Source organism: Pseudomonas rhodesiae, assembly GCF_007858255.1.
GTDB lineage: Bacteria > Pseudomonadota > Gammaproteobacteria > Pseudomonadales > Pseudomonadaceae > Aquipseudomonas > Aquipseudomonas rhodesiae.
Genome location: NZ_VFEU01000005.1, coordinates 111,437 through 168,193 on the forward strand (window position 1 = coordinate 111,437; position 56,757 = coordinate 168,193).

55 protein-coding genes and 1 pseudogene (1 of these 56 running past the window's edge) are annotated in these 56,757 nt (G+C 59.7%); 24 read left to right on the plus strand and 32 right to left on the minus strand.

Annotated elements, in window-relative coordinates:
• From ybgF to FIV35_RS09590, 15 genes are all read right to left on the minus strand, one after another.
• Window positions 1-738: the 5' portion of a tol-pal system protein YbgF gene (ybgF, locus tag FIV35_RS09520; RefSeq protein ID WP_034100154.1), read on the minus strand. It extends 96 nt beyond the left edge of the window; only the first 738 of its 834 coding nucleotides appear in the window; the start codon lies at window positions 736-738; its stop codon lies beyond the left edge, outside the window.
• A 6-nt stretch (window positions 739-744) separates the two neighbouring features.
• Entirely contained in the window at window positions 745-1,245 is a 501-nt protein-coding gene (gene pal / locus FIV35_RS09525) for a peptidoglycan-associated lipoprotein Pal (protein ID WP_034100156.1), read from the minus strand.
• Between the two features lie 55 nt (window positions 1,246-1,300).
• On the minus strand, window positions 1,301-2,581 hold the full coding sequence (tolB, locus tag FIV35_RS09530) for a Tol-Pal system beta propeller repeat protein TolB (protein WP_034100158.1): 1,281 nt from the start codon (window positions 2,579-2,581) through the stop codon (window positions 1,301-1,303).
• A gap of 17 nt (window positions 2,582-2,598) precedes the next feature.
• The gene (gene tolA / locus FIV35_RS09535) at window positions 2,599-3,672 is read right to left on the minus strand and encodes a cell envelope integrity protein TolA (protein ID WP_034139130.1); all 1,074 of its coding nucleotides are present in this window, start codon (window positions 3,670-3,672) and stop codon (window positions 2,599-2,601) included.
• Window positions 3,672-4,124 (minus strand): protein TolR, encoded by a 453-nt coding sequence (gene tolR, locus FIV35_RS09540; RefSeq protein ID WP_162276712.1) that lies wholly within the window; start codon window positions 4,122-4,124, stop codon window positions 3,672-3,674. Before tolR ends, tolA begins: the two co-directional genes overlap by 1 nt.
• A gap of 23 nt (window positions 4,125-4,147) precedes the next feature.
• Window positions 4,148-4,843, minus strand: a complete 696-nt coding sequence (gene tolQ, locus FIV35_RS09545; RefSeq protein WP_010208111.1) for a protein TolQ — start codon at window positions 4,841-4,843, stop codon at window positions 4,148-4,150.
• A gap of 1 nt (window position 4,844) precedes the next feature.
• Window positions 4,845-5,300: a tol-pal system-associated acyl-CoA thioesterase gene (gene ybgC / locus FIV35_RS09550; protein WP_034139131.1), complete on the minus strand. Its 456-nt coding sequence runs from the start codon at window positions 5,298-5,300 to the stop codon at window positions 4,845-4,847.
• Window positions 5,301-5,439: 139 nt separating this feature from the next.
• The gene (ruvB, locus tag FIV35_RS09555; protein WP_034100167.1) at window positions 5,440-6,498 is read right to left on the minus strand and encodes a Holliday junction branch migration DNA helicase RuvB; all 1,059 of its coding nucleotides are present in this window, start codon (window positions 6,496-6,498) and stop codon (window positions 5,440-5,442) included.
• Window positions 6,499-7,110: a Holliday junction branch migration protein RuvA gene (gene ruvA / locus FIV35_RS09560; protein WP_034100169.1), complete on the minus strand. Its 612-nt coding sequence runs from the start codon at window positions 7,108-7,110 to the stop codon at window positions 6,499-6,501.
• Between the two features lie 67 nt (window positions 7,111-7,177).
• The gene (gene ruvC / locus FIV35_RS09565) at window positions 7,178-7,702 is read right to left on the minus strand and encodes a crossover junction endodeoxyribonuclease RuvC (protein WP_034100171.1); all 525 of its coding nucleotides are present in this window, start codon (window positions 7,700-7,702) and stop codon (window positions 7,178-7,180) included.
• Between the two features lie 158 nt (window positions 7,703-7,860).
• Window positions 7,861-8,607, minus strand: coding sequence for a YebC/PmpR family DNA-binding transcriptional regulator (locus FIV35_RS09570; protein WP_034100173.1), 747 nt, complete (start codon window positions 8,605-8,607; stop codon window positions 7,861-7,863).
• Window positions 8,608-8,756: 149 nt separating this feature from the next.
• A complete protein-coding gene (aspS, locus tag FIV35_RS09575; protein ID WP_034139132.1) occupies window positions 8,757-10,532 on the minus strand; it encodes an aspartate--tRNA ligase in 1,776 nt (591 codons plus the stop codon).
• Between the two features lie 108 nt (window positions 10,533-10,640).
• Window positions 10,641-10,862, minus strand: coding sequence for an FmdB family zinc ribbon protein (locus FIV35_RS09580; protein ID WP_003193872.1), 222 nt, complete (start codon window positions 10,860-10,862; stop codon window positions 10,641-10,643).
• Window positions 10,863-11,032: 170 nt separating this feature from the next.
• Entirely contained in the window at window positions 11,033-11,374 is a 342-nt protein-coding gene (locus FIV35_RS09585; RefSeq protein ID WP_034100178.1) for a ribbon-helix-helix domain-containing protein, read from the minus strand.
• 180 nt (window positions 11,375-11,554) lie between these two features.
• Window positions 11,555-12,028, minus strand: coding sequence for a Dps family protein (locus FIV35_RS09590; RefSeq protein ID WP_034139133.1), 474 nt, complete (start codon window positions 12,026-12,028; stop codon window positions 11,555-11,557).
• A 400-nt stretch (window positions 12,029-12,428) separates the two neighbouring features.
• Here FIV35_RS09590 and FIV35_RS30100 point away from each other — a divergent pair, with 400 nt between their 5' ends.
• On the plus strand, window positions 12,429-13,031 hold the full coding sequence (locus tag FIV35_RS30100; RefSeq protein ID WP_034139134.1) for a cold-shock protein: 603 nt from the start codon (window positions 12,429-12,431) through the stop codon (window positions 13,029-13,031).
• A 69-nt stretch (window positions 13,032-13,100) separates the two neighbouring features.
• On the opposite strand, the gene FIV35_RS09600 is transcribed toward FIV35_RS30100, so the two are convergent.
• Together FIV35_RS09600 and FIV35_RS09605 are read right to left on the minus strand one after the other, a co-directional pair.
• A complete protein-coding gene (locus FIV35_RS09600; RefSeq protein ID WP_034139135.1) occupies window positions 13,101-13,307 on the minus strand; it encodes a SlyX family protein in 207 nt (68 codons plus the stop codon).
• Window positions 13,308-13,310: 3 nt separating this feature from the next.
• Window positions 13,311-13,736, minus strand: a complete 426-nt coding sequence (locus FIV35_RS09605; protein WP_034139136.1) for an HIT domain-containing protein — start codon at window positions 13,734-13,736, stop codon at window positions 13,311-13,313.
• 746 nt (window positions 13,737-14,482) lie between these two features.
• Here FIV35_RS09605 and FIV35_RS09610 point away from each other — a divergent pair.
• Window positions 14,483-15,763: an OprD family porin gene (locus FIV35_RS09610; protein WP_034139137.1), complete on the plus strand. Its 1,281-nt coding sequence runs from the start codon at window positions 14,483-14,485 to the stop codon at window positions 15,761-15,763.
• 183 nt (window positions 15,764-15,946) lie between these two features.
• Here the strand turns inward: FIV35_RS09610 and FIV35_RS09615 are convergent, their stop codons facing one another.
• Both FIV35_RS09615 and FIV35_RS09620 read right to left on the minus strand, forming a co-directional pair.
• Window positions 15,947-16,789, minus strand: coding sequence for a mechanosensitive ion channel family protein (locus FIV35_RS09615; RefSeq protein WP_034139138.1), 843 nt, complete (start codon window positions 16,787-16,789; stop codon window positions 15,947-15,949).
• A gap of 122 nt (window positions 16,790-16,911) precedes the next feature.
• A complete protein-coding gene (locus FIV35_RS09620) occupies window positions 16,912-17,397 on the minus strand; it encodes a YajQ family cyclic di-GMP-binding protein (RefSeq protein WP_034100192.1) in 486 nt (161 codons plus the stop codon).
• Between the two features lie 123 nt (window positions 17,398-17,520).
• Between FIV35_RS09620 and FIV35_RS09625 the strand changes: the two genes are divergently transcribed.
• Genes FIV35_RS09625 through FIV35_RS09635 form a run of 3 tightly spaced genes read left to right on the plus strand, consistent with a single transcriptional unit; the run spans window position 17,521 to window position 21,102 of the window.
• Complete coding sequence (locus tag FIV35_RS09625) at window positions 17,521-18,438, plus strand: putative 2-dehydropantoate 2-reductase (RefSeq protein ID WP_034139210.1); 918 nt, start codon at window positions 17,521-17,523, stop codon at window positions 18,436-18,438.
• A 46-nt stretch (window positions 18,439-18,484) separates the two neighbouring features.
• Window positions 18,485-20,521, plus strand: coding sequence for a sensor histidine kinase (locus FIV35_RS09630; protein WP_034139139.1), 2,037 nt, complete (start codon window positions 18,485-18,487; stop codon window positions 20,519-20,521).
• Between the two features lie 2 nt (window positions 20,522-20,523).
• A complete protein-coding gene (locus FIV35_RS09635; protein WP_034100196.1) occupies window positions 20,524-21,102 on the plus strand; it encodes a cob(I)yrinic acid a,c-diamide adenosyltransferase in 579 nt (192 codons plus the stop codon).
• 116 nt (window positions 21,103-21,218) lie between these two features.
• On the opposite strand, the gene FIV35_RS09640 is transcribed toward FIV35_RS09635, so the two are convergent.
• The 3 genes from FIV35_RS09640 to secA form a co-directional block, all read right to left on the minus strand.
• The gene (locus tag FIV35_RS09640) at window positions 21,219-22,163 is read right to left on the minus strand and encodes a Nudix family hydrolase (RefSeq protein ID WP_034139140.1); all 945 of its coding nucleotides are present in this window, start codon (window positions 22,161-22,163) and stop codon (window positions 21,219-21,221) included.
• A 19-nt stretch (window positions 22,164-22,182) separates the two neighbouring features.
• On the minus strand, window positions 22,183-23,400 hold the full coding sequence (argJ, locus tag FIV35_RS09645) for a bifunctional glutamate N-acetyltransferase/amino-acid acetyltransferase ArgJ (RefSeq protein ID WP_034100200.1): 1,218 nt from the start codon (window positions 23,398-23,400) through the stop codon (window positions 22,183-22,185).
• Window positions 23,401-23,523: 123 nt separating this feature from the next.
• On the minus strand, window positions 23,524-26,259 hold the full coding sequence (gene secA, locus FIV35_RS09650; protein WP_034139141.1) for a preprotein translocase subunit SecA: 2,736 nt from the start codon (window positions 26,257-26,259) through the stop codon (window positions 23,524-23,526).
• Between the two features lie 305 nt (window positions 26,260-26,564).
• Between secA and FIV35_RS09655 the strand changes: the two genes are divergently transcribed.
• Window positions 26,565-27,020, plus strand: a complete 456-nt coding sequence (locus FIV35_RS09655; RefSeq protein ID WP_034100204.1) for a DUF721 domain-containing protein — start codon at window positions 26,565-26,567, stop codon at window positions 27,018-27,020.
• Window positions 27,021-27,024: 4 nt separating this feature from the next.
• Here FIV35_RS09655 and FIV35_RS09660 read toward each other — a convergent pair whose 3' ends face one another.
• Window positions 27,025-28,503, minus strand: a complete 1,479-nt coding sequence (locus FIV35_RS09660) for a helicase HerA-like domain-containing protein (protein ID WP_034139142.1) — start codon at window positions 28,501-28,503, stop codon at window positions 27,025-27,027.
• A gap of 202 nt (window positions 28,504-28,705) precedes the next feature.
• On the opposite strand from FIV35_RS09660, the pseudogene FIV35_RS30260 reads away from it, so the two are divergent.
• From FIV35_RS30260 to gpgD, 4 genes and pseudogenes are all read left to right on the plus strand, one after another.
• A pseudogene (locus tag FIV35_RS30260) lies at window positions 28,706-29,737 on the plus strand (HAMP domain-containing protein); the annotation flags it as partial.
• Window positions 29,738-29,830: 93 nt separating this feature from the next.
• Entirely contained in the window at window positions 29,831-30,595 is a 765-nt protein-coding gene (locus FIV35_RS30265) for a methyl-accepting chemotaxis protein (RefSeq protein WP_375538189.1), read from the plus strand.
• Window positions 30,596-30,725: 130 nt separating this feature from the next.
• The gene (gene gpgS / locus FIV35_RS09670) at window positions 30,726-31,847 is read left to right on the plus strand and encodes an N-acetylglucosaminyl phosphatidylglycerol synthase (RefSeq protein WP_034139144.1); all 1,122 of its coding nucleotides are present in this window, start codon (window positions 30,726-30,728) and stop codon (window positions 31,845-31,847) included.
• The gene (gene gpgD, locus FIV35_RS09675) at window positions 31,840-32,583 is read left to right on the plus strand and encodes an N-acetylglucosaminyl phosphatidylglycerol deacetylase (protein ID WP_034139145.1); all 744 of its coding nucleotides are present in this window, start codon (window positions 31,840-31,842) and stop codon (window positions 32,581-32,583) included. Before gpgS ends, gpgD begins: the two co-directional genes overlap by 8 nt.
• A gap of 28 nt (window positions 32,584-32,611) precedes the next feature.
• Here the strand turns inward: gpgD and FIV35_RS09680 are convergent, their stop codons facing one another.
• The gene (locus FIV35_RS09680; protein ID WP_034139146.1) at window positions 32,612-32,797 is read right to left on the minus strand and encodes a hypothetical protein; all 186 of its coding nucleotides are present in this window, start codon (window positions 32,795-32,797) and stop codon (window positions 32,612-32,614) included.
• A gap of 86 nt (window positions 32,798-32,883) precedes the next feature.
• Window positions 32,884-33,732 (minus strand): formyltetrahydrofolate deformylase, encoded by an 849-nt coding sequence (gene purU / locus FIV35_RS09685; protein WP_034100214.1) that lies wholly within the window; start codon window positions 33,730-33,732, stop codon window positions 32,884-32,886.
• Window positions 33,733-34,079: 347 nt separating this feature from the next.
• Here purU and mvaT point away from each other — a divergent pair, with 347 nt between their 5' ends.
• Complete coding sequence (gene mvaT / locus FIV35_RS09690; protein WP_034100216.1) at window positions 34,080-34,454, plus strand: histone-like nucleoid-structuring protein MvaT; 375 nt, start codon at window positions 34,080-34,082, stop codon at window positions 34,452-34,454.
• An 89-nt stretch (window positions 34,455-34,543) separates the two neighbouring features.
• Here mvaT and sbcB read toward each other — a convergent pair whose 3' ends face one another.
• Entirely contained in the window at window positions 34,544-35,971 is a 1,428-nt protein-coding gene (gene sbcB, locus FIV35_RS09695) for an exodeoxyribonuclease I (RefSeq protein WP_034139147.1), read from the minus strand.
• A gap of 167 nt (window positions 35,972-36,138) precedes the next feature.
• Between sbcB and FIV35_RS09700 the strand changes: the two genes are divergently transcribed.
• The 6 genes from FIV35_RS09700 to FIV35_RS09725 are packed head-to-tail and all read left to right on the plus strand — an operon-like array spanning window position 36,139 to window position 42,800.
• Entirely contained in the window at window positions 36,139-36,831 is a 693-nt protein-coding gene (locus tag FIV35_RS09700; protein ID WP_034139148.1) for an RDD family protein, read from the plus strand.
• Window positions 36,828-37,808 (plus strand): stage II sporulation protein M, encoded by a 981-nt coding sequence (locus tag FIV35_RS09705; protein ID WP_034139211.1) that lies wholly within the window; start codon window positions 36,828-36,830, stop codon window positions 37,806-37,808. The genes FIV35_RS09700 and FIV35_RS09705 overlap by 4 nt, the downstream gene beginning before the upstream one ends.
• Complete coding sequence (locus FIV35_RS09710) at window positions 37,795-39,315, plus strand: DUF4129 domain-containing protein (RefSeq protein WP_034139149.1); 1,521 nt, start codon at window positions 37,795-37,797, stop codon at window positions 39,313-39,315. The genes FIV35_RS09705 and FIV35_RS09710 overlap by 14 nt, the downstream gene beginning before the upstream one ends.
• On the plus strand, window positions 39,312-40,469 hold the full coding sequence (locus tag FIV35_RS09715; RefSeq protein ID WP_034139150.1) for a DUF4350 domain-containing protein: 1,158 nt from the start codon (window positions 39,312-39,314) through the stop codon (window positions 40,467-40,469). Before FIV35_RS09710 ends, FIV35_RS09715 begins: the two co-directional genes overlap by 4 nt.
• The gene (locus tag FIV35_RS09720; RefSeq protein WP_034139151.1) at window positions 40,466-41,461 is read left to right on the plus strand and encodes an AAA family ATPase; all 996 of its coding nucleotides are present in this window, start codon (window positions 40,466-40,468) and stop codon (window positions 41,459-41,461) included. The genes FIV35_RS09715 and FIV35_RS09720 overlap by 4 nt, the downstream gene beginning before the upstream one ends.
• A gap of 7 nt (window positions 41,462-41,468) precedes the next feature.
• Complete coding sequence (locus FIV35_RS09725; protein WP_034139152.1) at window positions 41,469-42,800, plus strand: DUF58 domain-containing protein; 1,332 nt, start codon at window positions 41,469-41,471, stop codon at window positions 42,798-42,800.
• Between the two features lie 59 nt (window positions 42,801-42,859).
• Here the strand turns inward: FIV35_RS09725 and FIV35_RS09730 are convergent, their stop codons facing one another.
• Together FIV35_RS09730 and FIV35_RS09735 are read right to left on the minus strand one after the other, a co-directional pair.
• The gene (locus tag FIV35_RS09730; RefSeq protein WP_034100229.1) at window positions 42,860-43,219 is read right to left on the minus strand and encodes a pilus assembly protein PilZ; all 360 of its coding nucleotides are present in this window, start codon (window positions 43,217-43,219) and stop codon (window positions 42,860-42,862) included.
• Window positions 43,220-43,443: 224 nt separating this feature from the next.
• Window positions 43,444-43,818 (minus strand): tetratricopeptide repeat protein, encoded by a 375-nt coding sequence (locus tag FIV35_RS09735; RefSeq protein WP_034100231.1) that lies wholly within the window; start codon window positions 43,816-43,818, stop codon window positions 43,444-43,446.
• Window positions 43,819-43,993: 175 nt separating this feature from the next.
• Between FIV35_RS09735 and pyk the strand changes: the two genes are divergently transcribed.
• Window positions 43,994-45,445, plus strand: a complete 1,452-nt coding sequence (pyk, locus tag FIV35_RS09740; RefSeq protein WP_034100233.1) for a pyruvate kinase — start codon at window positions 43,994-43,996, stop codon at window positions 45,443-45,445.
• Between the two features lie 82 nt (window positions 45,446-45,527).
• Here the strand turns inward: pyk and FIV35_RS09745 are convergent, their stop codons facing one another.
• Both FIV35_RS09745 and FIV35_RS09750 read right to left on the minus strand, forming a co-directional pair.
• Window positions 45,528-46,277 (minus strand): enoyl-CoA hydratase-related protein, encoded by a 750-nt coding sequence (locus tag FIV35_RS09745; RefSeq protein ID WP_034139153.1) that lies wholly within the window; start codon window positions 46,275-46,277, stop codon window positions 45,528-45,530.
• Between the two features lie 30 nt (window positions 46,278-46,307).
• The gene (locus FIV35_RS09750) at window positions 46,308-47,240 is read right to left on the minus strand and encodes an iron-sulfur-binding ferredoxin reductase (RefSeq protein WP_034139154.1); all 933 of its coding nucleotides are present in this window, start codon (window positions 47,238-47,240) and stop codon (window positions 46,308-46,310) included.
• Between the two features lie 219 nt (window positions 47,241-47,459).
• Here FIV35_RS09750 and FIV35_RS09755 point away from each other — a divergent pair, with 219 nt between their 5' ends.
• From FIV35_RS09755 to FIV35_RS09775, 5 genes are all read left to right on the plus strand, one after another.
• Window positions 47,460-48,983, plus strand: coding sequence for a fumarate hydratase (locus FIV35_RS09755; protein WP_034100239.1), 1,524 nt, complete (start codon window positions 47,460-47,462; stop codon window positions 48,981-48,983).
• Window positions 48,984-49,175: 192 nt separating this feature from the next.
• Entirely contained in the window at window positions 49,176-50,942 is a 1,767-nt protein-coding gene (locus FIV35_RS09760) for a sensor histidine kinase (protein WP_034139155.1), read from the plus strand.
• Window positions 50,936-52,270: a sigma-54-dependent transcriptional regulator gene (locus FIV35_RS09765; protein WP_034139156.1), complete on the plus strand. Its 1,335-nt coding sequence runs from the start codon at window positions 50,936-50,938 to the stop codon at window positions 52,268-52,270. Before FIV35_RS09760 ends, FIV35_RS09765 begins: the two co-directional genes overlap by 7 nt.
• A gap of 167 nt (window positions 52,271-52,437) precedes the next feature.
• Window positions 52,438-53,757 carry an MFS transporter gene (locus FIV35_RS09770; protein ID WP_034139157.1) on the plus strand — a complete coding sequence of 440 codons (1,320 nt, stop codon included), beginning with the start codon at window positions 52,438-52,440 and terminating at the stop codon, window positions 53,755-53,757.
• 371 nt (window positions 53,758-54,128) lie between these two features.
• Window positions 54,129-54,761 carry a flavin reductase family protein gene (locus tag FIV35_RS09775; RefSeq protein ID WP_034139158.1) on the plus strand — a complete coding sequence of 211 codons (633 nt, stop codon included), beginning with the start codon at window positions 54,129-54,131 and terminating at the stop codon, window positions 54,759-54,761.
• 30 nt (window positions 54,762-54,791) lie between these two features.
• On the opposite strand, the gene FIV35_RS09780 is transcribed toward FIV35_RS09775, so the two are convergent.
• Together FIV35_RS09780 and FIV35_RS09785 are read right to left on the minus strand one after the other, a co-directional pair.
• Window positions 54,792-55,037: a hypothetical protein gene (locus FIV35_RS09780; RefSeq protein WP_034100250.1), complete on the minus strand. Its 246-nt coding sequence runs from the start codon at window positions 55,035-55,037 to the stop codon at window positions 54,792-54,794.
• A gap of 44 nt (window positions 55,038-55,081) precedes the next feature.
• Window positions 55,082-55,423, minus strand: a complete 342-nt coding sequence (locus FIV35_RS09785) for an antibiotic biosynthesis monooxygenase family protein (RefSeq protein ID WP_034100252.1) — start codon at window positions 55,421-55,423, stop codon at window positions 55,082-55,084.
• Between the two features lie 330 nt (window positions 55,424-55,753).
• Here FIV35_RS09785 and FIV35_RS09790 point away from each other — a divergent pair, with 330 nt between their 5' ends.
• Window positions 55,754-56,683, plus strand: a complete 930-nt coding sequence (locus FIV35_RS09790) for an AraC family transcriptional regulator (protein ID WP_034114996.1) — start codon at window positions 55,754-55,756, stop codon at window positions 56,681-56,683.
• The last annotated feature ends 74 nt before the right edge of the window (window positions 56,684-56,757 follow it).

Genomic DNA, 56,757 nt, shown 5'->3' on the forward strand with positions numbered 1-56,757 from the left:
ATGACCCAGGCGGCGCTCTACGTCAGCCAGCTTATACAGCGAGTCCGGCACCTTGGCGTGCTTGGGGTACAGCTGACTGACCTTGGCAAATGCCTGGCCGGCACCTTGCAAATCACCCTTGGCGAGGTTGACTTCGCCAAGCCAGTACTGAGCGTTGCCCGCATATTGGCTGTTGGGGTATTTGCGCAGAAATGCGGTAAAAGCCTGGCTGGCTTTATCGAAGTCCTTGGCTTTGATCAGGTCGAAGGCAGCATCGTAATAGAGCTTTTCCTTCGCTGGGTCACCCGGTTCGCTGCTGGCGGCGGGGGCTTGGCTAGCGGCCGCCCCGGCTGCTGCACCACCGGCAGCAGCGCTTGGCGCGCCACCGGCAGAAGAATTATCAGGAGTAGCGGCAGGTGTAACGCCGGCTCCTATACGTCGATCAAGATCCTGGTATCGCTCCAGGCCTTCTTGCTTGAGCTGGTTCACTTGATTCTGCAGAACTTCAATCGCGCCTTGTTGCTGCGCAAGTTGATCCTGCATGCGTTGCAGCTGGTTGAACAGTTCGCCCTGTGCCGAGGGCGCGGACGTTGCCGCCCCCCCAGCATAGGCGCCGTTCGTGCCATAACCCGCTGGCGGATAACTGCTCCCGCTATTGTTATAGCCAGAGTTGCTATCTTCCACAGGAACCGCAGCCCACACCGCAAGCGGTGCGAAGCTGAGAGCCAATACAGTTAGAGCACGACGGCACGTTCGCATGACGAATTACTTACGCAGTTCGACGCGACGGTTTTGAGCCCAGGACTGCTCGTCGTGGCCAGTAGCAACTGGACGCTCTTTACCGTAGGAAACCAGTTCCAGCTGAGCTGGCGAAACGCCTTGCAGGACCAGGTAGCGTTGAACGGCTTTAGCACGACGCTCGCCCAGTGCCATGTTGTACTCACGAGTACCACGTTCGTCGGTGTTACCTTCCAGAACAACGCGAGCGCCGTTAGCTTTCAGGTCCTTCGCGTGAACGTCCAGAGCGCGCATGGCTTCTGGCTTCAGGTCCGAACTGTCGTATTCGAAGTAGAAAGTAGTGATCGCGCGCAGAGCAGCTTCTTCGCTCAGGGAGCCGTCAACTGCACCAGTGTTAGCGCCATAACCAGCGTTTGGATCAACAGCTGCGCCTTCACCGGCATTGTCGCCGCCTTTGGACGAGCAACCAACGGCTACGGACAGAGCCAGAGCCAGAGCAGCAAACTTACCAAACTTCAGCATTTCCATCGTGAAACTCCTAATGAACCCCAGTGTGTTAAGCAAATCTTTTTGTAGCGCCGCGTCAGTTCAGGTAAGGGGACCAGGATGGTTCTCTGACTTCGCCTTGTGCGGTAGGAAGCGGGAGCCTTACGCGTCCATTAATGGACACGAGCATCAAGACTCCCCGGCCCTGCTGGCGGGTGGCGTAGATTACCATGGTGCCGTTGGGCGCAACAGTAGCTGACTCATCAAGGTTGGTATCTGTAAGGATTTTTACGGTTCCGCGCTGCAAATCCTGGGCCGCAACCCGGAAATTAGTGAAACCATCCTGACGGTGAATCATCACCAACGTCTTTTCATCAGCCGACAGTTTAGGGTTGGCGTTGTAGTTACCGATAAAGGTCACTCGCTCCGCACCGCCACCGCCAATACTGGACTTGTAGATTTGTGGCTTACCGCCACGATCGGAGGTGAAGTAGATGGTCGAGCCATCCTTGCCCCAGAACGGTTCGGTATTGATGCCCGGGCCGCTGGTAACACGGGTGATCTGACGCGAAGCCATGTTCATCACGTAGATATCCGGATTGCCATCTTTAGACAGCACAAACGCCAGGCGCGAGCCATCCGGTGACCAGGCAGGCGCGCCGTTAAGGCCTTCGAAGTTGGTGATCTGCTCACGGCGACCGGTATCGATATGCTGCACAAAGATACGTGGACGCTTCTGCTCGAAGGACACATAGGCAATACGCTTGCCGTCCGGTGCGAAGCGCGGCGACAGAATCGGCTCGCGCGATTGCAGCAAGGTCACTGCCCGCGCACCGTCGTAGTCCGAACGTTGCAGGGTGTAGCGCGTGTTATCTACCGAGAAGCGTTCAGCCGTTACATAGAGCAGACGCGTAGAGAAAGCACCTTTGATGCCGGTGAGCTTTTCAAACGACTGGTCCGAAATGTAGTGGGCCATGTCACGCAATTGTTCGGTGGTGCCCGACACGCTGCCGGTCAGGACCTGCTGCTCCGTTGCCACGTTGAACAACGCGTAGGTGATTTGCAAGCGGCCGCCGGCCGGCACAATGTTGCCGACCATCAGGTACTGGGCGCCAACGGCTTTCCAGTCACGGAACACGACTTCGCTGGCCTGGTTTGGCTGGCTGATCATGTTGCCTTTTGGAATTGGCGCGTAATAACCGGAGTTGCGCAGGTCGTCACTGACGATCTGTGCCATGTCGTCCGGCAATACACTGCCGCCTTGCCAACCGAACGGCACTACCGCGATCGGAGTGGCCCGATCGCTACCGCTGGTAACCAGGATGTTCTTTTCATCCGCCGTCGCTATCCCTGCCATACAGCAAATAACGACAAGCATTCCTCGAAGAAGGTTTCTCACAAGGCTAGATCCTCAGGTGTGAATGTCATCTTGAATGAACGATAGGGAGCGAAGTCGCTTGGTTTCATTCCCTGCATCTCGGTCAACCGGCCAATGTTCTTGACCGCGGCAACCGCCGAACTGTCGAACGAACCGTCACCACTGGACTTGGCCACGCTGACCGAAGTCACCGTACCGTCCGGCAACATGCCGATCTGCAGTACTACTGTCATGCCTTTGCGTGCCGAAGGTGGACGTGTCCAGCCTTCTGCTGCCCGCGCCCGAATCAGGTCGTCGAAACTGCCCGCTACTTCATCGCCACGCTCATCGGCCAAGGCTTGCTGACGCTGCGGCGTGTCGGAAAGCAAATCTGCCAAGGCCTGGGCCTTTTTCTCTTCGGCGGATTTACGCGCTGCTTCCTGAGCCTTTTTCTTCTGGGCATCGGCGGCAGCTTTCTTCTTCGCTTCGTCGGCGACTTTTTTCTTCGCCTCGTCTGCTTCAGCTTTTTTCTTGGCGTCTTCGGCGGCTTTCTTCTTCGCGTCTTCGACTATCTTCTTCTTGGCTTCCTCAGCGGCCTTTTTCTTGGCCTCTTCTTCGGCAGCTTTCTTGGCTTCTTCTTCAGCTTTCTTCTTGGCTATATCAGCCAATTGTTTCTCTTCGGCCTTCTTGGCTTCGGCAGCTTTCTCGGCTTTTTTGGCTTCATCAGCCTTTTTCGCCTCGTCGGCCTTCTTGGCTTCGTCTGCCTTTTTCGATTCCTCGGCCTTTTGAGCCGCCTCTTCTTTCTTTTGTTCCGCAGCAGCCTTCACCGCTTCCTGCTCGACCTTCTTCTGTTCCATCTGCTCGACTTCAGTCTGACGCGCGGCCGACTTCTGCGCCTCACCCGCAATCTTCTGATTGGTCTGGGTAGTGGCCTGACTTTTCGATTTCAGCTGATACAGGGTCGCCTGCACGATAGGCTTGGCTGGCGGCAGGTCAGGGGTCATGGCAAAGCTGACGAACAGCATGCCGAAGACCAGGACGTGCAGGGCAATCGCCCAAACGCTTGGCCAGAAGTAGCTTTCCGAGGCGGACGGCTCTCGCTGTTGGTGCATCAGGGCGCCTCGGTAATCAAGCCAACGTTACCGACGCCGGCCTTCTGCAGCCCGCCCATGGCGCCCATGACGGAACCATAGTCGACTGCTTTGTCACCGCGGATGAATACTTGGGTGTGCTTGCCACCTTCGTTACCGGCGCGAATGATCTTGGTCACCGCATCGGTCATCGCCGGCAACGTCAGGGCCTTGTCCTGTTGCTTCTGAGTGTCGACTTCGCTGCCAAGGTTCCAGTAATAGGTCTTGTCGGACTTGATCGAAATGGTCAGCACCTGAGTATTGTTGTCTTGCGGCAAGGCTTCGCTGGAAACCTTGGGCAGATCAACCTTCACACCCTGGTTGAGCATCGGCGCGGTCACCATGAAGATCACCAGCAGCACCAGCATCACGTCGATGTAAGGCACTACGTTCATCTCGGCGACCGGCTTGCGCTTGGTTCGAGCTCGAGTGATTAAAGCCATCGGGAGGTACCTGCTTATTCTTCGCTGGTGTGCACTTTACGGTGCAGGATCGCCTGGAATTCATCGGCGAAGGTGTAGTAACGGCCAATCAGGTTCTCGCCGCGTGCGGCAAAGCGGTTATAGGCGATCACCGCAGGGATGGCGGCAAACAGACCGATTGCAGTGGCGATCAGGGCTTCGGCGATACCGGGGGCCACGGTGGCCAGGGTCGCTTGTTGAGCCTGGGCCAGACCACGGAAGGAGTTCATGATCCCCCACACCGTACCGAACAGGCCGATATACGGGCTGACGGAACCCACGGTGGCAAGAAAAGGCAGGCTCTGCTCAAGCTTCTCTTCTTCGCGGGAAATGGCGACGCGCATGGCGCGAGCCACGCCTTCCATCACCGCTTCCGGGTCTACGCCTGGCTGCTGGCGCAGACGGGAGAATTCCTTGAAGCCAGCACGGAAGATCTGCTCCACACCCGAATCCGGGTCCGGGTTGCTGCCGGCCTGGCGATAGAGCTTGGACAGGTCGATACCCGACCAGAAGCGCTCTTCAAAGCTCTCCAGGGCACGTCGACCGGCACGCAGCAGGTTGCTGCGCTGAAAAATCATGACCCAAGAGGTAACCGATGCGGCTACCAGGGTCAGCATGACCAGTTGAACCACAACACTGGCATTGCTGACCAGGCTCCACATGGAGGAATGGTCGACGACGGTAGGTTCCACGCTAAATCTCCTGCTTTGATTGTTTACCCGCGCCGCTCACGGCGGCAAAGGCCACACGTAGAGTTTCGGGAATGGCCCGAGGTTTCAAACTGTTGGTGCGTACACACGCCACCAAAAACTGCCCCTCACAGAGCAGCGTTGCATCCGTTGCCCGCCTGACCTGCTGTTTGAAGCGCAGGCTGGCACGGTTCAATTCGATGACTTCAGCGCTAACCAGCAGTTCATCATCCAGTCGCGCCGAGGCGTGATAACGCGCCTCGCTGGAATGCACGACGAATAACAGGTCCTCCCCTGCCAGCTGGGATTGGGCAAAGCCCAGCTCCCGTAGCCGCTCGGTTCGAGCCCGCTCCATGAACTTAAGGTAATTGACGTAATAAACGATGCCGCCGGCATCGGTGTCCTCGTAATAAACGCGACAGCGATGTGCGAACGACTGATCCCCGTTTTGCGCGCGCATACTCTAGTGCTTACTCCTGAGGTTGCCAATCCGGCCAGGCAACTGTTTTTTCATTCTCTGAAACATTTTCACTGACAGAATGACGACGCCAGTCACTGGGACAGCACAAACCTCGAATAAATCGTCGAGCCAAGCGCTTTTAATCGTCCACTGCATCGAGGAATTCGTCTACCACGGGCATCTCGCCCAATCGTGACGGAATGTTTAATCCAAAATGCAGATAAGCATGACGCGTCACCACCCGCCCCCTTGGCGTGCGCATGATGTAGCCCTGCTGGATCAGGTACGGCTCGAGCACATCCTCGATGGTGTGGCGTTCTTCGCTGATGGCAGCGGCCAGGCTGTCCACGCCTACCGGGCCACCGTCGAACTTCTCGATCATGGTCAAGAGTAGACGCCGATCCTGATGATCGAAGCCATGTTCGTCCACATCCAGCAGGTTGAGCGCCAGGTCGGCCACCGCCTTGGTAATGTGCCCCTTGGCGCGCACTTCGGCGAAGTCCCGCACCCGCCGCAGCAAACGGTTGGCGATACGCGGTGTGCCCCGGGCACGCCGAGCGATTTCAAACGAGCCTTCCGGGTCCAGCGGCAAGCCAAGGATGCTCGCCGAACGACTGACGATCGTGGCCAGATCCGCCGTGCTATAGAACTCCAGACGTTGAACAATCCCAAAACGGTCTCGCAGCGGATTGGTCAGCATCCCCGCTCGCGTGGTGGCGCCCACCAAAGTGAACGGCGGCAAATCGAGCTTGATCGAGCGAGCCGCCGGGCCTTCGCCAATCATGATGTCGAGCTGGAAATCTTCCATCGCCGGGTACAACACTTCTTCGACAATCGGCGAGAGCCGGTGGATTTCGTCGATAAACAGCACATCGTGCGGCTCTAGGTTGGTCAACAACGCTGCCAGATCACCGGGACGTTCCAGCACCGGACCTGAGGTGGACTTGATCGACACCCCCATTTCCTGAGCAATGATGTTGGCCAGGGTGGTCTTACCCAGCCCCGGCGGACCGAAGATCAACGTGTGATCCAGGGATTCACTGCGCCCGCGCGCCGCCTGGATGAACAGCTCCATCTGCTCGCGCACAGTGGGCTGGCCGATGTATTCAGCCAGGCTCAGGGGGCGGATGGCCCGGTCCTGGATTTCTTCACGGTCGCGCGGGCCGGTGGCCGCGATCAGACGATCAGCTTCAATCACTTAAATCATTCCCTTCAGGGCGCGGCGGATCATGTCTTCACTGCTCAGGTTCTTATCTTTGATGGCCGATACCGCTTTGCTCGCTTCCTGGGGTTTGTAGCCCAAGGAAATCAAAGCGCTGACGGCATCGCTTTCGGCGCTGGCAACCTGGGACGCTGGCATATCAGGCTGGTTCGGCACCAAGGCAAACATGCTCGGCACCACCTCCCAGGCCTTGAAGCGGTCCTTGAGCTCCACCAGCAAACGCTCGGCGGTTTTCTTGCCGACGCCCGGCACCTTGGTCAGCGCCGAGGTATCCTGCGCCGATACGGCGCGCACCAGTTCGTCTACTTCCAGACTGGACATCAAGGCCAGCGCCAGTTTCGGTCCCACGCCATTGAGGCGGATCAGTTCGCGGAAGAAGTCACGGTCGCGCTTGCCAATGAAACCATAGAGCAATTGCGCGTCTTCGCGCACCACCAGATGGGTATGCAGCGTGAGCGGCTCGCCGACCGACGGCAGGCGATACAGGGTGGTCATGGGCACTTCCAGCTCATAGCCCAGCCCGTTGACATCCAAAATAAGGTGCGGCGGCTGCTTTTCAGCCAGGGTGCCGCGCAAACGTCCAATCACGGTACAGATCCTTAACACTTAGGGTCAGATCAAAGCCTGACCGGAAATCACGATTGCGCTGATGCTATCAGAGACGCAGGCGACCGCCACGACTGCGTGCCGTACCCAGGCCATGAGGCAGCAGACTGGAACGGGTGTGCGCATGACAGATGGCAATGGCCAGGGCATCGGAGGCGTCGATTTGCGGTTTAGCCGTGAGTTTGAGCATGTGCATGACCATCATCTGCACCTGCTCTTTATTGGCACCACCAGTACCGACCACAGCCTGCTTGACTTGGGTCGCGGTGTATTCGGCGATCTCCATGCCCTCCTCCGCGCCAGCAACAATGGCCGCACCACGGGCCTGGCCGAGTTTGAGCGCCGAGTCGGCGTTCTTGGCCATAAACACTTTTTCGATACCCATGGTCACCGGCCCGTAGGTCTGGATCACTTCACGCACGCCGCGATAGACGATCTGCAAGCGCTCGGCCAACTCCCCCGAACCGGTACGAATACAACCCGACGCAACGTAGACGCAGCCACGCGGAGTCTGCTGCACCACGCCAAAACCGGTGATGCGCGAACCGGGGTCGATACCTAGGATTAAAGTCATAACGCCTGCGGGTTGGGTTAAACACATTTTTTGATACAGGGAAGATTCAATGTGGGAGGGGGCTTGCCCCCGATTGCAGAGTATCAGTCGCCACATACAGCGACTGATACACCGCTATCGGGGACAAGCCCCCTCCCACCATCAATCAACATCGTGCTTCAGCCTAGCTGTTCGGCCACTGACTCTGGAATATCGGCATTCGAATAGACGTTTTGTACATCGTCCAAGTCTTCAAGCATATCCAGCAGCTTCAACACTTTCTGCGCGCCTTCCAGGTCCAGTTCGGCACTGGTCGTCGGCAGCATCACGATTTCTGCGTCGGTGCCTTTAAAGCCCGCAGCTTCCAATGCATTGCGCACAGCATAGAAACTGGCAAACGAGGTGAAAACATCGATGGAACCGTCGTCGTTGGTGACCACGTCGTCGGCATCCGCCTCCATCGCCGCTTCCATCAGCGCGTCTTCATCGGTGCCCGGCGCGAAGGTGATCTGCCCCTTGCGCTCGAACAGATAGGCCACCGAACCGTCTGTGCCGAGGTTGCCACCGCACTTGCTGAACGCATGGCGTACGGCTGCGGCGGTACGGTTACGGTTATCGGTCATGCACTCGACCATCACCGCCACGCCGCCCGGGCCGTAGCCTTCGTAGGTCAGCTCGACCATGTCGTCGGTATCGGCAGCACCGGCACCACGGGCCACGGCGCGATCAATAATGTCGCGGCTCATATTGGCGCCCAGCGCCTTGTCCAGCGCCAGGCGCAGACGCGGGTTGGAGCCCGGATCACCGCCGCCCTGACGGGCAGCGACGGTCAGTTCGCGAATCCACTTGGTGAAGATCTTGCCTTTCTTGGCATCCTGACGCTCTTTGCGGTGCTTGATGTTCGCCCACTTGGAATGGCCAGCCATAACACAACTCCGAATTCTCTAGAAACCTGATCAATCCCGCCCCAGGCCGGACCTTTCTCTTTAAAACACAACCCTTGTAACGCAAAGGCGCATCCGAAGATGCGCCTTTTTAGACCGCGTAAACCTCAGTGCGCTTTCACGCAGCAGCTTTACTCAGCCTTCGGCGTCTCGCGCAGGCGGATATGCAGCTCGCGCAATGCCTTGGCATCCACTACGCCCGGCGCCTGGGTCATGACGTCCGCGGCACTCTGGGTTTTCGGGAAGGCAATCACTTCACGGATCGACTGGGCACCGGTCATCAGCATCACCAGACGGTCCAGACCGAAGGCCAGGCCACCGTGGGGCGGGGCGCCGTACTTCAGGGCGTCAAGCAGGAAGCCGAATTTCTCTTCCTGTTCCGCTTCGTCGATGCCCAGCAGACGGAAGACCGCTTGCTGCATCTCTTTACGGTGGATACGGATCGAACCGCCACCCAGCTCAGTGCCGTTGAGCACCATGTCGTAAGCGCGCGACAGTGCGCCCGCCGGGTTGGCCTCCAACTCGGCCGGGGAGCATTTCGGCGCAGTGAACGGGTGGTGCAAGGCGCTGAAGCTGCCGTCGTCGTTCTCCTCGAACATCGGGAAGTCAACGACCCACATCGGCGCCCATTCGCAGGTGAGCAGGTTCAGGTCGTGGCCCAGCTTGATCCGCAGCGCGCCCAGCGCTTCGCTGACGATCTTGGCCTTGTCGGCACCGAAGAACACGATGTCGCCATCGACCGCACCCACGCGATCGAGGATCACGTTCAGGTTGGCTTCCGGGATGTTCTTCACGATGGGCGATTGCAGGCCATCAACGCCGTTGGCGCGCTCGTTGACCTTGATGTACGCCAGGCCCTTGGCACCGTAGATGCCGACAAACTTGGTGTAGTCGTCGATCTGCTTGCGCGGCATGCTCGCGCCGCCAGGCACGCGCAGGGCGGCGATGCGGCATTTAGGGTCGTTGGCCGGGCCGCTGAACACCTTGAATTCAACCTCTTTGAGCTGGTCGGCCACGTCCACCAGTTCCAGCGGGTTACGCAGGTCTGGTTTGTCGGAACCGTAGCGACGCATGGCTTCTTCGAAGGTCATGTGCGGGAAGTCACCGAACTCCAAGCCCAATACTTCCTTGAACAGGTTGCGGATCATCTGCTCGGTCAGGCCCATGATCTCTTTCTCATCGAGGAAACTGGTCTCGATGTCGATCTGGGTGAATTCCGGCTGACGGTCGGCGCGCAGATCTTCGTCACGGAAGCACTTGGCGATCTGGTAGTAACGGTCGAAGCCGGCCACCATCAGCAACTGTTTGAACAGCTGTGGCGATTGCGGCAGGGCAAAGAAGCTGCCGGCGTGGGTGCGGCTAGGCACCAGGTAGTCACGCGCGCCTTCCGGGGTGGCCCGGGTCAGAATTGGCGTTTCAACGTCGAGGAAGCCGTTCTCGTCGAGGAAGCGACGGATGCTGGTGGTCATGCGCGAGCGCAGACGCAGCTTCTCGGCCATTTCCGGACGACGCAGGTCCAGGAAGCGGTAGCGCAGGCGGGTTTCTTCGCCGACGTCGGAGTATTCGTTGAGTGGGAACGGCGGGGTCTCCGACTCGTTCAACACTTCCAGTTCGTAGCCCAACACCTCGATACCGCCGGAGGCCATGTTCTTGTTCACGGCACCTGCCGGACGCAGACGCACCTTGCCGGTGATTTTCACCACGTATTCGCTGCGCACGCGGTCGGCGGCGGCAAAGCTCTCGGCGCGGTCCGGGTCGAACACCACTTGGGCCAGACCGTCACGATCACGGATATCGAGGAAGATCACCCCGCCGTGGTCGCGGCGACGGTGAACCCATCCGCAAAGGGTAATTTCCTGACCTTCCAGGGTCTCGTTCAGTTGGCCGCAATAGTGGCTGCGCATCATGGTCGTGGTTTCACTTCTCGTAATTCGAAATTCGGTGGAGGCCCGCCTCGTCACCGTTCATATAAGCCAGGTGACGGATAATGCAGGAGCCTGCGCGTAGAGTTCAACTCAGTCTGCTTTGTCGCCGCCCGCCAGATTCTTCTTGGCGCCGGTCTTGAAATCGGTCTCGTACCAGCCGCTGCCACTGAGGCGAAAGCCCGGCATGGACAACATCTTCTTGAGTTCAGGAGCCTGGCAGGCCGGGCAATCGACCAACGGCGCGGCGCTGATCTTCTGGATGGCTTCCAACTGATGACCACAGGAAGCACATTGATAGTCGTACATGGGCATGGCGATGTCTCGGCGAGCAGATCGTTACTGCGCCACGCCTGCCCGAAGGGTAAAGCCCCGGCCTGCGCAGCAAAGCGCGGGATTATATCTGGTAAATCGAGCCAGCGCAGCCGGCTTTCTGCCCGGGAGTCAGCCCGCCAACACAGCGAGCCGACCCCGGGCACCTTTGTTTACTCCGGGTCGGGCGCAGCCGTACGGCCTTTTAACAGGTGAACCACGCACACCACCCTGACCAAACCGCTGAAGTTCTTCACACCTCCATAACGCAAGTGCACCTCCCGATCGACATAAGACAGTAACGCACTGACTGAACAGGCGTTGATCCTGGCGATTTCCGTAAGGATATTCCAATAGATCTGCTCAAGTCGCAGGCACGTCGAAAACCCGTTGAGCCTGACTGATCGGGACAATGGCCTTGCCAACCCCATATCGAACCCTTTGGCAAAGGGATCGATCTTTATCTGATGAAAGCCACAGGATTCCATGACTCCATTACTCACTGCGCGTGACATACACCTGACACTCCATTGCCAAACAGCAGCCAATGGGTTGCTCCCATTGGACAGTGGGCTTATCAAACAGCAGGAAGTGCGGGGTCAGCCAGAAGACGGGGAGTCGATACCTGTAGGACAACGCCAGGAAGCGTGCAGAAACGAGCGAGCGACGCCAGGACGGCGCCGCTCAGGCTCGGCTTACTTGGCTTCGAGCAGGGAGCGCAACATCCACGCGGTCTTTTCGTGGACCTGCATACGCTGGGTGAGCAGATCCGCAGTCGGCTCATCGCTGACCTTGTCGAGCAATGGGAAGATGCCGCGGGCAGTACGCGTAACGGCCTCCTGGCCCGCCACCAGTTGCTGGATCATCTCTTCGGCGCCCGGCACGCCCTCCTCCTCCTTGATCGAGGAAAGACGGGCGTAGATCGAATAAGCGCCCGGCGCCGGGAAGCCCAATGCGCGGATACGTTCGGCAATGGAGTCCACCGCCAGCGCCAGCTCGTTGTACTGTTCCTCAAACATCAGGTGCAGCGTTCGAAACATGGGGCCCGTGACGTTCCAGTGGAAGTTGTGGGTCTTCAAGTACAGTACATAGGTATCGGAAAGCAGCCGCGAAAGCCCATCGACGATGGATTTACGATCTTCTTCACTGATACCGATATCGATTGCCATGTTTATCCCCTTCAATTGACAAGCATTCATTGATCAGGTGCAACACCACTCTAGCAAGCGCACAGCTGACGCGCAGCGAGCGAGGTGCGACAAATCGCCCTTGAGTGGTAATTCGCCAATCAAGGTAGGAAATATCCTAAAAAGCCATTCCAAAACAAGCACACCTGTCTAGGACAAGCGTTTGCCAAGGAAATGCCCCGCCCCTTGCAACACCCCGAAATGCTTGATTTGAGAAGGCACGGCCTTTGCTGTTAAATAGGCAGCGTGTCGCCATCGTTAATGTCTGCGATGGCCGGCATAGGCTGATACCCGCGCACGTGCCCAACGCCTCCCATTGTTCAGAAGCGAACCGTGCCAGTCAGCTCTTCCTAGTGATCCGTCTTAACGTGAGTTAATCAAAATGTTGAAAATCGTCCACCTGCTAACGGGCGTTGCAGCTTTGCTGCTGTCCTTTATACCGAGCCTGCAACCAGAGAGCCTGCCGTACCTGCAACAACACGACGCGCTGTACCTGGCACTGTTCGGCCTTCTTAACCTGACGTTGGCACCCGTGGTCCCGTACTGGAACAAGGGCACTCGTCATCAACTGCAAAACCTGGTCAGCGCGCTGTTGGTTCTGACCGTTGTCGTACAAACCCTCACCCTCCTGGCACCCATGCCTGAAGTGGGCGGCCACCCGGCCATCCTGCTCAGCCTGGTCATTGCTGTGGTCGCAATCGCTCTTCATCTGGCCATCAGCTTCTACCGTTCATCTCCGGCGGCCGCGTCGCAAACCTACGACATGACCAATCGGGATACCGGTACCGTCAAGTGGTTCAACACCTCCAAAGGCTTCGGCTTTATTTCCCGCGATTCGGGCGACGACATCTTCGTCCACTTCCGGGCCATTCGCGGCGAAGGCCATCGTGTCCTGGTGGAAGGCCAGCGCGTGGAGTTCTCCGTAATGAATCGCGACAAAGGCTTGCAAGCCGAAGACGTGATCGCTGCACTGCCGCGCCGCTGACTCCAGCCCTGGCAGCAAAAAAAACCGCGATCCAGCCTAGCTGGGTCGCGGTTTTTTCATGGCCCCTCTTTAATAGTGAGGCGGTGGCGCTTCCTCTTCGGACGTTTCGAACTGGCCGCCCATCTCTTCCTGACGCTTGAGCAGCGCGGTTATCTGCAGCTGCAGCCGCTCGACCGCGCGTTGCTGGGTGACCAGGATGTCGTTAAGGGTCTCGATGGTGTCATCCTGAAAGGCCAGGCGGCTTTCCAGGTCGGTAACACGGTCTTGCAAGTCCATGATTCAGTCCTGGGCAAAATTGAAATCGGCGGGCAGCAGCTCGCGCACACGCGCACGCAATGCCACCACCTGTTCTTGCGTATAAGGGCGAGCCGGATGCTTGCCCCATACCGGAGCAGGCCAGGCGGCGTCGTCGCGTTTGCGCACGATCACATGCACATGCAACTGGCTGACGACGTTACCCAGCGCGCCGATATTCATTTTATCCGCGCCCAGACCATCGTTGAGCAACTGCGCCAGACCGGTCGTCTCTTCCCAGAGTTTTTGTTGATCTGCGACATCCAGGTGAAACACCTCGCTGATACCGTTGATGCGCGGGACCAGGATAAACCAGGGGTAATTCGAGTCATTGGACAGCAGCAGGCGGCATAACGGGAAGTCCCCGATGACCAGTGTGTCTTGTTGCAGGCGTTGATCTAGGGCGAACACCGCGGGCACTCCATTCGGCAAGTCAGAATCAGGTCCCAGCATACCTTCGAATGCCGGCCGCTTCACAACGATTGAAGATAAGCCCGCGAGGCAGCCGGCCTAAAAACCTGCACCCTTTCGATGCAGGTAAATATTTGAGCTACGCTAGAACGGGCCCTGCCGAGACGCACCAAAATGACCCACCCGTGCCTCAAAGGGATCCGCCGACTACCCACCTAATGGGGTGAACCGGTAACGTTTCACACAAGAACCGATTTTTTACACCTGACAACATGCATTCCACAGAGAGGTCAAGCCCTAACCAAACGGCGTAAAAAGCCCGTACTTATGCGGTTTTCGCAGGCACGGAACTTTTTTCACGAAAAAATGACATTCGGTTACCGCTTTGAGCACGCTTGTTGCATTCACACCCACATCGTCGGCAACGGCACGGGTTCGGAAACCGGTGTTTCGCGATAAAAAACAACAGCGAGTCAGTACGAGGCAAGGATGCATTCGAACTTCGAAGGGAGTTTTGAAACAGTACTGAAGTTGTCAGTCCAGATACATTTTGGGCTGTGAATTTGCGACATGGAGCTAGCAATTTACGACAGCCTCGTAAAGAAGCTGAAAGGAAAGATGGGTAAGTATCGTCAATAGGGTCTGCGTGATATAACTTTGCGCCGACACAAAAAAGAAAGAGCCGCCCAGATAAAAATACAGGTGGGACGGCAGTACTCTTCCGAAAACCAAAGGAGCAAATCACGATGCGCGTGATGAAGTGGAGCATGATCGCACTGGCTGTTTCAGCCGGTACCTCGCAGTTCGCAATGGCGTCCGCCCAGGACGATTCCAAGGGCTTTGTTGAAGACAGCACTTTCAGCATCAATACTCGCGCTCTGTACTTCAGCCGCGATTTCCGTAACAACCCGTCGGGCCCTGGCAGCAAGAGCCGTGCAGAAGAAACCGGCCTGGGCTTCAACGCCCTGTACGAGTCGGGCTTCACCCAGGGGACTATCGGGGTGGGTGTGGATGTAATCGGCCTGATGGGTGTCAAACTCGACAGCGGTAAAGGTCGCGCAGGCACCGGTCTGTTCCCAACCGGCTCAGACGGTCGCTCGCAAGACGATTACTCCAAAGGCGGCGGCGCTGTTAAGTTCCGTATCTCCAATACCGTGCTGAAAATCGGTGACCAGTACACCACCGCTCCTGTGTTCGCTTCCGATGACAGCCGTCTGCTGCCTGAGCTGCCACAAGGTATCTCGATCACCAGCAACGAAATCAAGGGCCTGAAACTGGAAGGCGGTCACTTCACTTCCAGCGTCGCGCAGAACCAGACCTACCATGACAGCCTTGGCCTGACCAAGACTGACTTTGTCGGCGGCGTCTACTCGTTTACCCCAGAGTTCACCGGCAGCCTGTACTACGCGAAAACCGAAGACTACTTCCGCAAGTACTACAGCAACCTGAACTGGACCCATGCCCTGAGCGATGACCAGTCCTTTGCCCTTGACTTCAACATCTACGACACCAAGAGCGACGGCGCAGGCCTTCAGCGTGCCGAGAAAGATGGTGTAACCAAGCTCGACAACCGCGCATTCAGCTTGCAGGGTGCGTACACCATCGGCGCTCACACCTTCACTCTGGCAGCCCAGAAGGTCACCGGCGACGGCGACTACGGCTATGGTGTAGACGGCGGCGGCTCGGTCTTCCTGGCCAACTCCGTGGCCCGCTCCGACTTCAACGCTGAAGGCGAGAAGTCCTACCAGGCACGTTACGACATCAACATGGCCACCTTCGGCATTCCTGGCCTGAGCTTCATGACTCGCTACGTGACCGGCAGCGGCGCCAACACCGGCACTACCTCGAACGGCAAAGAGTGGGAACGCGACATCGAAGCCAAGTACGTTGTACAGAGCGGTCCAGCTAAAAACCTCAGCTTGCGTCTGCGTCAAGCAACCTATCGCTCCGGGGATGGCGTTTACTACGGTTCGCCTTCGATCGACGAAATGCGTCTGATCGCGAACTACCCGCTGAACATCTTGTAATTGCCGGTTCAATTACAACGATGACTTAAGGCCCTGGCCTTAAATAAAAAGCCGCTCCCTTGCTTTCAAGGGAGCGGCTTTTTTATTGCGGAGCTATAAATAAATAACTAGCAAGCTAACTAACTAAACTAAAGTGATACGTTTAACCTGACCCTTCGGCCAAGTTAAACGCGCCTAAGTTTTTTACTTCGACGCAGCTTCCTGCATTACACGAATAACCCGCTGCGGAAATGGAATATCAATCCCCGCCGCTTTCAAACGGTCACGTGCGAATTCATTGAGCATAAACATCACGTCCCAATAATCCGCCGTCTTGGTCCAGCAGCGCAGCGAAACGGTGATCGAGCTATCCCCCAAGGTGGAAACCACGGCTACAGCGGCTGGGTCTTCCAGTACGCGTGGGTCCTTGGCCAGCTCCAGCAGCACGTCGCGGGCTTTCTGCAGGTCGGCTTCATAGTCCACACCGACGTCGAACACCACCTTGCGGGTCGGTTGACGGTTGGTGTTGGTGATGATCCCGTTGGACAGGATGCCGTTCGGCACGATGACAGTTTTGTTGTCGCCCGTACGCAGCACCGTGTGGAAAATCTGAATGCTGTCGACGGTGCCCGAGGTGCCTTGGGCTTCGATCCAGTCGCCGATACGGAACGGGCGGAACAGCAGAATCAGCACCCCACCGGCAAAGTTCGCCAGGCTGCCTTGCAGTGCCAGACCAATGGCCAGGGTGGCGGCACCGATAGCGGCAACGAAGGAGGTGGTTTCTACACCGATCATCGAGGCTACGCTGACAATCAGCATCACCTTGAGCACGATGTTCGCCAGGCTGGTGATGAAATGCTGCAACGCCAGGTCAGCGTTGCGTACCGCCAGCAAACGGCCCACGCGATGGGTCAATTTATTGATCAGCCACCAGCCGATGGCCAGGGTGATAACGGCGAGCAAAACCCGGCTGCCGTATTCCATGATCATCGGGATCCAGGACTGGGAAGTCTTGACCAGACGATCTACTTCAGCGTTCAAGTCCATTGCTGTTCTCCTGTTTATGGACGGTCGGCGCTTAAAGCAATTGAGCCCCGTAGGGCTCAAGAGTAGGCGCAATTATTGGGGGGTGGGACGTCAAAAACGCCCTTGGGTTCCCCAGGCTGCCATCAGTCGCGGAAGTTATTGAACTGCAGCGGCATGTCGAAGGACTTGGCGCGCAGGGCCGCGATGGCCTCTTGCAGGTCGTCACGCTTCTTACCGGTGACGCGTACCTGCTCGCCCTGGATGGCGGCCTGGACCTTGAGCTTGGCGTCCTTGATATGCGCGACGATTTTCTTCGCCAGCTCCTTGTCGATACCTTCTTTGAGGATGACTTCCTGCTTCATCAGCTTGCCAGAGGCGTAGGCGTCCTTGATTTCCAGGCACTGCGCGTCGATCTTGCGCTTGACCAGGGACAGCTTGAGGATCTCGATCATCGCTTCCAGCTGGAAATCGGCTTCAGCGGTCAGGTTGACGGTCAGTTCCTTTTCCTTGAATTCGAAGCTGCCCTTGCCCTTCAGGTCATAGCGACGGTCCAGCTCCTTGACGGCGTTCTCGACGGCGTTGGTGACTTCGTGTTTGTCCAGTTCAGATACCACGTCGAACGAAGGCATGTGATTTCTCCAATATAAGGGGCGGGTTCAGTAGAGATGGAGCGCGCCCGAGCTAAAATGCCGGGGCATTATAGCGGTTCTTTCGTCCCGTTCACTGTGAGCGACCTTGCGGAGTACAAACTGATGTCGACCACCTGGCATATTCTCGGCGCCGGCAGCCTGGGCACACTCTGGGCCACACGGCTGGCGCGCGCGGGCGTGCCTGTGCGCTTGATCCTGCGCGACGAGACGCGCCTGGCCAGTTATCAGGCGGGCAACGGGCTGACCCTGGTGGAGCATGGTGAAGCACATACCTACCCGGTGATTGGCGAAACGCCCGACAGCCCGACGCCGATCCATCGCCTTCTGGTGGCGTGCAAAGCCTACGACGCCCAAGCGGCAATCGCACAGCTGCAACCGCGCCTGGTACCGGATGCCGAGTTGATTCTGCTGCAGAACGGCCTGGGCAGTCAGGACGCGGTGGCCGCGCAGTTGCCCCTGGCGCGTTGCATCTTTGCCTCCAGCACCGAGGGCGCTTTCCGCGACGGCGACTGGCGCGTGGTATTCGCCGGCCATGGTTACACCTGGCTGGGAGATGCCCGCCACCCGACGCCCCCGCTCTGGCTGGATGACCTGCACATCGCCGGCATCCCCCACGCCTGGAGTACCGATATCCTGACGCGCCTGTGGCGCAAGCTGGCGCTCAATTGCGCGATCAACCCACTGACCGTGCTTTACCAATGCCGTAACGGCGGCCTGCAAAACCATCGCTGTGAAGTGGCAACCTTGTGTGGGGAGTTGAGCGAACTGCTGGAATGCGCTGGCCAGCCTGCCGCAGCCCTGGATTTACAGGATGAAGTGGAGCGGGTGATTCACGCCACTGCCGCCAATTATTCGTCCATGTATCAGGACGTCGCCAATGCTCGACGCACCGAAATCAGCTATCTGTTGGGCTATGCTTGCCAGGCGGCAGCCCGTCACCAATTGAAGCTGCCACACTTGCAGCAGTTGCACGAGCGTCTGGTCGACGAGCTGCGCGCGCGCGGATTGCCCCGCGACTGAACCACGCGCTACCCTGCCCGCCTGTCTATCTCCTGGAAAAACCCTGATGCCGCTGCGCCAGCGTCTAGAAAACCTACCGGTCGGGCAGAAACTGCTGGCGGCCTTGCTGGTGCTGCTGACCACCGTCCTGCTGGTGGCCAACCTGACCTTTATCAGCGCCGCCTACTGGATCTCCCAGGAAAGCATGGCCCCCCAGGCCCTGCAGGCCATCGGGCGGCTGGTCTCCAACCCGGCGCTGGCCGCCGAAGCGCTCGAATCTCCCGACAAGGCCAATGCCCTGCTCAATGAGTTGACCAGCTACTCACCTTTGCGCGCCGCCGCTTTATATGACAGCGCAGGCAACCGCCTGGCACAGATGCAACACGGTGATCGCCTGCACCTGCCGGACAATTACAGGCATATCGAAGCCTGGCGCGTGACTGAGTTTCGCACTAACCAAGTGATCACCCTGCCCCGCCCTGGGCAGCCATCCGGGCATCTGCTGCTGGTCGCCAGTAGCGAACTGCCGGTAGCGTTTTACACCGGCACGCTGACCGCCAGCCTGGGCATCCTGATTTTCAGTGTGCTGCTGTGGCTGGTCATCGCGCGTCAGATCAAACGCCTGATCACAAAACCGATCCACGAACTGGAAGAACTGTCGCGCCAAGTGACCCGCGAAGAGAACTACGCCCTGCGCGCCCGGCGTGGCAATCACGATGAGATCGGCAGCCTGGCCGAAGCCTTCAATACCATGCTTTCGCGCATCGAAGCCCGCGAGCAGCAACTCAAGCGCGCCCGCGACGACTCTCAGGCCGCCTACGATCAAGCCCAAGGCCTGGCGGAAGAGACGCGTCATACCAATCGCAAACTGGAACTGGAAGTCCAGGTACGCAGCAAGATCGAGAAAAAACTCACCGGCTTCCAGAATTACCTCAACAGCATCATCGACTCGATGCCTTCGGCGCTGATTGCCCTGGACGAACAGCTCTATGTCACCCAGTGGAACCAGGAAGCCAGCGCACTTTCCGGCACGCGTCTGGATGAAGCCTTGAACCAACCGATCTACCTGGCCTTTCAGCCGCTCAAACCGTTTCTGCCGCAGATCAAGGCCACGGTCGAGCAACACACCGTGGAGCGTATCGAGCGGGTGACCTGGTTCAAGGACGACGAGCCCAAGCATTACGCCCTGACCTTTTACCCGCTGACAGGCGGTGCCGGTCGTGGCGTCGTGATCCGTATCGATGACATCACCCAGCGCCTGTCCCTGGAAGAAATGATGGTGCAGTCGGAAAAAATGCTCTCCGTCGGCGGGCTTGCCGCCGGTATGGCCCACGAGATCAATAACCCGCTGGGGGCGATCCTGCACAACGTGCAGAACATCCGCCGCCGCCTGTCCGCAGACTTGCCCAAGAACCTGGAACACGCCGAACAGGTCGGCGTCGAACTGGCCATGGTCAACCGTTACCTGCAAAGCCGCGAAGTGCCGCAATTGCTCGATGGCATCCAGCAAGCGGGCGCGCGGGCGGCGAAGATCGTGACCCATATGCTCAGTTTCAGCCGCCGCAGCAATCGACAGATGGCCCCTTGCGATTTGCCGGCGCTGATCGATCAGGCCGTGGAAATTGCCGGCAATGACTTCGACTTGACCATCGGCTTTGACTTCAAGGGCCAGGCGATCATCCGTCAGTTCGATCCGCAACTGGGCCCGGTACCCGGTACAGCCAACGAACTGGAACAGGTCCTGCTCAACCTGCTGAAAAACGCAGCTCAAGCCATTCACCTGCGTGAAGATGACCGCGAGCCGGGCCGCATCATCCTGCGCACCCGCCTGAATCCGCCCTGGGCCGAGATCCAGGTGGAAGACAACGGCATCGGCATGAGCGAAAACGTGCGCAAACGCACCTTCGAACCCTTCTTCACCACCAAGGAAATCGGCCAGGGCACCGGGCTGGGGCTGTCGGTGTCGTACTTCATCATCACCAACAACCACAAAGGCCAGATGGAAGTGCAGTCCACCCTTGGCCAAGGCACCTGTATTACCCTGCGCCTCCCCTTAGCCGGCAGCCACCTGCCGGCCCACGAACTGACCCCACTGGAGCAATGACCATGGGCTTTCGCCTGTCGAAAATCTATACCCGCACCGGCGACACAGGTGAAACCGGCCTGGGTGACGGTCGCCGCGTGCCCAAGGACCACCCACGTGTCGAAGCCATTGGCGAAGTCGATACGCTGAATAGCCAGTTGGGATTACTGCTGGCCGGCCTTGAAGAACAGAGCGGGCAGCACCCGGCGCTCAACGATGTGATCGAAGTGCTCGCGCCGTGCCAGCATCGGCTGTTCGACCTGGGTGGTGAGCTGGCGATGCCGGTGTACAAAGCGTTGAATGCGGCGGAAGTGGATCGCCTGGAAGCGGCGATCGATCGCTGGAATGAGGAAGTCGGGCCGCTGGAAAACTTTATCTTGCCGGGTGGTTCCGCGCTGATTGCCCAAGCCCATATGTGCCGAAGCCTGGCCCGCAGTGCCGAGCGACGGTGTCAGCACCTGAATGCTATCGAGCCGCTGGAAGGCGTGGGGTTGGCGTATATCAATCGTCTGTCGGATTTGCTGTTTGTGGCGGCGCGGGTGATAGCCAAGCGCCAGGGTGTCGCGGAGGTTTTGTGGCAGGCTGCGGCGAAGCCCCACTGATCATGACTCGGTGACCGGGAGGGCCCAATCGGGGGCAAGCCCCCTCCACCTTTGATCTGTGAATACATTCCAATGTGGGAGGGGGCTTGCCCTCGATAAGGCCCGCCGGAGCAACCTCAAACCTGCGGCCAGAACGCCCTGATACCCGCCACACCCTGGGCACCGGTTTCCCAAGCTCGCTCCCGCTCCGTAGGCCCGACCCCACCCAGCAAAAATACCGGCTTGTTGAACCCACGGATCAACTCCACCGCCTGCTCCCAACCCAACGGCTGCGCATCGGGATGGGTCTGGGTCGGCTGAACCGGCGACAGGGTGACAAAATCCACGTCCATCAATTCGGCCAACGCCAGTTCTTCAGCGTTGTGGCACGAAGCCGCCAACCAGCGATCCTTCGGCAAAGGGCGGCCCTTGCTTGCATATTTGCGCAGTTGGGCCGAGGTCATGTGCCAGCCGGCGGAAGGGAAATCCCCCAGCCACTCGAACGGCCCTTTGAGCATCAATTGCGCCTTGCCGGCGCAAAGCCCCACTGCATCCACCGCCAGGTCACGGTATTTGGGGTCGTAGCCGTTAGGCGCACGCAGTTGCACCAGCTTGATCCCACCGGCGATGGCTTTCTGGATACCGCGCAACAGGGGCGCGGCGTCCAGCTCGCCGGGGGTGATCAGGTACTCGGCCGGCAACCGTGCGGCCGCAACGATCGGCGCGTTGGCCGCCGGGAACTCATAGTTGAGCAGATCCCGCGGGGCCACCCACTTCAACGGTTGCCCTTCGGCGCCATGGGGCTCGCCGGTGAAGGCCGAGACTTCCCAGACATCCAGTAACACCTGCTTGTCCGGATAGTCATGTTGCACGTTGATCAGCGGTCGCGCCGTGGTGACCTGGATACCCAACTCTTCCTGCAACTCGCGGGACAACGCGGCGGCGACCGATTCATCGGCCTCCACCTTGCCCCCGGGAAACTCCCAGAGGCCGCCCTGGTGTTGGGTGTCGGCACGTCGCGCCAGCAGGATTCTGCCGTCAGCGCCGCGGATCACCGCTGCTGCTACATGCACGCGTTTCACCGTGTGTGTCCTCCGGCTATCAGGTGCGGTATTCCGCGTTGATTTTCACGTATTCGTGGGACAGGTCGGTGGTCCAGATGGTTTCGCTGCAATCGCCGCGCCCCAGCTCGATGCGGATGGTGATTTCTTCCTGCTGCATCACCGCCGAACCCTGGGCTTCGGTGTAGCTTTCAGCACGGGCACCACGGCTGGCGATGCACACGTCGCCGAGGAATACGTCGATCTTGCTCACGTCCAGGTCTGGCACACCGGCACGGCCGACAGCCGCCAGAATGCGGCCCCAGTTCGGGTCCGAGGCGAACAGCGCGGTTTTGATCAGCGGCGAATGGGCCACGGTGTAGCCGACATCCAGGCATTCCTGGTGATTGCCGCCGCCGTTGACTTGCACGGTAACGAACTTGGTAGCGCCCTCGCCATCACGCACGATGGCCTGAGCGACGTCCATGCACACTTCGAACACTGCTTGCTTGAGGGCGGCGAAATAAGCGCCGCTGGCCTCGGTGATTTCCGGCAGATCAGCCTTACCGGTGGCGATCAGCATGCAGCAGTCATTGGTCGAAGTGTCGCCATCGATGGTGATGCGGTTGAACGACTTGTTGGCACCGTCCAGCATCAGATTCTGCAGCACGCTGCGCGATACCTTGGCGTCGGTGGCGATGTAACCCAGCATGGTCGCCATGTTCGGTCGGATCATGCCCGCGCCCTTGCTGATACCGGTCACGGTCACGGTCACGCCGTCGTGCACGAACTGACGGCTCGCGCCTTTTGGCAGGGTGTCGGTGGTCATGATGCCAGTGGCGGCCGCGGCCCAGTTATCCACAGACAGGTCATCCAGCGCCGCTTGCAGGGCACCTTCGATTTTTTCCACAGGCAGAGGCTCGCCGATCACGCCGGTGGAGTAAGGCAGCACTTGGCTGGCGTCCACGCCGGTCAGTTGGGCCAGCTTGGCGCAGGTGCGCGCTGCGGCCACCAGGCCAGGCTCACCGGTACCCGCGTTGGCGTTGCCGGTGTTGGTCAACAGGTAACGGATCGGCCCGGCAACGCGTTGCTTGGCCAGGATCACCGGCGCGGCGCAAAAGGCATTGAGAGTAAACACACCTGCCACCGTCGAGCCTTCGGCGCAGCGCATCACCACCACATCCTTGCGGCCCGGGCGCTTGATACCGGCCGAAGCGATGCCGAGTTCAAAACCGGCAACCGGGTGCAATGTGGGCAAAGGACCAAGACCAACAGCCATGAATGCGCTCCTAAAATAAGGTGATGTCTGTGCCGTCGCTATCGACGGTGGGAATTAATGGCAAAACGCCGCGACGGCAAAGGCCGGTCGCGGCGCGGGGTGTTGCAGCGTCAGGCAAAAATCTTAGTTGATTTCGCCGTGGCAGTGTTTGAACTTCTTGCCCGAACCGCACCAGCACAGCTCGTTGCGGCCCAGCTTCTGCTCATTGCGAACCGGGGTTGGCGCCACGGCCACTTCGACCTCTTCACCCAACGCTTCCGGCTGATCGAGGCCTGGCGCTTCGTCATGCTGGAATTGCATGCGCGCGGCCAAGGCTTCCGCCTCCTGGCGCAGGCGTGCTTCTTCCTCGGCCGGGTCTTCGCGGCGCACCTGGACGTGGGAGAGCACGCGAATCGAATCGCGCTTGATCGAATCCAGCAACTCGGAGAACAGGGTGAACGACTCGCGCTTGTACTCCTGCTTCGGGTTTTTCTGGGCGTAGCCACGTAGGTGGATGCCGTGACGCAGGTGATCCATGGTCGACAGGTGGTCTTTCCACAGGTCGTCCAGCACGCGCAGTACGATTTGCTTCTCGAAGGTGCGCAGTGCTTCGGCACTTGCCTGCTCTTCTTTCTCGTTGTACGCGGCGAGCAACTCGGCCATCAGTTTTTCGCGCAGGGTTTCTTCGTACAGGTGGTCGTCTTCGTCGAGCCACTGCTGGACCGGCAGATCCACACCGAAGTCGCTCTTCAATGCAGCTTCCAGACCGGCCACATCCCACTGCTCAGGCAGCGATTGCGGTGGAATATGCGCGCTGACGGTGGCGTTGAGCACGTCCTGGCGGAAATCGGCGATGGTTTCGCCAATGTTGTCGGCGGCCAGCAACGTGTTACGCATGTGATAGATCACTTTACGTTGTTCGTTGTTGACGTCGTCGAACTCCAGCAGTTGCTTACGAATGTCGAAGTTGCGCCCTTCAACCTTGCGCTGTGCCTTCTCGATGGCATTGGTCACCATGCGGTGCTCAATGGCTTCACCGGACTGCATGCCCAGGGCCTTCATGAAGTTTTTCACCCGATCCGAAGCGAAAATGCGCATCAGGCTGTCTTCGAGGGACAGATAGAAACGGCTCGAACCGGCGTCACCCTGGCGACCGGCACGGCCACGCAGCTGGTTGTCGATACGGCGCGATTCATGACGCTCGGAAGCGATCACCTGCAGACCGCCGGACTCCAGTACCGCCTGATGGCGCTTCTGCCAATCGGCTTTGATCTGGGCGATCTGTTCGGGGGTTGGGTTGTCCAGGGATGCCACTTCCACTTCCCAGTTGCCGCCCAGCAGGATGTCGGTACCACGACCGGCCATGTTGGTAGCGATCGTCAGTGCGCCTGGGCGACCGGCCTGGGCGATGATTTCGGCTTCTTTTTCGTGGAACTTGGCGTTGAGCACCTTGTGTTCGATACCTTCCTTATTGAGCAGGTTGGACACATGCTCGGAAGTCTCGATGGTAGCGGTACCCACCAGAATCGGACGGCCCTTGGCCATGCCGTCCTTGATGTCGTTGATGATCGCCGCGTATTTCTCTTCGGCGGTCAGGAACACCAGGTCGTTGTAATCCTTACGCGCCAACGGTTTGTTCGGCGGGATAACCATCACCGCCAGACCGTAGATCTGGTGGAACTCGAACGCTTCGGTGTCGGCCGTACCGGTCATGCCGGACAGCTTGTTGTACAGACGGAAGTAGTTCTGGAAGGTGGTGGACGCCAACGTCTGGCTTTCTGCCTGGATGTTGAGGTTTTCCTTGGCCTCGATGGCCTGGTGCAGACCTTCGGACAAGCGGCGACCCGGCATGGTACGGCCGGTGTGTTCGTCAACCAGCACGACCTGGCCGTCCTGCACGATGTATTCGACGTTGCGGTGGAACAGCTTGTGAGCACGCAGACCGGCGTAGACGTGAGTCAACAGGCCCAGGTTATGCGCCGAGTACAGGCTCTCGCCCTCGGCCAGCAGACCGATCTGGGTGAGCATGTCCTCAACGAACTGGTGACCGGCTTCATTGAGTTCGACCTGGCGGGTCTTTTCGTCAATGGTGAAGTGACCTTCTTTGGTCACCACGCCTTCCACTTCTTCGATGTGCTGGGTCAGACGCGGAATCAGCTTGTTGATTTCGGTGTACAGGCGCGAACTGTCTTCGGCCTGGCCGGAGATGATCAGCGGCGTACGGGCTTCGTCGATGAGGATGGAGTCGACTTCGTCGATCACGGCAAAATTGAGTTCGCGCTGGAATTTTTCTTCCATGCTGAACGCCATGTTGTCGCGCAGGTAGTCGAAACCGAATTCGTTGTTGGTGCCGTAGGTGATGTCGGCGGCATAGGCGGCGCGTTTTTCTTCCGGCGGCTGGAACGGCGTCACTACGCCGACGGTCAGGCCGAGGAATTCATACAGCGGGCGCATCCAGTTGGCGTCCCGGCGAGCCAGGTAGTCGTTCACCGTCACAACGTGCACGCCCTTGCCGGACAGCGCGTTGAGGTAAACGCCCAGGGTCGCTACCAGGGTCTTGCCTTCACCGGTACGCATTTCGGCAATCATGCCTTCGTGCAAGGTCATGCCACCGATCAACTGGACGTCGAAGTGGCGCATGCCCATGACGCGCTTACCGGCTTCACGGGCGACCGCAAAGGCTTCGGGCAGCAGTTTGTCGAGGGTTTCACCTTTGGCTATGCGGGCCTTGAACTCTTGGGTCTTGGCGCGCAATTGCTCGTCCGAAAGAGCAACCATCTGCTCTTCGAGGGCATTGACCAGCTGCACCGTCTTGAGCATGCGTTTGACTTCGCGCTCATTCTTGCTTCCAAAAAGTTTCTTTAACAAAGGCGCAAACATATCGGCAGGTTCTTCCACACATAGGGATGGAGGGCGCACCGTCAGTGGCCCGAGCAGCCCTCACGGCCGCATGCGAACGCGCATTCTACCCGGAATCGTGGGTGAGGAAAGTGGCGTTGTTCCCCGATGCAGGCATGGGGCGGTGAGAGGGCTTGTTTAAAATAAGGGCTTTTACGCGAACTTCAACCCATCGGGCGCAGAAGTTACCGATTGATTTCGTTGGCTAAGTGTCGTCGACGCAGGGCCTGAGGGCCGGTCGGCGCTGTCTGCTAAGATGGCGGCTCTGTTACTTTAGGTGTCCAATCATGGCATTTCGCCCTGTCGCCGCCCGCGCCCCCGGCGTGTTGCTTCGCGAAGCCAAACCGTTGAAAGCCATTTTCGGCCATGCCCAACGCTTGGGCCTGTTGCAACGTCTGCTGGAAAGCCAATTGCAACCGGCTGCGCGCGAGCACTGCCGTGTCGCCTCTTGGCGCGAAGGCAATCTGCTGCTGATCGTGACTGATGGCCATTGGGCCACTCGCTTGCGTTATCAGCAAAAACGCCTGCAGCGTCAGTTGATGGCGTTCGATGAGTTCGCCAACCTGACGCGCATCCAGTTCAAAGTGCAGCCGCCGACTGTCCAGCCAAGTACTGCCGTGCACTCGCACGACCTGTCGGTGAACGCGGCCGAAAGCATTCAGGCCACGGCCGAGGGCATCCGCGATCCGGGTCTGCGCGGCGCCCTTGAGCGGTTGGCTGCCCACGCCAAGCCCAAACCCTGAACATCTATTTGCGTTTGCTCCCCCCTAGTAGCGAGCCCAGCAACCCTCGCACCAACTGCCGCCCCATTTGATTGGCCGCCTGCTGCATCGCCGATTTAAGCGCCTTGCCCGCCGCCGTGCCGAGAAACGCCCCTGCCCTGTCGGTAAAACTTGGCGCTTCAGATGTCTGGCCGGCGTCTTCAGTCGGCCCTAGCTCTTTGCGTGCCATCAGCACTTCATAAGCCGACTCGCGATCAATCGGTTTGTCGTAGCGGCCCTGTAAGGGCGACGCGGCAACCAGTGCTGCGCGCTCGACCTCGCTCAACGGGCCGATCCGCGATTGCGGCGGCGCCACCAAGACGCGCTGGACGACTTCCGGCGTGCCTTTTTCCTGCAAGGTGCCTACTAATGCCTCACCCGTACCTAACTCGGTCAACACCGACAAAGCCTCAAACGCCGGGTTGGGTCGAAAACCCTCTGCTACTGCCCGCAGGGATTTCTGCTCCTTGGTGGTGAACGCCCGCAATCCATGTTGAATCCGCAGGCCCAATTGTGCGAGCACGGTGTCGGGCAGGTCGCCTGGGGATTGTGTGACAAAGTACACCCCTACCCCTTTGGAGCGAATCAGCCGTACCACCTGTTCCAAACGCTCTTGCAAGGCCTTGGGTGTGTCGGCGAACAGCAAATGCGCTTCATCAAAGAACAGCGCCAGCAGCGGTTTGTCCGCATCGCCGCGCTCGGGCAGTTGCTCGAATAACTCGGCTAACAGCCACAGCAGGAATGTCGCGTACACCTTGGGTGCCTCATGCACCAGGCGGCTGGCATCCAATAGATGGATGCGGCCGCGCCCATCGGCATTGGGTTGCAGGATGTCTTCAAGCTGCAACGCCGGCTCGCCGAACAATGCCTCGGCACCCTGCTGCTCCAGCACTGCCAGGCGTCTCAACAGGGCTTGGCTGGAGCCGGTGGTCAGCAGCGCCGCGTCTTCGCCCAACAGCTCGGGGTGATAGCGCAGGTGGTTGAGCAGCGCCTTCAGATCTTTCAGATCCAGCAGCAGCAAGCCTTCGCGATCTGCCACTTTGAACGCCGCGTATAACGCCGATTGCTGGCTGTCGGTGAGTTCCAACAGGCTGCCGAGCAATAACGGGCCCATTTCGCTGATAGTGGTGCGCAAAGGATGACCGGACTGACCGTGGATGTCCCACAGCGTTACCGGATAAGCCTTGGCGGTGTAATTAAGGAAGGGCATGCCGGCGATACGCTCGGCCACCTTGCCCTGAGGGTTTGCCGCCGCCCCCAGGCCGCAGAGGTCGCCCTTGATGTCTGCAGCAAACACGGCCACTCCCGCATCACTGAACGCTTCGGCCAAGCGCTGCAGTGTGACGGTCTTGCCCGTGCCGGTAGCGCCAGCAATCAGCCCGTGCCGGTTAGCCAGGCGCATGGCCTGGGCAATAGGATCGCCGGACAGGTCAGCGCCGATAAGAAGTTGCGTGGAGTCAGGCATTTCGTCACCTAAGGTTAATCTTTAATGCAGCAAGGTCGATACAGACAGAGTGAGACCCATAAAGTCGAAAAATAGGTCAGATAGTTCCCACAGGGACCACGGAACTGCGACAACAAATAGCACACCTTTTTTCCTACTGTCATTTCGCGCATCCCATAAGGACGCGCTTTGGATATAAAGACCTTAGCGGACCCTACAAGCCATGAATAAAAACCTGCGTTTCAGCCACAAAATCCTGCTTGCAGCCTCCCTTATCGTCATCGCCGCCTTTGCGTTATTCACGTTGTACAACGACTACCTGCAACGCAACGCCATTCGCGACGATCTGAACAATTACCTGCATGAAATGGGCGATGTCACCGCGAGCAACATCCAAACCTGGCTGACTGGGCGTATTGCCCTGGTAGAAAACGCCGCCCAGAACATCGCGATCAATCCGGAACCGGGTGTCATCGCCAGCCTGCTGGAACAGAAAGCCCTGACGTCCTCGTTCATGGCCACCTACGTGGGCGACAGCCAGGGCGCGTTCACCATCCGCCCCGACACCAAAATGCCGGATGGCTTCGACCCACGTGTGCGCCCCTGGTACAAAGGCGCGCAAAGCAGCAACGGTTCAACCCTGACTGAGCCTTATATCGACGCGGCGACCGGGCAATTGATCATTTCCATCGCCACCCCCAGCAGCAAGGGCAGCCAAAGCATCGGCGTGGTCGGCGGCGACCTGAGCCTGCAAACCCTGGTGGATACCATTGGCGCACTGGACTTCGGCGGCATGGGCTATGCCTTCCTCGTCAGCGCCGACGGCAAAGTGCTGGTGCACCCGGACAAAACCCTGGTGATGAAAACCCTGGCCGATCTGTATCCGAAAAATACACCCAAGATCAGCCGCGACTTCAGCGAAGTCCAAGCCAACGGCAAAGACAACATCGTGACCTTCACGCCGATCAAAGGCTTGCCGTCAGTGCAGTGGTACTTGGGTATCTCGGTGGATAAAGACAAATCCTTCGCCATGCTCAGCGAATTCCGCACGTCGGCAGTGATCGCCACCCTCATTGCGGTAGCCATCATTATCGCTCTGCTTGGCATGCTGATCCGTGTGCTGCTGCAACCGCTGCATGTGATGACCCGCGCGATGCAGGATATCGCCGACGGAGAGGGTGACCTGACACGACGTCTGACCATCCAGAATCACGATGAATTCGGCACTCTGGGTAATGCATTCAACCGCTTCGTGGAGCGGATTCACACATCGATTCGCGAAGTGTCCTCGGCCACCGAACACGTCAACGAGGTGGCGCTACGGGTGGTCAGTGCCTCCAACTCGTCGATGGTCAACTCCGACGAACAGGCCAACCGCACCAATAGCGTAGCGGCCGCCATCAACCAGCTGGGTGCCGCCGCCCAGGAAATCGCCCGCAATGCAGCGCAGGCCTCTAACCAGGCCAGCGATGCGCGGCAGTTGGCGGAAGATGGTCAGCAGGTGGTCGAACGCAACATCAAAGCCATGACGGATCTTTCTTCGATGATTAGCGCTTCCAGCAGCAATATCGAAGCACTTAACAGCAAAACCGTGAATATCGGCCAGATTCTTGAGGTGATCACCAGCATCTCTCAACAAACCAACCTGCTGGCGTTGAACGCCGCGATTGAAGCCGCCCGTGCCGGAGAGGCCGGGCGCGGGTTTGCCGTGGTAGCCGATGAAGTACGCAACCTGGCCCATCGCACCCAGGAATCGGCGCAACAGGTGCAAACCATGATCGAAGAGTTGCAAGTGGGCGCGCGGGATTCGGTGACCACCATGAGCGAAAGCCAGCGCCACAGCCATGACAGCGTGGAAATCGCCAACCTGGCCGGCGAGCGTCTCAACAGCGTGACCCAGCGCATCGGCGAGATCGATGGCATGAACCAATCGGTCGCCACCGCTACCGAGGAACAGACGTCGGTGGTGGAGTCGATCAATATGGACATCACCGAGATCAACACCCTCAACCAGGAAGGCGTGGAAAACCTGCAATCGACCTTGCGCGCCTGTACCGACCTGGAGCAACAGGCCGCACGGCTCAAGCAATTGGTGGGCAGTTTCCGCATCTGACAGCTCTCGCCCTGGGCAGCGGCTCATACCGCCTCCCAGGGCGGCAGCAAGGCAAAACGCCGCACCCAACATCCCAACCGAACATCTATTCTTGCCTAATGTCCACGTTAGGAGAGCCTGGATAGGAGGGATGTTCATCGTGCATATCGCCGACATAACCATGTTCTACGCCCCGGCCAGTGGCGGCGTACGCACTTACCTGGACGCCAAGCACCGGCGCCTGACGCTCAAGCCGGGCATTCGCCACAGCCTGTTGATTCCCGGCGCCCACTTGAGCGAACAGGATGGGGTGTTCAAGGTACCCGCACCTCCCCTCCCCTTCGGCAAAGGTTATCGATTTCCGCTGCGGCTGACGCCATGGCGAAATGTCTTGCACGATTTACAGCCCGATCTGATCGAGGTCGGCGATCCCTATCTCACGGCCTGGGCCGCTCTGGATGCCAGGCGCCAGCTTGACGTGCCGGTTATCGGCTTTTATCACTCCGACTTGCCGTTGCTGGTAAGCAACCGCATGGGGCCGTGGTTCACGCCAAATGTTGAAGCCTATGTCAGCAAACTCTATGGGAATTTTGACCGAGTACTGGCGCCCAGCCAGGTCATGGCCGACAAGCTCATGGGGTTGGGCGTCAGAAACGTCTTTGTGCAGCCGTTGGGTGTGGATCTGCAGACGTTCACCCCGCAGGTACGCGACCCCGGCTTACGCGCTGAGTTGGGAATCGCTGAAGATACGCGACTGCTGATCTTCGCCGGGCGCGGTTCCAAGGAGAAGAACCTGCCTGTGCTGCTTAAGTGTATGAAGCGCTTGGGAGATCGGTATCACCTGTTGCTGGTGGGGTCCGGCATGCCGGCTAAGGTGCCGGAGAATGTCACCGTGGTCGACGGCTTCCAGCCGGCGTCGCAAGTCGCGCGTTTAATGGCCAGTGCCGATGCCCTTCTGCATGGCGGCGATCAGGAAACGTTCGGCCTGGTCATTCTTGAGGCCATGGCCTGCGCCATACCAGTGGTCGCCGTGGCCGCCGGTGCCTTCACTGAAATCGTCGACGAGCATTGCGGCTTGCTCTGCGCCCCCAACAATCCACGAGCGATGGCCGATGCGGTACGCGAGTTGTTCAGCCGCGATCCTCAGCGTCTCGGCATACAGGCTCGACGCCATGTGGAGCAGCAGTATGCTTGGGACACCGTGGTCGAGAGCCTGCTGGGCCATTACTACGCGGTGCTCGATAGCCACAAACCGATGCTTGCCCATGGTTAAGCGCTCGGTAGTGCTGGTATTGCACGATGTGGCCCCGCAAACCTGGTCCGACTATCGCCCCTTTGTGGAGGCGGTGGACGCTCTGGGCGACATCCCCATCACTTGGTTGGTGGTTCCGGATTTCCATCATCGCGGCACCTTGGCCGACCACGCCGAATTTCGCCGCCTGTTGGACCGCCGCGTGGCCAAGGGCGATGAATTGGCCTTGCACGGCTATTTCCATAGCGACGACCAGCCGCCACCGCGTACGCCCAAAGATTGGTTCATGCGCCGCATCTATACCCATGAGGGAGAGTTTTACCAGTTGTCAGAGGCCCAGGCCCTGCAGCGGTTAAGCGACGGCATCGAGGTCTTCCGACGCAACGACTGGCCTCTGCATGGGTTCGTCGCTCCGGCCTGGCTGATGAGCCAGGGTACCAAGGACGCCTTGCGCCAGTTGCCGCTGAGCTACACCAGCGACCCGCAACAGCTTTATCGGCTGCCCGACTTTACCCGCGTCGGCGCCCCAGGTTTGGTGTGGAGCGCCCGCAGCGCTTGGCGCCGAAGCCTGTCCAAACATCTCAGCGATCAACGGCAACGGCGCTGGCGGTCGGCACCGGTCATTCGCCTAGGCGTGCATCCGGTCGACCTGCGTCACGAAGGTGCTCGTCGCTATTGGCTCGATACCTTGCAACACCTACTGCAGACGGGGCGTACGCCATTGACCAAAGTGGACTGGCTCGCAACCCAGCCGTAATGCCCCGCCATGGCGACGGGACGAATGTTCAAGAATCTTGCTGATCAGACGCGGGCATCTTCTCTGCCTCCTGCATCTGTTCCCACAACTGAGCCGCCCCTGGAAACTCGGTACCGTCTTCGGCATCCAGCGCATCAGGATCGTAGCGACTCAAGCATCCCTCGCCCAACGTCGCAGGCGCTTTGGAGGTGGCTTTATCGAGTGGGTCGGTCATGGTGCAGTCCTGACGTGCGGATAAATAAAAAGGGCCTGGAACGATTTAACGCCCAGACCCTTCGATATTCAATCCACGCGATTGAATCAGAACACAACGGTCTTGTTGCCGTGCACCAATACGCGATCTTCGAGGTGGTAGCGCAGGCCACGGGCCAGAACCATCTTCTCGACATCGCGACCGAACCGCACCATATCTTCAATGCTGTCGCTATGGCTGACGCGCACCACGTCCTGCTCGATGATCGGGCCGGCGTCCAACTCTTCGGTGACGTAGTGGCAGGTTGCGCCAATCAACTTCACCCCCCGCAGGGAGGCCTGATGGTAAGGCTTGGCCCCGACAAACGACGGCAGGAAGCTATGGTGGATGTTGATGACTTTGCCGGCATATTCGCGGCACAGTTCCGGCGGCAGGATTTGCATGTAACGCGCCAGTACCACGACATCGGCGTCATGATGCTTGACCAGGCGCGACACTTCGGCGAACGCCGGCTCCTTGTCCTGCGGGTTGACCGGCACATGGTAATAAGGGATGCCATGCCACTCGACCATGCTGCGCAGGTCGTCATGGTTGGAGATCACACAAGCGATCTCGCAGTCCAGCTCATCGCTGTGCCAGCGATGCAGCAGATCCGCCAGGCAGTGGGATTCGCGGCTGGCCATCAGCACCACGCGTTTCTTCTGCTCGGTGTCGGTGATCTGCCAGGTCATCGAAAACTCTTCTGCGATCGGCGCAAAGGCCTCGCGGAAGGCTTCAAGACCAAAGGGCAGCGTGTCGGCACGTATTTCGTGACGCATGAAGAACCAACCGCTGAGGTTGTCCGAGTGATGGCTCGCCTCGGTGATCCAACCGTTATGGGAGGCCAGAAAGTTACTGACTTTGGCAACGATGCCGACCCGGTCCGGGCAAGCAATCACCAGCCGAAAAGTGCGCATTAGGGGGGAACTCCAGAACTTCGCAAAGGCCGCCATTCTAGCGATTGCGAAGAAAAACTGCAGTATTGGTTAACGTTTATTCTGATGGTCGGCCTGGCTTTGCCCCTTAATGCCCTATGCTTTTACCACCCTTATATGAATCAGGACTACATATGGAGTGCCCCTAGGAGTCTCACAGGTCTGATGTTTAGCATTACGTCCTTTTTAATTAACTCGATTGCAGGGCTGCACTACAAACACTCAAAGTAATTCACATAAAAGCATGCTTAAATGTTTACTTGGACAAACCGCCTGACTATTATTGGGCCACTCTCCCTGTCAATCAGCGCTCTACATAAGGTAGCCACATGTCTCTGATCACCCAATACCGTGCCAAAGAAGAAGCCATCAAAGAGCTGCAAGCCCAACTGGCAGCCATGGAAAAAGATGGCAGCCTGAAACGTGAAATGGAATTCGAAAGCAAGCTGCGCACCCTGATGGGCGAATACTCCAAATCCCTGCGTGACATCATCGCGCTGCTGGATCCGGATTCGAAAGTTAAAGCTCCTCGCGGCGCCGTGAAAACTACCGGCACCAAGCGTGCGCGCAAGGTCAAGCAATACAAAAACCCGCACAACGGCGAAGTGATTGAAACCAAAGGTGGCAACCACAAAACGCTGAAAGAGTGGAAAGCCAAGTGGGGCGGTGACGTGGTTGAAGGCTGGGCTACCCTGCTGGGCTAAGCTCACCGGGCTCATGCCAGATAAGCAACACATTAAAAACGCCAGCTTGCTGGCGTTTTTTTATTGCACGCACTATTGCGCGAAATCGACTACAGATTCACACGAGTCGCTAAAGCATCAGCATATTCCTGCCACTGCACCAGCACCTGCTGCTGAAACGGTGTCGCATTTACAGCCAACTCCTGACTGGCCTGCTTAAATGCATCCAAGGTAATTGGCGCACTCCATTGAGGGTCGGACAATCGTTGCTGACAGAAAAGTTTCCAGCGCTGTTGCTCCTCATTGTTCAGGGTGTCGGGAAAGTTACGCGCACGGTAGCGGAACAACAATTCAGGCAACCGCTGATCATCGAACGGCCACTGCTGACGCGCTAATTGAGCAGGCTCCGCCAAGCGGACTTGTTCACATAAGCGTCGATCACGATCACCAATAAAACCGTCATACAACTGCTGTTCCGGGTCTGTCGTCGAAGAAAATTCTTCCTGTGCATAAATGGCCGCCAACTTATCGCGCCAAACTTCTTGTGCGTCAGATAGCCGCAGCGCCCGCGCCTGGCAGACCTCCATGTCCAATTGCAGGCGTTCACGGTCTTCGGGGCGCAGCACGCTGAGCGGAGCAACCACCGGACAGCGGTTGATGTGCACCAGCTTGAGCGGCACCGGCAGCTCACCTTCGGGCAACTCGTCCCGGCGGGTGTAAAGGCGTTGACGCAAGGTCTCGGCATCCAGGTCCAGCAGCCCCTGCGGATCGAGCCCGAGGTCGCAGACGATCAACGCATTGCGGTTGCGCGGATGCCAGGCCAAAGGCAATACCACGCCCAAATAATGGCGTTCGGCGGAGAACCGCCCGGAGATGTGCAGCATCGGCTGCAACAGGCGCACCTGATCCATCACCCGTTGCTTGCTGCGCAATTGGAAGAGCCAATCATAGAGCTTGGGCTGTTTCTCGCGGACCAACCGTGCCAGAGCAATAGTGGCGCGCACATCGGACAACGCATCGTGGGCCTGGCCATGGTCGATTCCATTGGCCGCAGTCAGGCGTTCCAGCTTGAGGGTCACGCGCCCGTCCTGCTGCGGCCACTCGATACCATCCGGGCGCAAAGCGTAGGCGGTGCGCACCACATCGATCAGGTCCCAGCGGCTGTTACCGCCCTGCCACTCGCGGGCATAAGGGTCGAAAAAGTTGCGATACAAGCTGTAGCGCGTCATCTCATCGTCGAACCGCAAGGTATTGTAGCCAGCGCCGCAAGTCCCAGGAGCGGCCAGCTCGGCGTGTACACGGGTCATGAAGTCGGCCTCGGCCAAGCCCTTTTGCGCCAGGATCGCCGGGGTGATACCGGTGATCGCACAGGCAGCGGGATGAGGCAGGATATCGTCGGCGGGCTGACAATAAATATTGAGCGCAGAGCCGATCTCGTTGAGTTCGAGGTCCGTACGAATTCCGGCTACCTGAAGAGGGCGATCACTGCGCGGATTGATGCCGGTGGTTTCATAGTCGTACCAGAAAATGGAGGTCACGGGCTGTTCCTGTACTGAAGATCGACAAAGTCTAGGCGTGGAACCACATCCGCGGCCAGCAGCAATTTAACTGTATAAAAATCCAGCAAAATCTTGAATGGTTGCTTCCATCGCCGACACTGCTAGCATCCGTCTCTCCCAGCCGCTCTGCACTGCCAAGGATCGCAATGCCATCAACCCCACTGGATACGCGCTACCAGATCGAAACCCCGGAAGGTATCGACCTACCGTTGCGCCCGGCCGGCCTGGTACCCCGGGTATTGGCCTTTGCCTTCGACCTGCTGGCGCGCGGCGTGATCATGGGCGTGCTCATGGTGCCGCTGGCGTTGCTCGGCAATGTAGGTCTCGGCCTCGGCGCGTTGCTGCTGTTCCTGGTCAGTTGGTGGTACATGGTGCTGTTCGAAGTGCTTAACCAAGGGTGTTCGCCGGGTAAGCAAGTCATGGGATTGCGCGTGGTACAGGACGACGGTACACCCGTCGGCTGGTCGGCCTCGCTGATCCGCAACCTGCTGCGGTTTGTCGACATGCTGCCTTTTGGCTACTTTCTTGGCGCCATCAGCTGCCTGCAACATCCCCATTTCAAACGCCTCGGCGACCTCGCCGCCGGCACGCTGGTGGTCTACCGCGAACGCCCTCTACCACGTCCTCAGATTCCTCAGGCGGCAGCCCTGCGCTTGCCCTTTGCCCTGGACCTGAACGAACAACGGGCCATTCTGGGTTTTGCCGAACGCCAGGGTGAATTGTCCGCTGAACGGGTACACGAACTGGCCGCTATCCTCGCGCCGTCCCTGCAGGTTTCCCCAGCTCGCGCGGCCCAACAACTCAATGGCGTGGCCCGCGGCCTCCTGGGGCCAACATGAAGCAGAGCCTGTTCGAAAGCCGTCACCAGCCCCAATGGCAAGCTTTCGCCGAACAACTCAATCGGTTGGAACAAGGTAAGGCTAAAGCGAGCGATGTTGCCGACTTCCCTCATCAATACCGGCGCCTTTGCCAGCACTTGGCGCTGGCTCAGGAGCGCGGCTATAGCAGCTATCTGGTGGACCCGCTGCAGCAACTGGCCCTGCGCGGCCATCAGCAACTGTATCGTCATCGCAGCCAACTGGGCGCCAGCGTGCTGGGTTTTGTCCTGGCCGGTTTTCCGCGGCTGGTACGCGAACAGTGGCGCTTTGTAGCGGTGGCCAGCGTGCTGTTCTTTGGCAGCCTGCTGGGCATAGCGCTGCTGGTCTACCTGTTTCCCGAACTGATCTACAGCATCATCAGCCCCCAGCAGGTGGCTGAGATGCAGGACATGTACGACCCCGATGCCAGTCGCCTGGGCCGCGCCGCCGAGCGTGCATCGAGCGAGGACTGGATGATGTTCGGCTATTACGTGATGCACAACATTGGCATCGCCTTCCAGACATTCGCCGCCGGCTTGCTGTTTGGCCTGGGCAGCGTGTTCTTCCTAATCTTCAACGGGCTGATCATCGGCGCGGTGTCCGGACACCTGACCGAGATTGGTTACGGGCAGACCTTCTGGTCATTCGTCATCGGTCATGGTGCGTTCGAGTTGACAGCCATTGCCCTCGCCGGGGCAGCGGGTTTGCAACTGGGCTGGGCACTCATCTCGCCGGGGCGACTGACGCGGGGGGAATCCTTGAGGCTCGCGGCACATAAGAGCGTGCAATTGCTCTGCGGTGTCATGGTCTTCCTGCTGATTGCCGCGTTCATTGAAGCCTACTGGTCGTCCACCACGGTCATTGCGGCATGGGTCAAATACCTGGTGGGCGCCGTATTGTGGCTGCTGGTCGCGGCGTACCTGATCTTTGCAGGGCGGACTCAACATGCGCCTGAGTGATGCCAGCGTGGCGATTCGCCCGCGTACCGCCTGGGAAGCTATGGACCTTGGTGTCCTGATGGCCAGGGAACATCGTTTATTACTGACCGCCAGTTGGGCACTGGTGACCTTGCCGGTGTTCATTCTGCTCAGCGCAGCGCTGTGGAAGTACCCCTCCACCGCCATATTTCTGTTCTGGTGGTTCAAGCCGGCATTCGATCGCCTGCCGCTCTATATCCTGTCAAAGGCGCTGTTCGGTGACACGCCCAGCCTTAATCAGGCGGTACGCCAGTGGCCGCGCCTGCTCAAGGGGCAATTGTTGGCCAGCCTGACCTGGCGCCGCCTCAGTCTCAGCCGCAGCTTCGTCATGCCGGTCAGCCAGTTGGAAGGTCTGGATGGCCAGGCGCGTCAAAAGCGCCTGGGCGTATTGCAACAGCGTGACGCCGGCGCCGCGCGCTGGCTGACCACCGTTGGAGTGCATCTGGAAATCGGGCTCTGGTTCGGGTGCATGGCCCTGTTCTATCTCTTCATTCCGCAAAACGTCGAGCAGAACTGGGATTGGCAGCGGCTCATACTGGCCACCAGTTCTGAGGGGCTGTGGCTGGAGCATCTGAGTAACGCGTTTTATGCCCTGATACTGGTGTTCTGGGAACCGATCTATGTGGCCTGTGGTTTCAGCCTCTATCTCAACCGCCGAACCGTGCTGGAGGCTTGGGATCTGGAACTGGTATTCCGGCGTCTGCGCCAACGGCTGAGCACAGCGGCCCCTCTGTTATTGCTGGTGATCGGGCTGACATTCCTACCCGTCAATCCGCCCGCCATGGCCGATGAATCGAAGCCGCTGAGCACTCAGAGTGCAAGCCAGTCAGTCAAGGCGCTGCTGGACAAGCCCCCGTTCAAGAACCCGGAAACCGTCACCCGTTATCGCTTTGGCGATGACAAACCCACCGTAAAGAACAAGGACCGCGGTGATAGCAAACTTCCAGCGTGGCTGCAGGCGCTTCTGGACAACCTTAACAGCGATACCTTCAAGCATTTTGCCCAGGCCTTGGAAGTACTGCTATGGAGCCTGCTGATTGGCGGCCTGGCCCTAGTGGCGTGGCGCTATCGTGATTGGCTGCGCACTTTTGTCAGCCGGCGCGCGCCTGCCAGCCCCAAAGTCGTCAAGCCTGCCCCCACGCAACTGTTCGGCCTGGCGCTGGGCGCCGAGACCTTGCCCACGGATATTGCCAGCACCGCCGAGCAACTTTGGGCCACCCAGCCCAGGGAAGCTCTCGGTCTGCTTTATCGCGGCCTGTTGAGCCGTTTACTGCATGATTTCAACCTCCCCCTTAAAAGTGCCGACACCGAAGGGCAAGTGCTGGAACGCGTTCACCAACTGGAACAGCCGCAATTGCTGGCCTTCAGTGATGAACTGACCCGGCACTGGCAGAACCTCGCTTACGGCCACCGCCTTCCACCCACCACGATCCAGCAAAAACTCTGCAGCGATTGGCGTGCCCTGTTCAGTTCGGGGGGGCCCCAATGAACCGGCTTTTAATGTGGGCAGGGCTACTGCTGGTGTGTTTACTCGCAGCGGCTGGTTTTTATGCCTGGAGCAAAGCCACGCCCTACGACGAGGTAATCGACCGCGGGCCTTCCCCTGAAGCGCAAGCCAACCCTTATCTGGCCGCCGAACACTTTCTGCGTAAGCAGGGCCTGCCCGTGGACCATGCCTTTGGCCTTGATCGCCTGGCCGACCTCCCGTCTGAACACCATAGCCTTCTGCTACTGACGGAGCGCAGCAATATGTCTCCCCGTCAGGTTGAGCAGTTGCTGGACTGGACCCGCTCCGGCGGCCACCTGCTGGTGGTAGCAGAAGCCCTGTGGGATGAAGAAACCGGCAAAAGTGGCGATCTCTTACTCGACCGCCTCCAGATACGCCAAGTGCTCAGCGACGAGCCCGAAGAGCCCGCGCCAGCGCGCAAAGAGAAAACACCCGACCTGACCAGGCTCTATATCGATAATGAAACCGCCCCGGCCTATTTCGGTTTCGATACCGCTTTCAACCTCACCGACCCCAAGCATCTGGCGCAATTTTCCGCCAACAGCGCCCGGTCGAGTCATCTGATGCAACTCGACCTCGGCCAGGGTCGTGTGACCGTGATCACCGACAGCGACCTGTGGAAAACCGCAAATATCGGTAAGCACGACAATGCCTGGCTGCTGTGGTACCTGACCCAGGGCACGGCCGTGACTCTGTTGGCCAACGGTGATGTGGACGATCTGTTCAGCCTGCTGCTGCGCTATTTCCCCCAGGCACTGGTAGCGCTGACGGCCTTGATCGCCCTGGCCCTGTGGCACGCGGGTATGCGCCAGGGACCTATCCAGGCACCCGCGCCCAAGGCTCGTCGGCAACTGCAGGAACATCTGAAAGCCAGCGCCGACTTCCTGCTGCGCCGCAATGGCCAACGCACGCTGGTGCAGGCCTTGCAACGGGATATCCTGCGCGCCGCCAGGCGTCGCCATCCCGGCTTCGAACACCTTGATGATGCACAACAGTGGCAGGTGCTCGAACACCTGACGCATCAACCTTCTCATGTCATCAGCCAGGCCCTCGGCCCACTCCCGGAAAAGCGGCTTTCCAGCGCCGATTTCAGCCGGCAGGTGGCATGCCTGCAAACCCTCAGGAATGCCCTATGAGCGATTTTCCAAGCGCCACCGCCCTGACCGGCGAAACCCTGCATCGCGCCAGCCAACAGGCCCAGGCCTTACGCGTCGAACTGCGCAAGGCCGTTATTGGGCAGGATCAGGTCATTGATGATGTGCTCACCGCCCTGATCGCCGGCGGCCACGTATTGCTCGAAGGCGTACCCGGCCTCGGCAAGACCTTACTGGTACGTGCATTGGCACGCTGCTTCGATGGCGATTTCGCGCGTATCCAATTCACGCCGGACCTGATGCCCAGCGATGTCACCGGCCATGCCGTGTATGACCTGCACACCGAACAGTTCAAGCTGCGCAAAGGCCCGGTCTTCACCCACCTGTTACTGGCCGACGAAATCAACCGCGCCCCGGCCAAGACCCAGGCCGCTCTGCTCGAAGCCATGCAAGAGCGGCAAGTGACCTTGGAAGGCGAGGCGCTGCCCATCGGTCAGCCCTTCATGGTACTGGCCACCCAGAACCCCATTGAACAGGAAGGGACTTATCCCCTGCCGGAGGCGGAACTGGATCGCTTCATGCTCAAAGTGCGCATCGACTATCCAGAAGCGCAGCAGGAGTTGGATATGGTGCGCGAAGTCACGCGTTCATCGCGGGCCGATATGCTGGATGTGCAACCCTTGCGCACCGTGCTGCAGGCCGACGATGTCATGCAACTGCAACAGGTCGCCAGCGAACTGGCCCTGGACGAACACGTACTCGACTATGCCGTGCGCCTGGCGCGAGCGACCCGAAGCTGGCCAGGGCTGGCCATCGGCGCGGGGCCGCGAGCTTCCATCGCGTTGGTGCGTGGCGCCCGTGCCCGAGCCTTGCTACGCGGCGGCGAGTTCGTCACTCCGGATGACATCAAAGGATGTGCCCTGGCGGTGTTGCGTCATCGAGTACGTATTGCGCCAGAACTGGATATCGACGGGCTGGAAGTCGACCAGGTACTCAAGCAACTGCTGGACCAGATCCCGGCTCCGCGGCAATGAATCGCCCATGAAACCGACCCGTCTGCTATTAACCTGGCTCAGCGTGCTGCTGGGCCTGAGCATTCTTCTGGGCGCCACGGCAGCGCTGCAACTGAAGGTGCCCGACACACTCCACTCGGTGGCCTGGGGCTTGCTCCTGGCATTGTTACTGCTTGCCCTGCTGGATGCCCTGCGCCTGCGCCACCGGCCTACCCCGCGCCTGCAACGGCAAATGCCCGGCAGTCTGGCGCTGGGACGCTGGGGCGACGTTCGCCTGAGCCTGGAACACGCCTTTGCACAAACGCTGACGGTGCAGGTGTTCGACCATGTTCCCGATGGGCTGAGCGTCGACAACCTGCCGCAAACCATCGAACTACGCCCCGGTGAACGCAGTGAACTGGGGTATCGCCTGCGCCCCTTGCGCCGTGGCCACTTCCCATTCGACCGCTGTGAAATCCATATCCCCAGCCCTTTGGGGTTATGGTCGGCACGGCGCTTTATCGAAACCCAGGATGTCACCCGCGTATACCCGGATTTCGCCCGGTTGTACGGCGCCCAATTACTGGGTGTGGATAACTGGCTGAGCCAGCTGGGGGTTCGCCAGCGTCAACGACGCGGCCTGGGGTTGGAGTTTCATCAATTACGTGAATTTCGCGAAGGCGACAGCCTGCGTCAGATCGACTGGAAAGCCACCGCGCGACAACGCACACCGATCGCCCGGGAGTATCAGGACGAACGCGACCAACAGATCGTGTTCATGCTCGATTGCGGCCGCTGCATGCGCAGCCAGGACGATGAACTGTCCCATTTCGACCATGCCCTCAATGCTTGCCTGCTGCTCAGCTATGTCGCCTTGCGCCAGGGCGATGCGGTGGGGATATGCACGTTTGCTGGCGATCAGCCCCGCTACCTGGCACCAGTTAAGGGCAGCGGCCAGTTGAATCTGTTGTTGAACGCGGTATACGACCTGGACACGACGCGCCGGTCGGCCGACTACCTCGCAGCGGCGAACCAAGTGCTGGCTCGGCAAAAGCGTCGGGCGTTGGTGATCATCGTCACCAACCTGCGGGATGAGGACGATGAAGCGCTGCTGGCGGCCGTCAAACGTATCGGCCGCCAACATAGAGTGCTGGTGGCCAGTTTGCGCGAGGAGGTATTGGACCAATTGCGGCAGTCCCCTGTGCAAACCTTACCTGAGGCCCTGGCCTACAGCGGCACGGTGGATTACCTCACCAGACGCGACGAATTGCATGACCGGCTGGGCGCACATGGCCTGTCAGTACTGGATACCTTGCCTTCGGAGATGGGCGCGGCCCTGGTGACTCGTTATCTGGGCTGGAAGAAAGCCGGTGTGTTCTAAAAGATGTGCTCGGCACGACAAGGGCTCTGAAGCCCATGCCGAGTCGACAACGCTTGATGCTAGGCAGACGCCTGCAAAGGATCAAAGCTGAAGTAATGCACCAAAACGCTGATCAATTGCCCATATTCCTCACTGGCGCTGATGATGCGGAAGCCGGAATCGTAGTGCTGCGGGTTGATGTCTTCGTGACTCCACAGACACGTCGCGGTGAGATCAATGGCATGAAAGTCGCCATCCGCCGCAGGAATCTTTAACCGCAGCTCGAAATCCACATCAATCATCATGGGCAACAGGCTGATTAACATCAGTCCGTCTTCCGAGGCATTGCCCAGAAAACCAATGGGCTTGTCAGTAAGACGGTTAAACACTTGCAAGAAACTCGGTAATTGATGCCGCTCGATCCGTCGGTCGGTAAACATGGTGAGATCGCCATCCAGTGGCCATGACTCTGGCCGTGCCAGTGATTCGGAACGAGCATAAACGCTCGCTCTCCCTGGATCTCGGTGTGACAACACACTGCATTGTGCACTAGACAGCCGCCGAATCCGGGCCCCTCATTCGTTCGAATAGAAACTTGTACAAACGATCATCCAAAGGATAGCCCAAGACTGGCAACGGGCCAGTTAACCCACGGTAAATATCCTCACAAGGACGCAGGACGTGGCTGAGCAGCACTGGCGCCGGGGTAATGCCCCAGTTGTTGCAGGGTGTCGAGCCGCGCGCGGGCGCGGTAGGCGTACTCGCTGGAAGGGTATTGGGTAATGATGAACTGATAGGTTTGCACGGCATCGACGAACAATTTCTGCCGTTCCAGACACTGCCCACGCAACATCGAGACCTCCGGCTGCACGTACCGACGGCTGCGGCTTTCGCGGTCCACCTGGGACAATTCCAGGGTGACGCGCTGGCAATCACCGACCCCATAAGCCCGGTAGGCGTTATTCAAATGATGGTCCATCGACCAGCGGGTGCAGCCGACAACACTGACGGCAAGGGCAGCAACGAGCAAAATTCGCATGAGGGTTCTCCTGTCTTGTGGAGTGTATCGACCCTTCGTCGAAAATCTTCAAGGTCGTTCATCTTTTAGCCCGCCGCCAAAACAAGTGAATGTTCGATAAGTAGTGCAAACGAACAATGACTACAACGAAAGAGCATAGTAGCCTTCCTCAGCGCTTGAACTCAGGAGTCCGTGCATGTCCGTCCGTCGTACCAAAATCGTCGCCACCCTTGGCCCGGCCAGCAATTCGCCGGAAGTCCTCGAACAGCTGATTCTGGCTGGTTTGGACGTTGCCCGTCTGAACTTCTCCCACGGCACCCCCGACGAGCACAAGGCTCGCGCCAAGCTGGTGCGTGATCTCGCAGCCAAGCACGGCCGTTTCGTGGCGTTGCTGGGCGACCTGCAAGGCCCGAAAATCCGTATCGCCAAATTCGCCAACAAGCGAATCGAACTGAAGATCGGCGACACCTTCACCTTCTCCACCAGCCACCCGCTGACCGAAGGCAACCAGCAAGTCGTGGGTATCGACTATCCCGACTTGGTCAAAGACTGCGGCGTCGGTGACGAGCTGCTGCTGGATGATGGCCGCGTGGTCATGCGCGTCGACACCGCCACCAGCACTGAGCTGATCTGCACCGTGACCATCGGTGGGCCACTGTCGGACCATAAAGGCATCAACCGTCGCGGTGGTGGCCTGACCGCACCGGCCCTGACCGAAAAAGACAAAGCCGACATCAAGCTGGCCGCCGAAATGGAAGTGGACTACCTCGCAGTGTCCTTCCCCCGCGACGCCGCTGACATGGAATACGCCCGTAAGCTGCGCGACGAGGCCGGCGGTACCGCCTGGCTGGTGGCGAAGATCGAACGCGCGGAAGCCGTGGCCGATGACGAAACCCTCGACGGCCTGATCAAGGCTTCCGACGCCGTGATGGTTGCCCGTGGCGACCTGGGCGTTGAAATCGGCGACGCCGAACTGATCGGTATCCAGAAAAAAATCATCCTGCACGCACGTCGCCACAATAAAGCGGTGATCGTCGCGACCCAGATGATGGAGTCGATGATCCAAAACCCGATGCCGACCCGCGCCGAAGTGTCCGACGTGGCCAACGCCGTGCTGGACTACACCGACGCCGTCATGCTGTCGGCCGAAAGCGCCGCCGGCCCGTACCCGCTGGAAGCCGTCCAGGCCATGGCGCGTATCTGTGTCGGTGCCGAAAAGCACCCGACCAGCAAAACCTCCAGCCACCGCATCGGCAAAGTGTTCGAAAGCTGCGACCAGAGCATCGCCCTGGCGGCGATGTACACCGCCAACCATTTCCCAGGCGTGAAAGCGATCATCGCTCTGACCGAAAGTGGCTACACACCGCTCATCATGTCGCGCATCCGTTCGTCGGTACCGATCTACGCGTTCTCCCCGCACCGCGAAACCCAGGCCCGCGCGGCCATGTTCCGGGGTGTCTACACCGTACCGTTCGACCCGGCGTCGTTGCCACCCCATGAAGTGAGCCAGGCGGCCATCGACGAGCTGCTCAAGCGCGGCGTTGTGGAGAAAGGCGACTGGGTCATCCTGACCAAGGGCGACAGCTACAACACCATCGGCGGCACCAACGGCATGAAGATCCTGCACGTTGGCGACCCAATGGTCTGAGTGATCGGTCGTTGAAAACAAAAGCCCTGTCATGCAAGTGACGGGGCTTTTTGCTTTTCGTGATAGAGGGCCTTGCTTACGATCAGCGTCGAGTAACGAACCCCGACAACGCCGCAATCGCCTCCGGCGACCTTAACCGTTGGGTAAACAACGCCCCCTCCTCTTCGATCACCTGACGCAACTGCTCGCGGTCCACGCTTTTCATCAATTGCTTGGTGATCTGCACTGCGCCCGGCGCCAAGGTGTCGAAACGCTCAGCGATTTGCCTGGCTTTGGCCAACGTCGCCTCACCACTGCTCAAGGCTTCGGTGGCGATGCCCCATGCGGCGGCCTGCTCACCGGTAAACCCTTCGCCCAACAGCAACAGCTCGGCGGCTTTGGCGTGCCCCAGCAATCGCGGCAGGATCAGGCTGGAACCAAACTCAGGGCACAGCCCCAGGTTGACGAACGGCATGCGCAAATGCGCATCACGACTGACGTACACCAGGTCGCAGTGCAGCAGCAGGGTCGTACCGATGCCCACCGCCGCCCCGGCCACAGCGGCGATCACCGGTTTGCGACAGTTGAGCAGGCTCTTCATAAAGTGAAACGGCGGGGTGTCCAAGTCGCTGGGCGGCTGGTCGAGAAAGTCGCCGATGTCGTTGCCAGCGGTAAAGCATTCGCTGCTGCCTTGGATCAGTACGGCATTGATCTGCGGGTCAGCATCGGCCTGTTCCAGCGCCTCGGCCAAGCGGGTGTACATGGCGCGGGTCAGGGCGTTCTTCTTGTCCGGGCGATTGAGCTGCAGGGTCAGCAGCCCGCCGTCACGTTGCTGGAGGATGGCGTCGGTCATGGCGAGTCTCGCGGCGATGGAATTCAGCGCTCAACCACGGGGCAGGAACACATCGGCCAGCAGTTGATTGCGCGGCAGTCCGGCCAGGAACAAACGCTTGGAAAACGCTTCGACACTGGCAGGGCTCCCGCAGAGTAAGGCCAGGGTTTGCCGGGAAACAAGCCGCAGTTGCGCCAATGCCTGGGTTAACTCAGCCGCGGTCCACAGCTCCACGGTCAACTGCGGGTGACGGGCGGCCAGCGCCGCCAGGGGTTCGGCCAGATAATGGCCGGCGGCGTCATGGGCCAGGTGAATCACGCGGATGGGCCCTTGATGATCTTGGCGCAACGCCTCGCGCAACACGCCCCATAAAGGGCCCAGCCCTGTCCCCGAGGCCAACAGCCATAGCGGCCGGGATTGCCAATCAGGGTCATAGTGCAAGGCGCCGCCGCGCAATTCGCCCAGGACCAAACGCTCGCCGACCCGCAACCGGCGGGCGATATCGCTGAATTGACCGGGCTGTCGGCAATCGAGATGAAACTCCAGGAACCCGTCCTCCTGGGGCAAGCTCGCCAGGGAATACGGCCGCGCCACCTGCCCCGCCCACAGCACCAGGTGCTGCCCGGCCCGATAACGCAGGTTGTGTTGCGCTTGCACGCGCAGGCGCAAAACGCTCGGGGTCAACCAGTCTGTCGCCACGACCTGGGCCGTTACGCCATCGCGCAGCGGATCAAATGTCTCGACCTGCACGTCCCCGCTCACCTGACATTGGCATGCCAGGCGCCAGCCGTCCTGGCGTTGCGCAGGGCTCAAAGCCTCCGGCTGGCAATCATCCACCTCGCCCTCGCACCGTACCAGGCACGCATGGCAACTGCCGGCCCGGCAACTGTAAGGCACGGCCACGCCCGCCTGGTTCAAGGCATCCAACAGGTTACTGCCGGTAGGTACCGACCAATGGCGTTCGCCGACGTGCAGTTCAGGCATGGAACATCTCGCATCAAAAGGCGCACACAGGGAATCACGCTCGGCACAGTTTGACCATAGTCGGGTGTATCGGCCACCGCGCCGGGTTATACTGCCGCGCCTTTTTAGCGTCGCGCCTGCACCACTTGGCGTGCCTTGGAAAGGTGGCCTCAGCCGACCGATGCACCCCACTGATGCCACCTTTATTGAATGTTCCCGTCTTATAGAGGAGCGCGACTCATGACCGTGATCAAGCAAGACGACCTGATTCAGAGCGTTGCCGACGCCCTGCAATTCATTTCCTACTACCACCCCGTAGATTTCATCCAGGCGATGCACGAAGCCTACCTGCGCGAAGAGTCGCCAGCGGCCCGTGACTCCATGGCCCAGATCCTGATCAACTCGCGCATGTGCGCCACCGGCCATCGCCCGATCTGCCAGGACACCGGTATCGTTACCGTGTTCGTGCGCGTGGGCATGGACGTACGTTGGGATGGCGCCACCATGGGCCTGGACGACATGATCAACGAAGGTGTGCGTCGCGCCTACAACCTGCCGGAAAACGTCCTGCGTGCCTCGATTCTCGCCGATCCGGCCGGCGCGCGTAAAAACACCAAGGACAACACCCCTGCGGTCATCCACTACTCCATCGTTCCGGGCAACACCGTGGAAGTGGACGTGGCGGCCAAAGGCGGCGGCTCCGAGAACAAGTCGAAAATGGCCATGCTCAACCCGTCCGACTCGATCGTCGACTGGGTGCTCAAGACCGTTCCGACCATGGGCGCCGGCTGGTGCCCACCTGGCATGCTCGGCATCGGCATCGGCGGCACCGCCGAGAAAGCCGCCGTGATGGCCAAGGAAGTGTTGATGGAATCCATCGACATCCACGAGCTGAAAAAACGCGGCCCGCAGAACCGTATCGAAGAGATGCGCCTGGAGCTGTTCGAGAAGGTCAACCAACTGGGCATCGGCGCCCAGGGCCTGGGTGGCCTGACCACCGTGCTCGACGTGAAGATCATGGATTACCCGACCCACGCAGCCTCGTTGCCGGTGTGCATGATCCCCAACTGCGCCGCCACCCGTCACGCGCACTTCGTGCTCGACGGTTCGGGCCCGGCGTCGCTGGAAGCACCACCGTTGGACGCCTACCCGGAAATCGTCTGGGAGGCCGGCCCGTCGGCCCGCCGCGTCAACCTCGACACCCTGACCCCGGAAGACGTGCAGAGCTGGAAACCGGGCGAAACCGTGTTGCTCAACGGCAAGATGCTCACCGGTCGCGACGCGGCGCACAAGCGCATGGTCGAGATGCTGAACAAGGGTGAAACCCTGCCAGTGGACCTCAAGGGTCGCTTCATCTACTACGTCGGCCCGGTTGATCCAGTGCGCGAAGAAGTAGTCGGCCCAGCCGGCCCGACCACCGCCACGCGGATGGACAAGTTCACCCGTCAGATCCTTGATCAGACCGGCCTGTTGGGCATGATCGGTAAATCCGAACGCGGCCCGACCGCCATCGACGCGATCAAGGACCACAAAGCCGTGTACCTGATGGCCGTGGGCGGCGCTGCCTACCTGGTGGCGCAAGCTATCAAGAAGTCCCGCGTGGTGGCTTTCGCAGAACTGGGCATGGAAGCGATCTACGAGTTCGAGGTCAAAGACATGCCGGTCACCGTGGCGGTGGACAGCAAGGGCGAATCCGTCCACATCACCGGTCCTGCCATCTGGCAGAAAAAGATCAGTGAAAGCCTGGCGGTAGAAGTGCAATAAGCACTGCCTGAGCGACAGAAAAAGCGACCGCTGCGATCAGCACGGTCGCTTTTTTATTGCCTGCCGATTTCTCAGCGCCGGGCTTGCCGCAAAACCTGCGCAACCTGCCCATTTACAATGACCTGGCGCACCCCAAGACCGCTGCTGCTCATGCTATGGTGCACTCCCCTTACCGTGCCTGTTCATCACCGTATGATCGTGATCCCTCGCCCCCTGCGTCTGAGCTTTTACTCCCTGCTGATCATCGCCGGTGCGGTACTGGCCGCCGCCCTGGCCACGCGGCATGCCGAACGCCAGGCCCTGGTGGACGATGCCGCCCGTGCCAATCAGCAATTGGCGCTGTATGCCAACTCCCTGCACACCCTGATCGAACGCTACCGCGCCCTGCCTGCGGTGCTGGCGCTGGATTCGGAAATGATCAACGCCTTGAAAGGTCCGCTGGACAGCGCCACCCAGGACTTGCTCAACCGCAAGCTGGAACGCATCAACGGCGCCGCGCAGTCGTCCACCCTGGAATTGATGGATCACACCGGTCTGGCCGTCGCGGCCAGTAACTGGAACTTGCCGAGCAGTTATGTTGGCCACAACTACGCATTCCGGCCTTATTTCAGCCAGACCCGCAGCCAGGGCACCGGGCGTTTTTATGCGGTGGGGGTGACCACGGGCATTCCCGGCTATTTCCTTTCCAGCGCGGTACTGGACGAGCACGAGCAGTTCCTCGGCGCCATGGTGGTCAAGCTGGAGTTTCCCGAGCTTGAGCGCGAATGGGCCCAGGGCAATGATCTGCTGCTGGTCAGCGATGCGCGTGGCATCGTATTTATCGCCAACCAGCCGGGCTGGCGCTATCGCAACCTGCGACCGCTGTCGGACAGCGACCTCGCCGAACTCAAGGCCACCCGCCAATACGATAAGAAGCAGCTGCAGCCGCTGGACACTCAGCCCCTGCAACGCTTCGATGAAAACAGTCACCTGATGCGCGTCAACGGCCCAGACGGCAGTGCCAATTACATCTGGGAATCCCTGCCGCTGAAGGCCGAAGGGTGGACCTTGCACCTGTTGCGCAAACCCCAGTTCGCTTTCGAAGACCAACGCAATGCCGGCCTGGCTGCTGCCGGTTCGTGGCTGGCGCTGGTGTTTCTGGTGCTGTTCCTGACCCAGCGTTGGCGCCTGGCACGCCTGCGCCAGCGCAGTCGCCAAGAGCTGGAGCGCCTGGTGGAAGAGCGCACCCAAGCGCTGCGCACCGCTCAGGACGGCCTGGTGCAGTCCGCCAAGCTGGCCGCCCTGGGGCAGATGTCGGCGGCCCTGGCCCATGAAATCAACCAGCCACTGACAGCCCAGCGCATGCAACTGGCCACCCTGCGCCTGCTGCTCGACCATGGCCGCGTGGACGACGCCTACAAGGCTCTCACGCCGCTGGACGATATGCTCACGCGCATGGCCGCGCTCACCGGCCATCTCAAGACCTTCGCGCGTAAAAGCCCCAGCGGCCTGCGCGAACGCCTGGACCTGGCCACCGTGGTCGACCAATCCCTGCACTTGCTCGACGCGCGCCTGCGCGACGAAAGCATCGGCACTGTGCTGGACCTGACCCGCCCTGCCTGGGTACGCGGCGACGCGATCCGCCTGGAACAAGTAATGATCAACCTGCTGCGCAACGCTCTGGATGCCATGGCCGACAAACCGCGCAAGCGCCTGGAAATCCGCCTGCACGCCGACCAGCAGCTGTGGCAGTTGACCGTCAGCGACAGCGGCGGCGGCATTGCCGAAGAACACTTGAACAGTGTGTTCGACCCGTTTTTCACCACCAAACCGGTGGGCGACGGGCTCGGCCTGGGGCTGGCGGTGTCCTACGCCATCGTGCACGAACTCGGCGGACGCCTGATCGCCGCTAACCGAGGCGACGGCGCGGTGTTCACCCTGACCCTGCCCATCGCGCTGGAGACGCCGGACCTATGTTGAACGCGGTAATTGTGGTCGACGACGAAGCCAGTATCCGCACGGCCGTCGAACAATGGTTGAGCCTGTCCGGTTTCGAGGTGCAACTGTTCAGTCGCGCCGAGGAATGCCTGGCACAGCTGCCCAGGGACTTTGCCGGAGTCATCCTCAGTGACGTGCGCATGCCCGGGCTCAGCGGCTTGGAACTGCTGGCCGAAGTGCAGCGGCGCGACGCGGACCTGCCGGTGATTCTGCTCACCGGCCATGGCGATGTGCCGATGGCCGTGGAAGCCATGCGCGACGGCGCCTACGACTTTCTGGAAAAGCCCTTCAGCCCCGACGCCTTGCTCAACGGCCTGCGCCGCGCCCTGGACAAGCGCGGGCTGGTCCTGGAAAACCGCCGCCTGCACCAGCAGGCCGGGCAGCGCGCGCAGTTGGAATCGAGCTTGCTCGGCATGTCCCGCGCGTTGCAGAACCTACGCCGCCAAGTGCTGGATCTGGCGGCGCTACCGGTCAATGTGCTGATCCGTGGCGAGACCGGCAGCGGCAAGGAACTGGTCGCCCGCTGCCTGCATGATTTCGGTCCGCGGGCGAAAAAGCCGTTCGTGGCGCTCAACTGCGCGGCGATCCCCGAGCAGCTGTTTGAGGCCGAACTGTTCGGTCACGAAAGCGGCGCCTTTACCGGGGCCCAGGGCAAACGCATCGGCAAACTGGAATACGCCCACGGCGGTACGCTGTTTCTCGACGAAATAGAAAGCATGCCCCTGGCCCAACAAGTCAAACTGCTGCGGGTGCTGCAAGAGCAGAAGCTGGAGCGCCTGGGTTCCAACCAGAGCATCCCTGTGGACCTGCGCATCATCGCCGCGACCAAACCCGATTTGCTGGAAGAGGCCCGCGCCGGACGCTTTCGCGAAGACCTGGCGTATCGCCTGAACGTCGCGCAGTTGCGCCTGCCGCCACTGCGCGAGCGGCGCGAAGACATTCCCCTGCTCTACGAGCACTTTGCCCAGAGCGCCGCCGAGCGCCTTGGGCGCCGTGTCGAGCCCTTGAGCGGCGCGCAGTTGGGGCGGCTGCTCAGCCATGACTGGCCGGGTAATGTGCGGGAGCTGGCCAACGTTGCCGAACGCCAGGTGCTGGGCCTGGGCGAGCCGGAAACGGACACTGTCGAAACCGGGCAATCCCTGGCGGCACAGCAGGAAGCCTTTGAAGCGCAGTGCCTGAAAGCCGCGTTGAGCCGACATAAGGGCGATATCAAAGCGGTGCTCGCGGAACTGCAACTGCCGAGGCGCACCTTCAATGAAAAAATGCAGCGCCACGGCCTGACCCGAGAAATGTTTCTGCCGGACGAATGAGCGGATTTCCGCTCATCACCACCAAAATCATCAGCGACTTTTCGCTCAAAAATTTCCTCAAACCCTTCTAAACCGGGCCTTCATCCCCTTGGCACAGCTCCTGCTATAGCCCCAGCCAGGCAACGCTCGCGCTGCTCCATAAAAACAACTAGATGAAGGATCCTTCGATGGATAACTCCAACACCCTGTCTGCGGGGTCGGTGGCCGCGCCGGCCAAAGAACGCACCACCACCAGCCGGATCAAATCGATCTTCAGCGGCTCGGTGGGCAACATGGTCGAGTGGTATGACTGGTACGTCTATGCCGCCTTCTCGCTGTACTTCGCCAAAGCCTTCTTCCCCAAAGGCGACACCACCGCCCAATTGCTCAACACTGCCGCGATCTTCGCCGTGGGCTTCCTGATGCGCCCGATCGGCGGCTGGCTGATGGGCTTGTATGCGGACTACAAAGGGCGCAAGGCCGCGCTGATGGCCTCGGTGCTGCTGATGTGCTTCGGCTCCCTGATCATCGCCCTCAGCCCCGGCTATGAAACCATCGGTGTCGGCGCGCCGATCCTGCTGGTGTTTGCCCGCTTGCTGCAAGGTTTGTCGGTGGGTGGCGAATACGGCACCTCGGCCACCTACCTCAGCGAGATGGCAACCAAGGAACGCCGTGGTTTCTTCTCCAGCTTCCAATACGTGACCCTGATCTCCGGCCAGCTCATCGCGCTGGCGGTGTTGATCGTGCTGCAACAAGTGCTGACCACCGAACAACTCTACGCCTGGGGCTGGCGTATTCCGTTTGCCATCGGCGCCCTGTGTGCCGTGGTCGCGTTGTACCTGCGTCGTGGCATGGAAGAAACCGAGTCGTTTACCAAGAAGGAAAAAGCCAAGGAAAGCGCCATGCGCACCTTGCTGCGTCACCCCAAGGAATTGATGACCGTGGTCGGCCTGACCATGGGCGGCACCCTGGCCTTCTACACCTACACCACTTACATGCAGAAGTACCTGGTGAACACCGTCGGCATGAGCATTTCCGACTCCACCACCATTTCGGCGGCGACGCTGTTTCTGTTCATGTGCCTGCAACCCATCATCGGCGGGCTGTCGGACAAGATCGGCCGCCGCCCCATTCTGATCGCCTTCGGCATCCTCGGTACGCTGTTCACCGTGCCGATCCTCACCACCTTGCACACCATCCAGACCTGGTGGGGAGCGTTCTTCCTGATCATGGCGGCGCTGATCATCGTCAGCGGCTACACCTCGATCAACGCGGTGGTCAAAGCCGAACTGTTCCCCACCGAAATCCGCGCCCTGGGCGTGGGCCTGCCGTATGCACTGACCGTATCGATCTTCGGCGGGACCGCTGAATACATCGCGCTGTGGTTCAAGAGCATCGGCATGGAAACCGGTTACTACTGGTACGTGACCGCCTGCATCGCGGTGTCGCTGATGGTCTACGTGACCATGAAAGACACCCGCAAACATTCGCGGATTACTACGAACTAACGGTTGCGTGCAGTAACAAATGTGGGAGCGGGCAAGCCCCCTGATGGCGGTGTTTCAGCTAATCAACCCTGGCTGGTCCACCGCCATCGCGGGCAAGCCCGCTCCCACATTTCGAGCAAATCAGCGATGCTCAGCGCCGTGGCCAGGGTGTTGGAAAACAGGATGGTTATCTAATAGAACAACACGCCTCGGAACGCCTGTACCTTGTGCACGTTCAGCGAGTCGCCAGTGAGGCACCGCCGATGATCATCGACCCGGGCCGCTGTGAAAAAGAGGTGGACGCTGAATGAAAATTCCATGGGCGAATGGAAATTCGTCGCTATGGATTGCACTATGGCTGCCTTCCAGACCCCCGCAGCAGGAACCCCACCATGCCTGACAATATCCATTTCTACGAACCCGCCAACGGCCACGGCCTGCCTCATGATCCGTTCAATGCCATCGTCGGTCCCCGGCCGATTGGCTGGATTTCGTCCCACGACCGTGCAGGCCGCCTGAACCTGGCGCCCTACAGTTTCTTCAATGCGTTCAATTACGTTCCGCCGATCATTGGGTTCTCCAGCGTTGGGCGCAAAGACAGCCTGAACAATATCGAACAGACCGGCGAGTTCGTCTGGAACCTGGCGACTCGCCCACTGGCCGAGCAGATGAATCAGAGCTGCGAGGCGGTGGCGCCCGAGGTGGATGAATTTGCGTTATCCGGCCTGACACCGGTGGCGTCGAAGATCGTCAGCGTGCCACGGGTGGGTGAAAGCCCGGTGTCGTTCGAATGCAAAGTCACCCAGATCATCCAGCTGCAACGCGCCGATCAAACCCTGGTACCGAGCTGGTTGGTGCTGGGCGAAGTGGTTGCGGTGCACATCGCCAAATGGCTGCTCAAGGACGGCATCTATGACACGGCCGCGGCCGAGCCGATTCTGCGCGGCGGTGGCCCGGCGGACTACTTCCAGCTAGGGCCGGAGGCGCTGTTCAAGATGTACCGCCCAGGCGCCAGCAAACCCTGACTGAAATAACCGAAGGCCCCTGCCGCAGTTTTAGCTGGCGGCATTCGCCCAGGTCAGTTGACCCTCTTCATCGACATCGACCAACTGCTCAAGCTGCACGACGGCCGCATCATCGGCATCCGAAGCGGTCTTGAACGTCTGCCCGTCGAGGATCTTGTGAAACCGTGGGGCGCCCATGCCGTCCAGCGCCTTCACGGCGACGGCGGCGCTGTAGCCCCCTTCCCCCGGTACAACAGCGGAAACGGCTTCGTGATGGGCAAATTGTTTACGTGCCATATTGCAGGTCCTGGCCAATGAAAAGTCGGCCATTCTAAACCGCTTCAACCGGCGAGTTGCAGGTACTCGCCATAGGCGTGGGCGGCGGACGCATCGGTGAAGGTCTGGAAGTCCATGCTGCGCACGACCATGTCGTTCAACAGCTCGGTAAAGATCATCAGGGCCGGCGAGTTGAAGTAGGCGCTCATCGCCTGCTCACTGCTCCAAAAACCTGAGACCAACCACACATCGGGGTCGACCTGGGAATGCTGCAACGAGAATTGCAGACAACCCTGCGCCTGACGGCCCGGTTCGATCAAACTGCTCAAGCGTGCACCCAGTTCGGTGCTGCACCCGCTGCGGGCGCGGATAAAGGCCATATGGCTTGCGGGAATGGGGGTGGACATATTCGACTCTCCCGTTGAGAAGTGATGCTCGGCAAGCACTGTGAGGGGCGTGTTGCCACAGGATCAACAATAGCGGCGCGGGCGCGTAGTCGGTTAGTCGATTCCTGCCAGCTTATTGCACAATCCTGCGAGAAGCCTGAAACCGCTGTGCAGACCCGGGGTTTCAGGCAAAGCAAGAACGCCGTATTACAGGCCCGTGACCGGTAACGGGCTTGCCTGATTCACGACAGGCCGCAGGATCAGGCAAGGATTGTGCAGAATCGACCTAACACTTTTTCAATAGCCGCCACTAAGCTGAGCTCCATCCAAGCACCGCCCAGAGGACCTCCCATGCCGTCGCTCGACCACCTCTCACCGCCCCTTGATGCCGAGATGGAAAAACAGCGTGCCGAACTCGCCAGCATCGTGCATCGGCATACCTGGGAAGACGGCTCTTACGGCACGGCAATTACTTCGCTGTTCATGAACCGCCACAACACGCCGCGGGATTTCGCGCCGGTGCTGGTGGAGCCCGCGCTGTGCATCCTCGCCAGTGGCAGCAAGGAAGTGCGCCTGGCCGACGAGGTCTTCGCCTACGACCCCCTCAATTACTTGGTGTTCTCGGTGGCGATGCCGGTGGCCGGGCGGATCATCGACGCCACACCCGAGGACCCGAACCTGTCGGTGCGTATCAATATCGACCCGGCCCAGTTGACCGCCCTGATCGCCGAAGCCGGCCCCATGGGCGTGCCCACGCGCCCGACCTCCCGCGGGATGTACGTGGATCGCATCGACACCCAGCTGCTCGACGCCGTACTGCGCCTGGCGCGTTTGCTGGACACGCCCAAAGACATCGCCATGCTCGCGCCGTTGATCAATCGGGAGATCCTCTACCGCTTGCTGCGTGGGCCGCAGGGCTATCGGCTGTATGAAATTGCCGTGGCCAACAGCCAGAGCCATCGAGTCAGCCAGGCGATCAAATGGCTCAACGGCAACTATGAGCAACCCCTGCGCATCGATGACCTTGCCAAGGAAGTGAACCTGAGCGTGTCGACCTTGCACCATCGCTTCAAGGCGATCACGGCAATGAGCCCGCTGCAGTACCAGAAGCAGCTGCGTTTACAGGAAGCGCGACGCCTGATGATCGCCGAAGGGTTGGAAGCGTCGGCGGCAGGCTATCGGGTGGGGTATGAAAGCCCATCGCAGTTCAGCCGCGAGTACAGCCGCTTGTTCGGCGCACCACCGCTGCGGGATCTGGCGCGGCTGCGCCAAAGCATCTGACACACGAGAGAAAACCATTGCGGCCGAGGGCTTGCTCGATAGCAGTGCGTCGGCGGCAAATGGGCTGACTGAGC

Coding starts and splice junctions, on each gene's coding strand:
- pal (WP_034100156.1), bottom strand. CDS start 1,245: ATGGAAATGCTGAAGTTTGGTAAGTTTGCTGCTCTGGCTCTGGCTCTG.
- tolB (WP_034100158.1), bottom strand. CDS start 2,581: ATGCTTGTCGTTATTTGCTGTATGGCAGGGATAGCGACGGCGGATGAA.
- tolA (WP_034139130.1), bottom strand. CDS start 3,672: ATGCACCAACAGCGAGAGCCGTCCGCCTCGGAAAGCTACTTCTGGCCA.
- ybgC (WP_034139131.1), bottom strand. CDS start 5,300: ATGCGCGCGCAAAACGGGGATCAGTCGTTCGCACATCGCTGTCGCGTT.
- ruvC (WP_034100171.1), bottom strand. CDS start 7,702: ATGACTTTAATCCTAGGTATCGACCCCGGTTCGCGCATCACCGGTTTT.
- FIV35_RS09570 (WP_034100173.1), bottom strand. CDS start 8,607: ATGGCTGGCCATTCCAAGTGGGCGAACATCAAGCACCGCAAAGAGCGT.
- aspS (WP_034139132.1), bottom strand. CDS start 10,532: ATGATGCGCAGCCACTATTGCGGCCAACTGAACGAGACCCTGGAAGGT.
- FIV35_RS09580 (WP_003193872.1), bottom strand. CDS start 10,862: ATGCCCATGTACGACTATCAATGTGCTTCCTGTGGTCATCAGTTGGAA.
- FIV35_RS09585 (WP_034100178.1), bottom strand. CDS start 11,374: ATGTCACGCGCAGTGAGTAATGGAGTCATGGAATCCTGTGGCTTTCAT.
- FIV35_RS09590 (WP_034139133.1), bottom strand. CDS start 12,028: ATGGCAATCGATATCGGTATCAGTGAAGAAGATCGTAAATCCATCGTC.
- FIV35_RS30100 (WP_034139134.1), top strand. CDS start 12,429: ATGTTGAAAATCGTCCACCTGCTAACGGGCGTTGCAGCTTTGCTGCTG.
- FIV35_RS09600 (WP_034139135.1), bottom strand. CDS start 13,307: ATGGACTTGCAAGACCGTGTTACCGACCTGGAAAGCCGCCTGGCCTTT.
- FIV35_RS09610 (WP_034139137.1), top strand. CDS start 14,483: ATGCGCGTGATGAAGTGGAGCATGATCGCACTGGCTGTTTCAGCCGGT.
- FIV35_RS09615 (WP_034139138.1), bottom strand. CDS start 16,789: ATGGACTTGAACGCTGAAGTAGATCGTCTGGTCAAGACTTCCCAGTCC.
- FIV35_RS09620 (WP_034100192.1), bottom strand. CDS start 17,397: ATGCCTTCGTTCGACGTGGTATCTGAACTGGACAAACACGAAGTCACC.
- FIV35_RS09625 (WP_034139210.1), top strand. CDS start 17,521: ATGTCGACCACCTGGCATATTCTCGGCGCCGGCAGCCTGGGCACACTC.
- FIV35_RS09630 (WP_034139139.1), top strand. CDS start 18,485: ATGCCGCTGCGCCAGCGTCTAGAAAACCTACCGGTCGGGCAGAAACTG.
- FIV35_RS09635 (WP_034100196.1), top strand. CDS start 20,524: ATGGGCTTTCGCCTGTCGAAAATCTATACCCGCACCGGCGACACAGGT.
- argJ (WP_034100200.1), bottom strand. CDS start 23,400: ATGGCTGTTGGTCTTGGTCCTTTGCCCACATTGCACCCGGTTGCCGGT.
- secA (WP_034139141.1), bottom strand. CDS start 26,259: ATGTTTGCGCCTTTGTTAAAGAAACTTTTTGGAAGCAAGAATGAGCGC.
- FIV35_RS09655 (WP_034100204.1), top strand. CDS start 26,565: ATGGCATTTCGCCCTGTCGCCGCCCGCGCCCCCGGCGTGTTGCTTCGC.
- FIV35_RS09660 (WP_034139142.1), bottom strand. CDS start 28,503: ATGCCTGACTCCACGCAACTTCTTATCGGCGCTGACCTGTCCGGCGAT.
- FIV35_RS30265 (WP_375538189.1), top strand. CDS start 29,831: ATGGTCAACTCCGACGAACAGGCCAACCGCACCAATAGCGTAGCGGCC.
- gpgS (WP_034139144.1), top strand. CDS start 30,726: ATGTTCATCGTGCATATCGCCGACATAACCATGTTCTACGCCCCGGCC.
- gpgD (WP_034139145.1), top strand. CDS start 31,840: ATGGTTAAGCGCTCGGTAGTGCTGGTATTGCACGATGTGGCCCCGCAA.
- FIV35_RS09680 (WP_034139146.1), bottom strand. CDS start 32,797: ATGACCGACCCACTCGATAAAGCCACCTCCAAAGCGCCTGCGACGTTG.
- purU (WP_034100214.1), bottom strand. CDS start 33,732: ATGCGCACTTTTCGGCTGGTGATTGCTTGCCCGGACCGGGTCGGCATC.
- mvaT (WP_034100216.1), top strand. CDS start 34,080: ATGTCTCTGATCACCCAATACCGTGCCAAAGAAGAAGCCATCAAAGAG.
- FIV35_RS09700 (WP_034139148.1), top strand. CDS start 36,139: ATGCCATCAACCCCACTGGATACGCGCTACCAGATCGAAACCCCGGAA.
- FIV35_RS09705 (WP_034139211.1), top strand. CDS start 36,828: ATGAAGCAGAGCCTGTTCGAAAGCCGTCACCAGCCCCAATGGCAAGCT.
- FIV35_RS09710 (WP_034139149.1), top strand. CDS start 37,795: ATGCGCCTGAGTGATGCCAGCGTGGCGATTCGCCCGCGTACCGCCTGG.
- FIV35_RS09715 (WP_034139150.1), top strand. CDS start 39,312: ATGAACCGGCTTTTAATGTGGGCAGGGCTACTGCTGGTGTGTTTACTC.
- FIV35_RS09720 (WP_034139151.1), top strand. CDS start 40,466: ATGAGCGATTTTCCAAGCGCCACCGCCCTGACCGGCGAAACCCTGCAT.
- FIV35_RS09725 (WP_034139152.1), top strand. CDS start 41,469: ATGAAACCGACCCGTCTGCTATTAACCTGGCTCAGCGTGCTGCTGGGC.
- FIV35_RS09730 (WP_034100229.1), bottom strand. CDS start 43,219: ATGTTTACCGACCGACGGATCGAGCGGCATCAATTACCGAGTTTCTTG.
- FIV35_RS09735 (WP_034100231.1), bottom strand. CDS start 43,818: ATGCGAATTTTGCTCGTTGCTGCCCTTGCCGTCAGTGTTGTCGGCTGC.
- pyk (WP_034100233.1), top strand. CDS start 43,994: ATGTCCGTCCGTCGTACCAAAATCGTCGCCACCCTTGGCCCGGCCAGC.
- FIV35_RS09745 (WP_034139153.1), bottom strand. CDS start 46,277: ATGACCGACGCCATCCTCCAGCAACGTGACGGCGGGCTGCTGACCCTG.
- FIV35_RS09750 (WP_034139154.1), bottom strand. CDS start 47,240: ATGCCTGAACTGCACGTCGGCGAACGCCATTGGTCGGTACCTACCGGC.
- FIV35_RS09755 (WP_034100239.1), top strand. CDS start 47,460: ATGACCGTGATCAAGCAAGACGACCTGATTCAGAGCGTTGCCGACGCC.
- FIV35_RS09760 (WP_034139155.1), top strand. CDS start 49,176: ATGATCGTGATCCCTCGCCCCCTGCGTCTGAGCTTTTACTCCCTGCTG.
- FIV35_RS09765 (WP_034139156.1), top strand. CDS start 50,936: ATGTTGAACGCGGTAATTGTGGTCGACGACGAAGCCAGTATCCGCACG.
- FIV35_RS09770 (WP_034139157.1), top strand. CDS start 52,438: ATGGATAACTCCAACACCCTGTCTGCGGGGTCGGTGGCCGCGCCGGCC.
- FIV35_RS09775 (WP_034139158.1), top strand. CDS start 54,129: ATGCCTGACAATATCCATTTCTACGAACCCGCCAACGGCCACGGCCTG.
- FIV35_RS09780 (WP_034100250.1), bottom strand. CDS start 55,037: ATGGCACGTAAACAATTTGCCCATCACGAAGCCGTTTCCGCTGTTGTA.
- FIV35_RS09785 (WP_034100252.1), bottom strand. CDS start 55,423: ATGTCCACCCCCATTCCCGCAAGCCATATGGCCTTTATCCGCGCCCGC.
- FIV35_RS09790 (WP_034114996.1), top strand. CDS start 55,754: ATGCCGTCGCTCGACCACCTCTCACCGCCCCTTGATGCCGAGATGGAA.